Here is a 57671-nt window from a genome sequence, read left to right as displayed (position 1 = left end):
GCGCCTTTTTGAACAGCGTTCAGTTTTAACTTGAACGATGTTCATTTTTGTGGGAAAACAACATTGAACGATGTTCATATATAGGGAGGTGAAACAATGTTCAAACATGTTCTGACCCTGATACGTGGCCGCGCGCATGCGGCAGATGAGGCTTTTGGCGAGCGCCACGCGCTTCCCATTCTGGCTCAGCAGATCCGCGACGGCGCACGGGGTGTCGAAGCTGCCCGCAAGGCCGTCGCTGTGGCCATCGCCCGCAACCATCTGGAGAAGGAAAATGCCGAGCGGCTTTCCGCCCGGATTGCGGACCTTGAAACGCGCGCCGTCGCCGCCCTTGAGAAGGGCAGGGAGGACCTTGCCCGGGAGGCGGCCACTTCAATTGCCTGCCTGGAAACAGAGCTGCAAAACGCCCGCCAGGTACAGGCGGAGTTTTCAAGCGGAATAGAACGTCTGAAGCATGCGGTGCGGCAGAGCGAAATGCGCCTTGGGGCGCTGCGCCGCGGCGAACGCCTTGCGATCGCACGCGACCGGACCCAACGCCTCACCCGCGATGTCCCGGACCACGAGTCCGCAACGCTTGCGGATGCCGAGGCGACCCTCGCCCGGCTCGAGAAGCGCCAGCGGGAAGCGGAGTTGATGTCCGATGCGTTGACAGATCTGCAAGGTGACCAGGATCCGACCGCCATCGTCGAGAAGCTCGCACAGGCCGGCTGCGGCCGGCCGCTCGTCACGACAGGGGAAGAGGTCCTCCAGCGACTTCGCAGCAAGACTAGCCAGACCCACTGAACCCCATAGCGCACAGAGAGCACGACAATGAACGACAGCTTGATGAAACACTCGCCCGCCTGGACCAGCTTTTCCTATGCAAGTTTCGGTCTTGCCGCCTTCATGCTGGCGCTCGGCATCTACATGATGCCGCTCGACCTCTGGGGGAAGGGCTATCTCGCCATGGGTATCCTGATGCTGGTGCAGACGACGGTGAACGTCACCAAGACCCTGCGCGACAACCAGGAAGCCGAAAAGCTCATCCGCAGGATCGACGACGCCAAGACCGAGAAACTGCTGCTGGGCATCAAGAGCGACGACATTTAACCAGGCATTAGCCTTGCCGTCGCAAGACACAACCTGTGAACGAGCTAGCAAGGGTTTTCATCTAAGACGCTCAAAAAAAGGGGGGACGTTCCGTGAAAGACAATCTCATGACTTCTCGGCGCTTTGCGCCGCTCTTCTGGACCCAATTCCTGTCGGCCTTCAACGACAACTTCCTGAAGAACACGCTCGTCTTCCTCATTCTCGCCCAGATGGCGGCAAACGAGGCGGCATCGCTCGTCACACTTGCGGGCGCCGTCTTCATGGCGCCGTTCCTGCTCTTTTCAGCACTTGGCGGCGAGCTTGCCGACAAGTTCGACAAGGCCATCATGGCCGAACGGCTGAAAAGGCTGGAGCTCGCGGCCGCAGCCGTCGCGGTCGTCGGCATCGCGCTCTCCTCAGTCACGGTGCTGATGGTGGCGCTCTTTCTCTTCGGTGTCATCTCGGCGCTCTTCGGGCCGGTCAAATACGGCATCCTGCCCGATCATCTGCAGCGCAAGGAGCTACCGCGCGCCAATGCCTGGATCGAGGGCGCGACCTTCATCGCCATCCTCGCGGGCACGATCGTCGCCGGGCTTGCCGCCGCAGAAGGTGTCAATCCCTGGGTCTTCGGGCCGATGATGCTCGGGCTCGCGGTTGCGTGCTGGTTGTCGAGCCGCTTCATTCCCCGTGTCGGCGCAAAGGCACCGCAGCTTGTTGTCGAGCGCAACATCTTCAAATCGACCGGTCGCCTCGTTAACGCGCTTCGCGGTGACACCCGCCTTTGGCGTTCAGCCCTGATGGCTTCCTGGTTCTGGCTGGTCGGCGCCATCGTGTTGTCGCTGCTGCCGCCGCTGGTGAAGGACCATCTGGGCGGTGGCGAGACGGCGATTACTGCCTATCTCGCCGTCTTTGCGATTGCCGTCGGCATTGGTTCGGCGATTGCCGCCTGGATGTCGGCCGGCCGTATCGTGCTCCTGCCGGCGCCTTTGGGCACGCTGATCATGGCGCTGTTCGGCTTCGATCTTGCCTGGAGTGTCGCCCATGTCGAGGCAATCGGCACTGCGGAAACACTCTCAGCCTTCTTCACTGGTCCCTATACCATTCGTATCGCCATAGACCTCGCCGGCATGGCCATTGCCGGCGCGTTCCTCGTCGTCCCGACATTTGCAGCCCTGCAGGCCTGGGCTCTGGAAGACCAGCGCTCCCGCGTGATCGCTGCCGCCAATGTGCTTTCGGCCGGCTTCATGACGGTTGGCGGCGGTCTCGTCGCCGGGCTGCAAGCCGTGGGCACGTCGATGTCGGCGCTTTTCCTCGGCCTAGCCGTCGTGAACATCGTGGCCGCTTGGGTGATGCTACGGACCCTACCGACCAACGCTTTTCGCGATTTCGTGTCCATCCTTTTCCGCGCTTTCCTGCGCCTGGAGGTCGATGGTCTCGACAATCTGAAGAAGGCGGGTCGTGCGCCGATCATCGCGCTCAACCATGTCTCTTTCCTCGACGGTGCACTGGCGCTGGCGCTCACTGACGAAGAGCCGACCTTCGCGGTCGACTACGCCATTGCCAAGGCCTGGTGGGTGAGGCCCTTCCTGAAGATGTGCAACTTCCTGCCGCTCGATCCCTCGAAGCCGATGGCAACGCGCACGCTGATCAAGACCGTCAACGCCGGCGATCCGCTCGTCATCTTCCCCGAAGGTCGCATCACGGTCACCGGCGCGCTCATGAAGGTCTATGACGGTGCAGCCATGGTCGCCGACAAGACCGGCTCCATGGTCGTTCCTGTTCGGATCGACGGTTTGGAGAAAAGCTACTTCTCGCGCCTTTCTTCCCTTCATGTCCGCCGTCGCCTGTTCCCGAAGGTGAAGGTCACTATCCTGGAGCCCGTCCGCCTCTCGGTGCCGGAGGGACTGAAGGGCCGCAAGCGCCGTATCGCTGCGGGAGCCGAGCTCTACCAGATCATGTCGATGCTGATGTTCCGCACGACGGATACAGATGTGACCGTGCTGGAAAAAGTCATCGAAACGGCCCACGAGCGTGGCTTCCGCCGACTTGCCGTGCAGGACCCTCTGACTGGCTCGCTTTCCTACGGCAAGCTCCTGACCGGAGCGGCGGTGCTCGGTGCGAAGTTCCAGGCCATGTTCCCCGAGAGCAGGACGCTCGGCGTGCTGCTTCCCAATGCCAACGGCTCCGTGGCAACAATCCTCGGCGCCATGTCTGCGGGCAAGGTACCGGCCATGTTGAACTTCACCGCCGGGGCGGCCAATATCCTTGCGGCATGCAAGGCTGCCGAGGTGCGCCACGTCCTGACCTCGCGCGCTTTCGTGGCCCAGGCCAAGCTCGGTCCGGTGGTCGAAGAACTGTCCAGGACGGTGGAGATCGTCTGGCTTGATGATCTACGCCAGACGATTGGACTTGCCGACAAGCTCCTGGGCCTCCTGCGCAAGGGAAAGCCGCTGGCGCGACGCACCGCGGACGATCCAGCGGTAGTCCTTTTTACCTCCGGCTCGGAAGGCACGCCGAAGGGCGTGGTGCTGACGCACCGCAACATCCTTTCCAATGCCGCGCAGGCAGCTTCGCGCATTGACTTCCATTCCGGCGACAAGGTGTTCAACATCCTGCCGGTGTTCCACTCGTTCGGCCTGACGGCTGGCACCATCTTGCCGCTCGTTTCCGGCGTGCCCGTCTATTTCTATCCTTCGCCGCTGCATTACCGCATCGTTCCGGAGCTGATCTATGCGTCCAATGCCACGATCATCTTTGGTACCGATACGTTCCTGAACGGCTACGCTCGCACGGCTCATCCTTACGACTTCCGTTCCATCCGCTACTGCTTTGCCGGTGCCGAGCCGGTCAAGGCCGCGACGCGCGCCCTCTATATGGAGAAGTTCGGCGTGCGCATCCTCGAAGGCTATGGCGTAACCGAGGCCGCACCGGTGATTTCGTTGAACACGCCGATGTTCAACAAGGCGGGCAGCGTCGGCAAGATCATGCCCGGCATGGAGTACCGGCTGGAGTCCGTGCCGGGTGTCATCGACGGCGGGCGACTGTTCGTTCGTGGCGCGAACGTCATGGCCGGTTATCTGAGAGCGGAGAACCCCGGTGTGCTCGAGCCGACGCCCGACGGCTGGCACGACACCGGCGATATCGTCACGGTCGACGAGGACGGCTTCATCTTCATTCGCGGCCGCGCCAAGCGTTTTGCCAAGATCGGCGGCGAGATGGTTTCGCTTGCCGCGGTCGAAGCACTGGCCGGTGAGCTCTGGCCCAGCAACCTGACAGTCGTCGTCTCGCTTCCCGACAGCAAGAAGGGCGAGCGCCTGGTCATGCTGACTGACGCACCGGACGCAACGCGCAGCACCTTCATGAGCTTCGCGAAGAGCAAGGGTGCGATGGACATGATGATTCCCTCCGAGGTGAAGGTGGGCCCGGTGCCCGTGCTCGGTTCTGGCAAGGTCGACTTCGTCAGCGCTCACCGCCTGCTGGCGGAGCAGGCGAAAGCTCAAGAGGCTGCCTGAGGCGAAATGGGCGAAGCCGGCTCAGTCCGGCTTCAAGCTCACGACAAGCTCAGCCGGCGGCAAGCGGAATTTGGGAAGGGTCGAAGGTGCAGGGCCGACGCGCAGCACGTTGACAAGCCGGTGGCCGGCGGGAAGCATGAAGCGCTTCGTCAGAATGTCGGCGGTCCGGTCTGTATCCGCCAGCGCCGCCATTGGCCAAGCTGCAAGGCCGAAGCGGGTGAAGCCCAGCCAGAAGCGATAGAAGGCCCGTCCGGACGCAACCGGTGTCTCTTGGGCGGGCCGATGAAAGAAGAGGCAGGCCGTCGCCGTCATCGTCTTTGCCGCTTCCGTCACAAGGGTCTTGCCAAGCCCGATGCGATCCGCGAGCTCGAAAAGCGGTGAGCCGAGCACGCGCCCGGCCACGGCACCCTCAAACGGTCCCATGCGTAGCGCCTCCAGATTGAGGCCGTCGAAACGATAAGCGGGATGCGCGGGCGACAGGCGCATCCATGCGACCAGTTCGTCGCGGAACGCACGATCCCGCATGATCGACAGGCTTGCCTGATCGTTGAGCGTGGCAAGGAAGGAAAGGTCGTCATGCCCGCAGGCGTGCGTCACGTCGCCGGCTTCCGCCGCCCAGCGTTCGACGGCAGCGACCGTCTCCGGTGACGCCGGCGCAAAGGGACCACGCCAGGTAAAGCGCTTTTCGATCCAGTCGCCGAGCTGCGGTACAATCGCTTCTCCATCAGGGATGAGGCGTGCGACCAGCCGGTAACCGTGCCGCCAGGAAAGGATATTGTCGTTCCAGAGGTCTTCGACCACGGTGCCGGTTCCACGTGCGGCAAGCGCCATCACCATGCCTTCGAGCGCGGCGCCACAGGAAAGGCCCAGGTCGCGCCCACTGGGATCGCCGATCTGCAGTTGCCGTGACAGATCCGCGACCAGCAGGATGCGACCTTCATCGTCCAGCGCCCAACGGGCCGGCTGGGTGTTGTGGACGGATGGCGCCAGGTTCGCCAAGCCTGCGAGATCTGCCAGGGCGGCGGCATCGATCCGTTTCATAAGGTCTTCCCGAAAAGGTGCAGCCGGTGCAAGGGGCGGGCGCCGGCCCTTTCGGCCTGCCGCAGGCTCGCCACGTTCGCATCGGCGATCCAGGTGCCGCCAGCGTTTTCATATCCGGCCCGCTGCATTTGACCGAGCACGTGGGCGAGCATGAGCGGATTGAGACCGCGCCCCTGGTGTGCCGGCTTCACCCCCTGGAAGATGACGACGGCGCGCCTTCGCCGCAAACGGTGCTTTAGGAGATGCCAGGGAGCACTCAACCCCAGCCGTGACCCCATCGCTTTCAGCATCGGGTTGACATCGGGTATGGCGATCACCGAACCAACCGGCACGCCATCTTTCTCGACCACGGCCGAAATGCGCGGGTCCATGATCCACTTCATTTCTTTGGCCTGAAATTCGTACTCCGCGCGGGTGACGGGTACGAACATCGGATTATCCGAGAAGCTTTCATTGAGGATCAATCGCGAGTCTTCCAGGCGCTGGCCGAGCGTGGCATGACGGATCGGCGAGAAGCGAAAGCCTTCTTCGCGGAGGGTCTGCAACTGCCCCTTGGCCAGCAGCCCGGCCGTCGTCGATGCCCCGACATCGATCTCGAAAGTGCTCATCGGAAAGGTCGCCGAATAGCCCGCCGCCTCCAGGAGCCGCGGGAGGTAGGGTGGCCCCCATATCTGGTCGGTATAAGGTGCATTCTCGAAACCGCCGGTCATGATGCCGACCTGCTGCATGGCGGTCAGATTGAAATTGCCGAGGAGTTCAGTGAAGCCCCGCGCCCTTGCCCAATCCTCCGCCCGTTCGAGCAGCGCGGCGGCTACCCGCCCGTCATCGCTGCAATCGAAATAGCCGAAATAGCCTCGCGCCTGGCCGAACCTGGTGTTCGAGGCACGATGAACGTGCGCCGTGATCCGCCCGCGCACGGCAGCACCGTCATGAGCGGTGAAGAAGGCGAAGTCGGCGGCCGTGTTGAAAAGTGGGTTCTGTTCAGCGGACAGGAACCGTTTCAGGTCGCCAAACATCGGCGAAACATAGGGCGCCCTCTCGCCGTAGATCTCGAATGGAGCCGAGAAGAAGGCCCTCAGGTCGCCTTCGCGAATCTCAATCATGCCCCGCACTCCTCTGCGAAATGAGAAAGGCCATGCGTTGCACGACCTTCAATTCCGTCTCCGCGCCTGGCGTTGCTGAGATGGAGGGCATATTGAGGGCGACCAATCGGAAGGGGTGAAGCGACGCAAGCATCACATGCGTTGCCTCGTATTTCTCCAGCAACCACGCAAGCTGTTCGGAATCCGTTTCCGGCAGGTCCTGGATTTGTGCAGCACGCAGGAGCGGTCGCTCTAAGAAGAGCGTCTTTAGCGCCGGCAGGTCGAAATCGACGAGTTCCGGTTCCCCGAGTTGCAGTGCGCCTTCGACAAGCGGGTGGTTCTGCAACTCCCGCAGGAAGCCCAGCGGGTCATCGATACGGTCCTCTGCCAGATGGCGAATGAGGCTTTGCCGACGCTGCTCGGCCCTCAGAGTGATGCTGTCCTTCCATATGACCCCGAGCAGTGATGCGCAGACGACGACAGTTGCTGTGCGCACCAGGGCGGCGGTGCCGAGCCCATTCTCGATACCGATTGCGAGTGCTCCGACCAGCGCAACGGAGAGCAGGATGACGAAGGAGGCGAGCGTGTCCCTATGGCTGACGGTGCGCTGACCCAGACTGATCAGCAGCCAGCACAGGAAGAGGACGGCGACCCCGCCCAATCGCACCGGCATATCGATGTATGGGGAACGGAAATCAGTCACGAAGAGCGGCAGGATCAGAAGCAGCGACAACGCCACCCGGTCGACGGCCTGGTTCTCGGCCTTCGACAGGCTCGCCCGATCGCGCGTAACCGCCATATGCGCGGCGAGCGCGAAACTGACGAACTGATAGGCAAACAACATGACCGAGCGCCAGGGCTCGGCGAAGGTGGCTGGTAACAGCGCGAGAACAATGAAACTGGCCGCGCCTCCTGCCGCGATCCATTTCGTTAGCTTCGGCGCATGGCGCCGAAGCAGGCCCTCGGCAAGGATGATCGTCGCCAGTGGCACCAGCCCGGCGGCCATTACCGTTGCAGCTTCGAACACGAAAAGCCCTGTCCACCAGGAAAGGACACGGCTCGCCATCAACAGCGAAAGCACGCGCAGCCCGAAAAGGAAGCGGCGGGTGAGTGGGCTTGTTGCGTCGAAGTCGTGGATGGCGCCGATCAGGATCAGCAAGCCGCCGAGGGCGGCGAGCGAGACAAAACTGTCGGCGATGAGGGAGGGGCTCATGATCTGTATGCCTAAGACGCAGCAGCGGTCATTTGCGAGAGATAGCGGCGTACGATCGGCCGGAGTATCGCTGCGACGAGCGGATTGCGCGGATGCTCGACACGACCCGCATGCGGGTTGAAGAACCATCCGCGATGGTCGGCGCCGTGCGGCGTGCCGAGGATCGCACGGATCCCTTCATAGGCCATCAGCATACCCGTGGTGATCACCATTGGAGCGAAGGACATGCGGCTGCGCTTGCCGGCAACCACCTCGCCGGCGAGCGACAGATCGATGTAGTGCCGGGACGACGAATGGACCATCACGTATTCCGCCTCGCTTTGGAAGGCAGCGGCCCGCTGGGCGGTCGTCAAGGCGTGCCAGGCGGTTTGCACTGTCGGGTAGCGCAGCCGTTCCTCCGGCATCGGGTCCTGCGGACGGGTCACATAGACGGAGGGTAGGGGGGAGGCATAGGCATCGATCATTGTCGTGCCTTGCTTTCGCGCCGTCCGGTAAAGAAGCAGACTTGCGCCGAGATCGTCCGTGCCGTTGACCACCACGTCCGCATCGGTGACCAGATGCTCCACGTGGTCCGTCCACTCCGGTCCGAAGACGGTTACCGCCAGACCCGGGTTGATCTTGAGGCACAGGTCGCGGGTCGCCTCTGCCTTCATTTGCCCGATCGTATCGGCAAAGCAGAAGACCTGGCGATTGAGGTTGGACGTTTCGAAACGATCGATATCGGCGAGTACGAGGCGGCCGATGCCTGCGCGCACGAGCGCCTGGATGCAGGCGCCGCCCATCCCGCCGGTTCCGCAGACGAACACCATCGCTTTTGAAAGGCGCTCCTGTTCCGCTTCGCTGACGAAGCCGATGTTGCGCGTCGTGAAAGTCTCGTAGAAGGACATTTCGCTCATCGGATGAAGGGCCTCAATATGCCCCATTGCCGCTTGCTGTCGGCCCAATGCAGCACCGGCAGGAACAGTCGTTGCATGAGGATGACGAAGCTCGCGACCGCGAGCCTCCAAAGAGCGTTGCGCGGCACACTTTCGAGGAGATAGCGCTGCGCGGCATTGAGATCGAGTTGACCGATCTGAATGAGGTCGTCGCCGCGTTCATAGTCGAGCTCGGCGGCGCAGAAATCGTTGTATTCTGCCTTGCGGTGTTTCGGCGCTACCTCGAACGTCTTCTTCAGGTTGTCCGAACCGCCCGTATAGGCATTGGTGATGACGAAGCGGTCTGCATCGAAGCCGGCCTCGGGACCGACGCCGAACACATGACGGTGCGAGGCCATGATTTCGGTCGCAATCAGATGCTGGCGCAAGGACCGCCGTGCGCCACGCGTCGGTGCTGGAAAAACGTTGCTGAAGGTCTCGGCCACCATGCCGGCGACGGCTGGAACCTGTGTCACGTTGGAAATCCACAACGGGCGGAGCTGGTTGCGCACGAAGAGAAGAAAACAGGTAAGGCCGTAGAGGACCCAGGACAGACCCTGACTGCGCACCGCGGGATCGACCATCACAAGTCCCAGGTGGAGAACGTCGGCGGGCTTGCCCGATAGGGAGAGGCCTATCACCGGTAACGCATTGAACGCGACCGGCTGTCCGTCCGATATCCGGTATACGAGCGTGACGATCGTTCGATTGAGCACATCCTCGCTGTCCGAAAAGACTCCGTAATCCAGGCTTCCATCCGGAACCGACCGGTGTGCAACCGCCCGAAGATCTTGCCGCAAGGCGGTGATTTCTCGCGCTGACATCCAGAGGCCGGGAAACTCGACAATCCGCGCGCGAAAATCGGCTGATGTCTTGAACTTGAGGTCCATTCGCTTCTTCAGGATGATCGCCAGCAGATTATACAACGGGTTAGGTCCAACGATTCACGGCTTCGCAATGCGCGCGCGGCGGCCGCATGCATCTAATTCTTGCAGCCGATAGGAAACAATTCGTTTAAGGTGGTGGCCCAGCTACAATTTGCGATGGAAATCTAGCTTTGTTCGCAAGGCCGACGACGGCTGACACACTTCGACCACGTCGACTAAGTCGTTCGCCTAAGGAGCAAAACGGCTTCGATCGTGCAGTCGATGTTCTCGTTTTTTGCTCAAAGAATGGCATTTTGCGTCGACCGGAACGACGTTAAGAAGCCACGCCATACTGCTTGGCTTATTTCGGCTTTCTACCTGCCTTGATCGGGTCCGGGGCTGGGGCGGAATCTGGGCGATTTACGAACAGCTCCGAGATGTCGACGCCCAATGCTGCGACAAGTCGATCTAGCAGTTCAACCGAAGGGTTGTATTCACCGCGCTCAATGCCGCTAATTGCGGTCCGGTCCACATTCGCATCCACCGCCAGATGCTCCTGCGTGATCTTCTTCGAAGACCGTATGTGCCGGAGATTCCAGGCTATGCGCGTACGAGTGTCCATAATTTATGGCCACCACCTTGCGTGGCATTAATCCATAGAATATATTCGACATATTTCTTAAAAGGAGTGCTTCGCAGCGGCATCGCCCGCGCGCGATTGCGACGGACCCTGCGCATCGATTGGAGAATGGACCCATATGGAACTTCGCCAGCTGAGCTATTTCGTGGTGGTCACTGAGGAACTGCATGTCGCTCGGGCGGCAGTACGGATGCGGCGACTACCCTTTCTCAGCATCCCGCATCAGTTGGTAAGGGTCGGCGCCAATCGCCCGACTGACTTTCACGAACTCTGCAGGATCCAGGCGCCGTTCGCCGAGTTCGAACTTAGACACGAACGTCTGTCGCTGCCCGATCCGCTCTCCGAGTTCGACCTGCGTAATGTTTGCAGCTTTTCGCGCAGCTACGAGGCCATCGATCATTCGACCATAAACGATTGCGTGAAATGAGGACAATTTCGAGCGCCAGCTAGAGAAAACCGACGCAATGAATAAAACCGATTTTCGGATACCCCAAAATAGGGTATTCATGGTTGCAGCGCGACGGAGTGCTCGCGTTTTCAACGCGCCAGTTGAAAGGAATCGACATGGAACTTCGCCAGCTGAGCTATTTCGTGGCGGTTGCCGAGGAGCTGCATTTCGGTCGGGCGGCAGCCCGGGTGCATATCGCCCAGCCGGCCTTGAGCTGTCAGATCCAGTCGCTGGAAAAGGAACTCGGCGTTCGCCTGTTGGAGCGCTCGACCAGAAAGGTCGAACTGACCAGGGCAGGGGAGATTTACTACGATCGCTGTGTGCGGATCCTGGGCGATGTCGACCTGTCGGCCGAGGTGGTGCGCTCGGTTGCCGGTAAGGCGAGGCGCAAGATCCGGATCGGAACGGTCTATCCGGCAACGATCGGTCTGCTGCCGGCGTTCCTGGCGCGCATCGGCCGCAAGTATCCCGATATCGAACTGCATATATCAAGCGGCTCGACCAACGACATCATCCGTGGACTGGAGAACGGCCAGATCAATCTCGGCTTTATCCGCCCGGTCGAAAACATCGGCTCGCTCAGGTTCTTCTCGATCGCGCATGAGCGCTACCTTCTGGCTTTGGAGAAGAACAGCGCGTTGCTCGCCCGAAGCGAGATCGGCATCGAGGACCTGAAGGGTGAGAAGATCATCTCGTTCTCGCGTCAGAACCTGTCGTATACCGAGCGCTACTTTACTGAAAAGTTCGAGGAGCACGATCTGTCGAAGAACGTCGCCTATACCTGCGACGACACCTTCTCTTTGGTGTCGCTGGTATCGGCCGGTCTTGGCATCGGCTTTGCGCCGGAATGGACGCTGGATCTTCCCAACCGCAATTTCGAGCTTCGGAAGGTCCGGGGTGTCGACTTCAGGATCGGGCTTGGGGTCGCCTGGTCCAAGGACGACCCGACGGCCGCCAGAGACGATATCATCGATATCGCCCGGTCGCTGGTGAGGCAGGGCAGGTGAGGGCGCTTGTGCTCGACGGCTGGGCGCGGGTGGTCGCTCCTGTTGCGATCCCTCGGGCAAGCGGAGCGGTTTTCAAGCCTGTGGCGGGAGAGCCCACCTTGCAGACTACAGAGGCGTCAAAGTTGCAAAGACACGCCGGTCTACTGGGTTGCTCGATCGGAGGCGTCTCTTGATGATGCCGGACAGGGAATCGATAAAGGAAAGTGCTGCAGATCCTTGGGGACCATTTCGCCTCGAAATAATGCTGAGGTCCCGCGGTGAAAATCTCTCCTCGAGATCCAACAATACCGTGCGGCCGTAGAAAGGGGGTACAGCCGTCATGATGCTTGGAACCCAGGTGCACATATCTGCCTGCTCAACGAGTGTCTGAGAAAGCAACACGGAGTGTGCCAGTACAACGCGCTTTTCATCCAATGTCGCGCCATGTCGCCAGAAAACCTCCTGCATCAGGCCATCGCGTCCGTCAGGGGCGTAGTTCAGCAGCCAGTCCTGATCCAGCAGTTCGTGAATGGACTTGCATCCCTCTTTCGCATGACCTCGACGAACCATGATGCCCGTCTCGTAACGAACCAACGGCTCAATCAAAAACTCCTGAGCAGACATCGCTGGCGATGCCTGGCCTATGGCGAGATCCATGTAGCCGTCGCGAAGAAGTGGTTGCGTGATCATTACGAAACTGTCGAAGAATTCGAGCCTGACATTCGGCATGCGTCTTCTAAACTCGGTAACGACCTCCGGCAGCAATGTCAGGGAAAGCCACGGCGTTACGGCAATGCAGAGCCGTCCCTCAATTTGACCACGCCGAATGCTCATCTGGCTCTCCGCCTGCCTGAGCTGATTGAGAACGAGACGAGCGTGGGTCAGTAAAGCATAGCCGTGATCGGTAAACTTCAGGCCACTTGGCGAGCGAACGAGCAGCGGTAGCTGCTGTTCGGCTTCCATCTCCCTCAAGGCCCGCGTTACAGCGGGTTGCGATATCCCCAGAAGGCGCGCTGCGGCGCGGATACTGCCGGTGTCGGCGCTGGCAACCAGAGCCTCGAGTTGATGCAGCTTCATCCGACCTCCGCTGATAACGATTGGTTATCACCATAATAAACTTTTGTCTCCCGCTCAATGCAAGCATTCACTAGATTGCTAAGCACTGCCTCACGGGCAGAGGTCGGGAATTCTCAGCGGCGGAGTGGTGGATGAAGAACGCGATCGTGTTGCCAGGGATTTCCGATTTCCAATCTGAAGCGATCTCGATTCGCAGACAGATTCACGCTCATCCAGAGCTGGGCTTTGAGGAGTTCGCGACGAGTGAGCTGGTCGCCAAGCTGCTCGCCGAATGGGGCTATGAAGTTGCGAGGATCGCAGGGACTGGCGTTATCGCAACGCTGCGCAATGGTGAGGGGCGGTCGCTCGGCATTCGCGCCGATATGGATGCGCTGCCGATCGAGGAAGTGACGGGACTTCCCTATAGCAGTACCGTTCCTGGAAAGATGCATGCCTGTGGTCACGATGGTCACACGGCGATGCTTCTCGCTGCAGCCAGGCATCTGGCGCAGTCGCGAGACTTCCACGGCGCTCTCCATCTAATTTTTCAGCCGGCCGAAGAGGGCCTTGGGGGAGCCGCGCGGCTGTTGGGAGAGGGGCTGTTCGAGCGGTTTCCCTGCGATGCTGTCTTTGCCATGCACAACGTCCCAGGCCAACCGATCGGCACGTTCGGCTTTCGCAGCGGCGCGTTCATGGCTTCCGCCGATACGGTGACGATCCGTATCATTGGTCATGGCGGACATGGTGCTGTTCCACACAAGGCGGTGGATCCAGTCGTTGTCTGCTCGGCGGTCGTCATGGCGCTTCAAACAGTGGTCTCACGCAATGTCGATCCGCAGGACGCTGCGGTAATCACGGTTGGATCAATTCACAGCGGAACGGCGTCGAATATCATTCCGGACGCGGCCGAGATGTCTGTAACGGTGCGCTCGCTGTCACCGGAAGTCCGCCGCGAAGTCGAGGCGCGGATCTGTGGCTTGGTGCACGCGCAGGCGGAGAGTTTTGGGGCGAGAGCCGTCATCAATTATGAGCGCTGTCATCCGGTGCTTATCAATCACCCGGTCGAGACGGAATTTGCCCAAGCCGTCGCTCGGCAATGGCTCGGTCCGGAGGCATCAATCCTGAACGCGCACCCGATCATGGCCAGCGAAGATTTCGCCTTCATGCTGGAGCGCTGTCCTGGGTCCTACATCAATATCGGCAACGGCGAGGCGAGCCACCCGCTGCACAACCCGAGCTACGACTTCAACGATGAGGTATTGGCGATCGGGGCGACCTATTGGGTCAAGCTCGCCGAGCGGTTTCTCGCAACGCCCGCTCAGTCCGACATCACCCGACGCACGCGAGGCATCGCAGCACAGCGCCCATGTGCTGCGACCGAGTAATCGGTCCGGTTCGGGCGAAACCAACGAAAACCAAACTGGGGAAAAATCATCGTGTTCAAGATCATAGCAGCATCTCTCATACTGCTTTCCGGCTCCGTCGCGGCACATGCCGCGGATCGAACCGGACAGACGATTAAACTGGGCATCGATCCAACTTATCCGCCGCTCGAGTTCAAGAAGCCGGACGGGAGCCTGACCGGTTTCGGGGTTGAGATCACCGAGGCCATCTGCGCCGAACTACGCGCCAAGTGTATCTGGGTGGAGAGCAGCTGGGACGGCATCATTCCTTCGCTGCAAGCACGCAAATTCGACATCATCGCGTCGTCGATGACGATCACGGAGAAGCGCAAGGAGCAGATCGCCTTCTCTGACAAATACTCCAACGCGCCCTCGCGCCTGGTCGCAAGACGGGGTTCCGGTCTGGAACCGACGCCGGAATCGTTGAAAGGCAAGCGGATTGGCGTCCAGCAGGGGTCATCGCAGGAGACCTACGCCATGGCCGTATGGCGGCCTGCCGGTGTGGAAGTTGTCGCTTACCAGACGCAGGACCAGATCTATTCCGATCTCGGATCGGGACGTCTCGATGCATCTTTGCAGGCGTCAATCCAGGCAAGTGACGGCTTCTTGAAGAAGCCTGAAGGGCAGGAATTCGAGTTTGCTGGTCAGGATATGAACGACCCGAAGTACTTCGGCATCGGCTCGGGTTTTGGGCTCCGCAAGGAAGATGCGGAACTGCGCGAGGACGTCAACAAGGCGATCGCGGCCATCGTCGCTGACGGAACCTACAAGTCAATCAATGACAAGTACTTCGACTTCGACGCCTACGGCGGACAATAAACGCGATAGCGATGTTCCTGCCTGGTCAACTCGCCCTGTGCAATCGTATCGGCTGCACAGGGGTAAATCCCGCGTTGCCGTGGCCATTCACGACGCGCTTACGAAAAGAACAGACATATGGCCCTCGACGGATATGGTCCCCTTGTATTGGCCGGATTGCTGACGACGATTGAGCTCGCCGTTCTGTCGATCGCAGGCGCATTCTTTGTTGGCATCGTTGGGGCAAGTTGCAAGCTGTCGTCCAGACGCTCGCTGCGCCTTGCAGCCACCATTTATACGACGGTGATCCGCAGCGTACCCGATCTCGTCATGATGTTGCTTCTCTTCTACAGCCTCCAGATGTGGCTGAACGGAGTTACCGATCGCCTTGGTCTGCATCAGATTGATATCGATCCGTTTGCTGCCGGTGCGATCACACTCTCGTTCATCTATGGTGCTTACTTCACGGAAACATTCCGAGGCGCATTCCAGGCCGTCCCGCGCGGACAACTCGAGGCGGCGGCGGCATATGGCATGACGCCGTGGAAAACGTTCTGCAGGATCTTGTTTCCGCAGATGATGCGCCATGCCCTTCCAGGCATCGGCAACAATTGGCAGGTCATGATCAAGGCGACCGCACTGGTTTCGCTCATCGGCCTCAACGACTTGATCAAGGTTACGCAGGACGCGGGCAAGGCGTCTTCCAGCTTCTTTTTCTTTAGCATTCTGAGCGCGGCCATCTTCCTTGGGCTCGCAACGGCGACAAATGTCGTCGTGTTCATGCTCGAGCGATACTTCTCAACCGGCGTCAGGAGGGTAGGCGCATGATTGAGATCCTGCAGGAGTACTGGAAGGCCTATCTGTGGACCGATGGCTACCGGATTACCGGCGTCGCCATGACCTTGTGGCTCCTTGTTGCCTCCATCGTCCTTGGATTCGTTCTGGCGATACCGCTTTCGGTGGCACGAGCATCGGCCAATCCATACATCCGGGTTCCGGTCTGGCTCTACACCTATGTGTTTCGAGGCACGCCCCTCTATGTGCAATTGCTGATCCTCTACACCGGTTTCTACAGTTTCAGCTTCGTACGGTCGGTGCCTCTTCTCGACAGCTTTTTCCGCGAGGGGATCAACTGTGCGATCCTGGCATTTGCGCTTTGCACCTGTGCTTACACGACCGAGATCTTCGCCGGCGCCATCCGCGCCGTGCCTCACGGTGAGATAGAGGCGGCCCGCGCATATGGCATGTCGGCATTTACGGTTTACCGGCGGATCGTCCTTCCGTCAGCCCTCAGACGCGCACTGCCAGCCTACAGCAACGAAGTGATCCTTGTCCTGCACGCGACGTCGATCGCGTTCACTGCGACCGTGCCTGATATTCTCAAGGTTGCCCGCGACGTGAATTCGGCGACCTATGCCTCATTCGAAGCCTTCGGTATCGCCGCCGTTCTCTATGCATCGATCGCATTCACTCTCGTGTGGCTGTTTCGTCAGCTTGAAGGCAGGCTTTTGGCATTTACGAAGCCTCACACTGCCCTGAGTGGCGCAGGGCAGACACTGGTGTGAGCACCGTGCTGGATCAATTGGGACAGTCTCACGAAAATAACGAAGGGTCGGAGTTGGTCCGCCCTCACAAGGGAGGGTGCTTATGGTGAACGGCCAGGAGGTGTTGGAGGGAAAATCGATCGCGGTGGCGGTCGGGAACCTGCACAAAAGGTTTGGTGCCCTGGAGGTTCTCAAAGGCGTCAATTTGAACGCATTGGAGGGCGAGGTGGTCTCGATGATCGGGGCCTCTGGATCCGGCAAGAGTACGTTGCTGCGCTGTATCAACCTACTTGAACTTCCCTCGCAGGGAACAATCGAGGTCGCCGGCGAAAAGCTGAAACTTCAAGCCAATCGCGACGGAAATCTCCATCCTGTCGATCACCAGCAGCTTCGACGCATCCGGACGCGCCTGTCCATGGTGTTCCAGGGGTTCAATCTTTGGCAGCATATGACGGTTCTGCAGAATGTCGTGGAAGCGCCGATCCACGTGCTCGGCATTTCGCGTGCGGATGCGCGAGAGAAGGCGGAACACCTGCTCAACAAGGTCGGTCTTTACGAAAAGCGACACCAGTATCCGGCCTATCTCTCCGGAGGGCAGCAGCAGCGGATCGCCATCGCCCGTGCCCTATGCATGGATCCCCGTGTCATGCTTTTCGACGAACCCACGTCGGCGCTCGATCCTGAGCTCGTCGGAGAAGTCCTGAAAGTCATCCGGGACCTTGCTGAAGAGGGACGAACGATGCTTCTTGTGACCCATGAAATGAAGTTCGCCAGAGACGTTTCGAACCATGTTATGTTCCTTCACAACGGAATCGTTGAAGAACAGGGGCCACCTGAACGGGTGTTTTTCCACGCTGAGAGCGAGCGTTGCCGCCAGTTCCTGTCGCGCTCGCACTGACATCTAGGGAGGGCTGCTAGACAATTGGAAACCAAGCAGCTTTCTTACTTTGTTCTCGCTTGCCAGTATAGAAACCATGCAGAGGCGGCCGCAGACGCAGGCATGTCGTCCTCGGCGCTTAGCGAAAACATCAGCCAGCTCGAGCAGGACCTCGGGATCAAGCTTTTTCAACGGGGCCCTTTGGGGCACTATCCGACTGAAGCTGCGCGATGGCTGTATCAACGAGTCGAGCCGATTTTGCAAAGGATCGAAGCGGCCGAAGACGGCGCTTACGCCGCTATCCCTGCGCCAGCACGCCGCTTGGAGGTTTCGACCCCTCTCCAGTTCACGCTGGGGCGCTTGTCCAGAGCTATAAGCCTTTCCGTCAGATATCTGCGAAAGGAGCACCCGCAGGTCATTCCACGCGTCCGTTTTGATGTGCCGATTGAAGAGGACCAATCCGATCTGCCCGCTCACGTGGCTATCCGCTACGGTGACGATAGCACCGCTTGCGAAGATGCATTGCTTTATCGCGATGATTGGATCGCTGTCACCAACCATGAACGGGCCGGCGAGCCGGGCCGCAGCTTGGACTTTGATGCACTCCGGCGGTTGCTGATCCTGGTGCCGCCGCTTTTGCCGGCGCAGCGCAGACTGGTTCGCGCCTATTGCGCGGCCCATGACCTTCCCGAGCCGATCGCCACTGCCGAGGATGTTGGAACCTTCCCTTATCTCTCCCGCGAAACGCGCGCTTGGGCTATGCTCGCGCCACGTAGCCTTGTCGCCGTGGGCGCTTCGCGCCTGCAGCTCGATTATGCGGTTTTGCCGGTCGAACTCAGCAGCCCTGTCGTGGCGCATGTCACAGGCATCGCGCAACCGGCAAGAACATTCGTCGACCATCTTCAGCGCGTTCTGTCTTCGCCGCCGAGACCTGTGGTCTACGACCCGCGTATCACTTTGCGGCAGATGCGCTATTTCCTGGCATTGATGGACCAGCTCAACGTCACAGCCGCCGCTCGCAAACTTCACGTCGTCCAGCCGGCATTGTCCAGCCAGTTGCGCAAGCTCGAGGCGACGCTGGGTGTCAGTCTTTTTGAGCGTCAGCGGACGGGCCTGAAGCCGCTGGCAGATGCCCACGGCTTGGCGGGGCTTTTCAGAGAGGGGGTTGAAGCATGCGACCAACTCGTTGTGCAGGCCAACAGGATCGCGCCCGGCGACCCTCAGAAAATAACCATTGGTGTCGTTCCTCTTGCGACGCATATCGGCCCGCTTTCGGAGGCACTTGCCGCGGCAATCAGCGAATGGACCGGCCAGCATGCTGCGATCAAGCTACAGCTAGTCGAGGCACCGGCCACAGCACTTCATCGTTGGGTAGAGGCTGGCGAGATCAGTTTCGCCATCGTTGAAACGCAGGTGTCACGATCGTCACAGCTCGATCTGCGTAATCAGGATCGTATGGTGGTGGTCACCAAATCAGTCGATGCCATTCTTCCGCCTGGCGATGTCGAATTGGCAAAGTGCACGACGCTACCGCTGATATTACCAAGTCCTGTGTTCGGTCTTCGCCAACTGCTGGACCAGGCCGCAGAGAGCGAAGGCCTGGCTTTCGCGCCTGACATGGAGATCAACTCCATTGCCATGATCCTTGCGCTCGTCCGTCGAATGCGGCTTGCGACTATTCTTCCTGAGACGGCCATCCAGAATGTGGCGCGTGCCGAGATGTTTCAGCTCAACCCGATCGGTAGTCCGAGCATCTATCGGCGGTTGTCGATCGTCTTCTCGACGGACCGAAGCCTGACCGATGCGGAGCGCGGCCTCGTGGATCTCCTCAAAGCGCGCCTCGCCGATGCAAACCAACAGGAAGTCCAAGTGCCGCTTGAACCAGGCTGGGAAGACTAAGTCGCAGCAAGAAATACCTTGGCGTCACTACTCCTTCCAACGCTTGACCACGCCGACGTCCAGATCGAAGAGGTCCAGCGCGCGCCCAACGGTGTGGTCGATTATGTCATCCACAGTCTCAGGGCGGGAATAGAACGCTGGCACCGGCGGCATGACGATTGCACCCATCTCGGTCACCGACACCATATTGCGGCAATGCCCCAGATGAAGTGGTGTCTCACGGAACATGAGGACGAGCCTCCTTCTCTCCTTCAACATCACATCCGCGGCTCTCGAAACGAGGGTGCCACATGCTCCCGATGCGATTTCACCCAATGTCTTGGCCGAGCAGGGCGCAATGAACATGCCTTGGGTGCGGAAGGAGCCGCTTGATATGGCGGCCGCGACGTCGTCGTTGGAGTAGACATGATCGGCGCGGTCCCGGATGTCCTTCACCTTGATGTCGGTCTCGTAAGCGAGGGCCACCATCGCTGATTTGGACATGACGAGGTGTGTCTCGCAGTTCAGCTCGCGCAACACCTCGAGCAAACGGATGCCGTAGATATGGCCGGAGGCGCCCGTGATCGCCACCACGAAACGCTTCCTGGGCTGAGGCACGATAAACTTGCGGCTCGCGCTGGTCGCGTCTGGGACAAGGTTCTCAGTAGTCATCAAGCTGCCTCCTCACACTTTCGTAGATATCCGAAGGCGGCCTGACGAATTCCGATCGTCCACCCGGTTCGCCGTCGCCCGGTCGCGTCGTGGCGACCATTCCGATCTTCGTGACAACAAGGTCTTCGTGGACGGGATCGCACCGGTCGGCCTTGACCCCAGGCAGAACGATGAGGTCCTCGTGGCCGCGGAAACGTGCAGCGAGCGACCATTCGACCTGCTGCCAGTCTTCCGGATCGACGTCGTCTTCGACGGCGATCACGAGCTTCAGAAGATTGACGCACCCCATCGCAAGCAGAATAGCGCGCTTGCCTTCGCCGAGCTTCGGGCGCTGCATCGCGATCACTGCATGCAGCCGGCCCATGCCGCCGTCGGTGATCACAACGCGTTTCACGGCCGGAATGGCACGTTGCAGATCACGTGTGAGCGTTGCCCCAATCGAGACCGCCCCCATGAGGCAGTGTTCTGATGCATAACCCGGCAGGATCGCCTGGTAGATCGCCGGCTTTCGATGGGTGATACAGGTGACGTCCACTCCAATTCCGGGTCCGTAATAAACATAGAAGCCTGGGAATTCAGACACCGCCCCCTCATTGATCAGGTCATCGGGCCGCAGGCGTCCTTCAATAACGATCTCGGCGTGCGCCGGAACTTCGACATCAACCGTGCGGCATCGCACGAGTTCGATCGGCTCGCCCAGCAGCGCGCCGGCAGTGTCGAATTCGTCATCGCCGAGGTCGAGGTATAGCTGTGAGCCAAGAAGCACGGCCGCGTGGTTGCCGATGGCGATTGCAATTTCGAGGTCGCGTCCGAGGTGCTTGGCCTTCTCCGCCAGTTGAGCCAAATGGTGGTTCTTGGCGATACCGGCCATCATGCGTTGACCACCCTCGAGACGGAGCCGAGCAATTGAAACGTTGCGGCGGCCGGTCTCCGGATCTTTTACGACGATGACACCGGCGGTGATGTAGGGGCCACCTTCCTTCTCGAACCAGTGTGGGACTGGCAACAAGGCGCCCACATCGAAGGGCGGGTTATGGATCACCTCCTGCACCGGCGCACGATCAACCAGAAGCGGTTTGATCGGGGCACGCAGCGCAGACAGGCAGAACGCATCGAGTTCGGCGGCATCTGTACCCAGGGCGAGGGCATACCTCTGCCTGTTGTTGTAGAGATTGCCGACGACCGGCATGATGTGGCCGCGTACGTCCTCGAAAAGCTGAGCAGGACCGCGGTCGCGCAAGCTCAGGACGGATGCAATTTCGAAGCGGCTATCAACCTCGCGTACTACGCGGTGCAGCTCTCCTCGCTGTTCAAGTGTTGCGAGAAAGCTACGCATACTTTGATCACGTCTAGACAATAGCTTCTCCCGAACCCTGCTCTGGTTCTGTGACGAGGTCGAATTTTAGGATGGCGTCGTGGATAACGGCGGCGCCTGCTGCAAGACTATCGCGCTCGGCCCACTCTTCGGGCGCGTGGCTGCGACCCTCGCGGCACGGAACGAAGACCATGGCGCTCGGTGCGATCCTCGTGAGGAAGGCCGTGTCGTGTCCGGCTCCTGAGGCCATGGTCCGGCTCGACAAACCAAGGGAGATTGCACTCTCTTGGAGCATCGACCGAAGCGTGTCGTCGCATTGAGCCGGGTCGCTATCGGAGAGGACCTTCCAGACCGGTCGACCGATCCCCAATTGGTGTGCGATCGCACGGGTGCGTTGGTCCAATGCGGCTATGAAGTGTTGTGTGAGCGAATGGTCTTCGGCACGGATATCTGCGACGATCCTTGATGCGCCGGGCACGACATTGGCCGCGTTGGGCTGTTGTTCGACGATGCCGCAGGTGGCCACGAAATGTCCTCGTCCGGTCAATGCGTCCTTGGAAGCTCTGTCGGCCACGAAAGACACGGTCATCGCCGCGGCAAGCCCGGCATCGCGCCTCATGGCCATGGGTGTGGTGCCGGCGTGGTCGGCACGGCCCTCGAAAGCGATCTCAACCCGGGCGATTCCGACGATAGCGCTGACGATGCCAAGGTCTATGCGGCTCTCCTCGAGCACTGCACCTTGCTCGATGTGCAACTCGAAGCAGGCAACGACATCGCCGCGGACTGCATCGGTCAAGCGCTTGGGATCACCGCCGACACGCATGATCGCTTCGCCTAGGCGCTCGCCGGTGGGATCCGCATATTCGAGCTGATCGCCGGTCAACATTCCGGTCATCGCGCGACTGCCCACGCAAGAGAGTCCGAAGTCGGACGGCTCTTCGGCGAGAAAGTCCACCACCTCGACAGCATGACGAAGTTTTCGGCCGGCTTGGTGCAGCGACCGCGCAATCTCAAGTGCAGCAATAACGCCGGCGACGCCGTCGAAGCGACCGCCAGATGGGACGGTGTCTGAATGCGAGCCGATTATGATCGTTCCGGCAGTCGTATCAGAGCCCTCCAGCCTTCCGATCAGGTTTCCCCCCGCATCGATGCGAACTGTCATTCCCGCTTCCTTGAAGCGCCGCGCGAGCCATTCACGCCCCTCGATGAACAATTTCGAAAACGAGCGTCTCGTGTAAGGTCTTTCGGGCTCGGTGATCGTCGCGAGTTCCATGAGATCGCTCCACAGACGCTCGGCATCGAGGGGCATATTCCTTCCCGATCTTAGCGCGGCGCTCATATCAAGGTCTCCCGCGAGGGCGTGATGAACTTTCCTGCTCCGGGGTGAGCCAGGACCTGCGTGCCATCGAAAACCATGTGGCCCCGCTGGAAGGTCGCAATCGGGCGGTGCTGGATCTCGAGCCCTTGGTACGGGCTCCAGCCAACAAAGTTGTGACCGCTAGCAGCCGGATCATAGCGTCTGGGGTCTTTGGCCATGACGACGATATCGGCATCGCGACCCGGCTCGAGCGCTCCCTTCCGGTGTCCTATTCGAAACAGTCGCGCGGGATTTGCTGCAAGCAGCCGGGCGGCCCATGTCGGGCTCAACCCGCGAAGCAAGAGCCCATCGAGAAGCAGCGAGTAGAGAACCTCAAGGCTCGGTGCACCGGATGCATTCTTGAGCATGTCGGGGTCGCTTTTCCGATCCTCCGACCAACTGACGTGATCGGTCGAGACGACCGTCACGCCGCCAGCGGCAAGGTGCCGCCAGATCGCCTTGAGCTCGCTGCGCGGTCTGATCGGAGGGTTGACCTTGGCCTTGCCGCCAAGGCGCGCCACGTCGTTTTCCTCATCGAGCACGAGATAGTGGATGCAGGCCTCTATCGTCGCATCGAACCCGTTTGTCCGGTGGTTTGAACACAGTTCATAGCCACGACCGATCGAGCAGTGCACGATATGCGCCGAGCAACCCGTTGCAGCGCCGATCTCGTAGACCTCAGCCGTGGCCAGTGCTTCGGCGATCGCTGGCCTTGCCATGCCATGCGCGCGATAGTCGCTGATGCCCAAGGCTTGGACGTCGGCGTCAGCAGCGCGCACCATTTCATCGTTCTCGTTGTGAACGCCTGCAGCCATCCCGTGGCGTGCAATTTCGGCGAAGCACGCATGTAATGTCTGCGGAGGTATGCGCGGAAAGCGCTCTGGGTGTGTTCCGAATGTTGAGAACTTGAAAGCAGCCGCTCCGGCGCCGACCATCTGGGCAATATGCTTTGGCCCGTCATTGGGATGGACGGTGCCGTAGAGCGCAAAGTCCACGCGCGCCTGTTGCCCGGCTTCCAATGCCTTTTGGGCAAGCCGCTCGGCGTTGCAGATGAGATTGCCGTCGTCATACGGCATATCGACGATTGTGGTTACGCCACCGGCGGCGGCTGCGCGTGTCGACCATATGAAATCCTCCTGACCGGCCTGCGAGCGCGAATGCACCTGTGAATCGATGGCGCCGGGAAGAATATAGGCATCTTCGAAGTCGTGCCGCTCCTTGCTCGACGCTGGGGGAATACCCTCGCCAATGCGTTCGATGATGCCGTCGCGCACAGCGACATAGCCGTTCTCCCGGACACGATTAGCGTCCACCAACCGGCCAGTTAGGATCAAGTCAAAATCACTCATAGCGTCTCCTCAATGCCATGAGCATGCGCAGGCAGGTGGTCTCTGGATAATTGCTTTGTCCGAAGTCGGCTATCGCCGGACCCGAATTCGCCGAGGCGCCGAAGCGATCTGACGAGGATGTTTGCTATTTGAGAGCGCGGTGGCCCGCAGGTCGCAAATCTGTTGGGCAGTTCGCCGTCCGCTATGGCTCACTTCGCCATTCCTGTTTGGACGGAAGCCTTGCATCCCAGCAGGGTTGCGATTGCAGGGCGCATTCGGCACGGGCACTTGGGGACTGGTACAAGCCGCCGCCGCCGCCATCACCATAAGCAAAATAAGAGGGAGCATTGTCATGAGCAGCATCACATCTGGGGCGGAGGCCTCAGATCGCAAACAGGTCATCGCTGGACGCCGGGCTGTTGTCGCGGCATCGGTCGGGAACGCGCTTGAATGGTACGACTTCATCATCTACGCGTTGTTCGCCGTCTATATAGCCCAGAACTTCTTTCCTGGGGGCGACCAGACGACGGAACTCGTCAAGGCATTTATCGCGTTTGGTTTGGGCTTTATCATCCGTCCGCTGGGCGCAGTTCTGATTGGCGTCTACGCGGACCGCGCCGGTCGGAAAGCGGCCCTGACGCTGACGATCATGATCATGGCGCTTGGCACTCTCGTTATCGCCGCCGCGCCCACCTATGCCGCCATCGGGATTGGTGCGCCACTCCTCCTGCTGGTCGGCCGGATGCTTCAAGGTTTTTCCGCGGGCGGCGAACTCGGCGGTGCAGCCGCTTTTCTCGTTGAGCATGCCCCTGAGGGAAAGAAGGGCAAGTACGCATCATGGCTGCAGGGAAGCATGGCGATCTCCAATATTCTCGCCGCACTTGTCGCATTCACGGTGACCGCTCTGCTCACGCAGCAGCAGATCGGTGAATGGGGATGGCGCCTGCCGTTTCTTGTCGGACTTCTCATCGCGCCGGTGGGTATCTGGATGCGCCGCACGCTCGATGAGACGCCGCATTTCCGCGAGGAGATTGCTCGTCAGAACAAATCCGGCGTGACCGAACGACTGCCGCTAAAGGCGGCGTTCGTGGAGTTCTGGCGGGAACTGCTCAAAGGCACGGGAATGTGTGTGCTGTGGGGTGTGTCGACCTACACGCTCGTCATCTTCATGCCGATCTATATTCAGCGCAGCTTCGGCATGAGCGGATCGGACACCTTCCTTGCTTCCCTTATCGGCAATGTATTCATGTTGATCAGCTGCGTCGTGGCGGGAAGCTTGTCGGACGTTGTTGGACGCAAGAAGGTGCTGGTCGTGGCAGCAATCATCCTTGCGACGGCGGTCCATCCGTTGCTTTGGCTGCTGCACATGTCGTCGACGCTTCCCACGCTGATCTTTGTGCAAACCGCGTTCTGCATCATGGTCGGCCTCTATGTCGGCGTGGCACCGTCGGCCCTTTCCGAGATCTTCCCGACACGCGTTCGGTCGACCGGAATGTCTCTTGCCTACAATACCGCTACGACAATCTTTGGCGGTTTCGCACCCGCTATCCTCACATGGCTCTCCCAAGGCGGAGGAATCTATGCGCCAGCCTGGTATATGACCGCAGCGGCGGCATGCGCGTTGTTGGCTATCGCCACGTTGAAGAGGCCGGTCGGGTAAACATGCCGGCCGCAACGCCGAGCGGCTGGGAGCATTCGCCGCCGTAGCGGAAGGCGCTGATAGCGATTCTCTCTCTACGGCGACGCAGGCAATGATTGGCTGGGGGGAGGAGATGGCAACGACGACATGGAAGTCGGTATTGGCAACGAAACCTTCGTAGACGGTGAGGGGAGCGGCGCCGCGGGTTAAGTCCCGGACTGATCGTGTCGTCGGTTCCATGTGTAGGGTTCGGTTTGCGGCCATCCCGCCGGTGAGTCTTCCCAGAGTTCCTGGCGACCATACGATCAGAGCGTTCAATCGCGCATCACCCGGCCGTTGCGGAAATATCGGAACGCAGGCAGCGGATATAGGCGCAGAACATGTCGGACATGGCATTCGCGTATGCTGCGATTTCCGCGTCGGTCTTCGGCTCGGCTGAGAACTCCTTGCCGACCGTGGTCATGGTCGCCATGACGAGGTCGCCGGCCGTGGCCCGGATCGCCGCGGAGGTGTCCGGAAGAAGCTCGGACATGAACGCCTCGATGACCGTGTCATCCGCCGCCCGCGCGTCCTGCGCTTCCGGCGCATCCCGGTAAAGCGGGGCGGCATCGCTAAGTGCCACCCGAACGGCAGCTTCCTCGCATTCCGAACGGATGAAGGCCTGCACGAGGCTACGGAGCCGCTCGAGCGGCGGACGGGACCGGTCCGTCAGGATGTCGCCCAGGAGATCCGATGTCTGCCGCCACTCATCGCTTTGCAGACGGAACAGGATAGCCGCCTTGTTGGGGAAATACTGGTAGAGAGATCCGACGCTGACACCTGCCCGTTCGGCCACCCGCGCGGTCGTAAAACGCTGCGCACCCTCCTGCGCCAAAACTTGAACAGCCGCCTGAAGAATGGCGGCGACAAGCTCGTTCGAACGCGACTGTTTGGGCTGTTTTCGTGTGGAAATACGGGGACTTGCGCGATCAGTCATCGGGACCTTTTGCAATGCGATTAGCAAACGCGACGAATTATTCGTATTTTCAATTCGAAAGCAAGTCATCGCAGCGAACCAAGGATTTTCCGATGAACACTCTCAAGGACATACGCCTTGCATCTCTTCTCGACCGTCTCTTCGACGAAGCGGATGCCGCCACCAGCCCGGCCTTGGCAGAACTCTCCCACGCGGAGCGCGACCGCCTCATGCACAGCAAGACGGAGTATCTCGACTTCTACAGCCGCATGAAGGATCTTTGGCTTCCCGTGTCCCGCCAGACCGGCGAACTGCTCTACATGCTGGCCCGAAGCAGCGGCGCAAGGACGATCGTCGAGTTCGGCACGTCGTTCGGCCTCTCGACACTCTACCTCGCGGCAGCGCTCCGGGACAATGGCGGGGGGCAGCTGATCACCAGCGAGTTCGAGCCGTCGAAGATTGCAAGGGCACGACAGAACCTGGCTGACGCGGGCCTCATCGACCTCGTCGAAATCCGCGAGGGCGATGCGCTGACGACGCTGAGTATGGATCTTCCCGAAAGCATAGATCTGCTCCTGCTCGATGGCGCGAAGCCGCTCTACCCGGAAGTCCTTTCACTGGTCGAGAGCCGTCTGCGGCCCGGAGCACTGGTCGTTGCCGACGATGCGGATCATTGCCCGGACTATCTCGATCGCGTCCGCGCGACTTCGGGCGGCTATCTGTCGACACCGTTCGCCGACGACATCGAGCTGTCGATGCGCGCGGCCTGAGCCTGCCAACGTTCAACTGCCACCAACCCAAATCGAACATACAACGAAAGGGCCGTCCCAATGGGACGGGCCCTCAATGGAGAATTGTCATGCATGTATTCGTAACAGGCGCAACCGGCTGGGTCGGCTCCGCCGTCGTCGAGGACCTGATCCGCTCAGGACATAAGGTCAGTGGCCTTGTCCGTTCGGCGGAGAAGGCATCTGCCCTTGAAGCCATCGGTGCGAAGGTTGTCGAAGGTTCGCTTGATGACCTCGACATCCTGCGGGCTGCCGCTTCAGCCGCCGACGCCGTGATTCACACCGCCTTCAACCACGACTTCTCGAGGTTCCTGGAGAACGCGGCACAGGACGAACGGGCGATCGAGGCACTGGGAGGCGTCCTCAAAGGGTCGGACCGCCCATTGCTCGTCACCTCCGGCCTCTTGGGTCTGCCACGCGGCGCAACCGAAGCAGACCTTCCCAATCCGGCGTCGCCGCGCAAGTCGGAAGCTGCCGCAAGGGCGGTGGCGGAACAGGGCGTGCGCGCAGCGACGGTGCGTCTTGCGCCATCCGTTCATGGGGTGGGCGACCATGGTTTCATCCCGATCGTCGCGGGCCTCGCGCGCGAAACCGGCGTGTCCGCCTATGTCGATGACGGCTTGAACTGCTGGTCCGGGGTTCACCGTCTGGATGCGGCGCAGGTCTACCGCATGGCCCTTGAAGCCGGCGTGACGGAGAGCGTCTACCATGCGGTTGCCGTCGAAGCGGTTCCGTTCAGGGAAATCGCCGAAGTGATCGGGCGCCAACTCGGCCTACCGGTCGAACCACGGTCGCGAGAGCACTTCGGCTGGTTTGCCAACTTTGCAGCGGCGAACATGGCGGCGTCCAGCGCCAGGACCCGCTCGCTCCTTGGCTGGCAGCCGAGTGGTCCGGGCCTGATCGCCGATCTCGATCAACCCGCCTACTTCCCGCGCTGATCGTGAGACGAGTTCTCACTGCCGCGCTGATGCCGAGCCCCAGGCGTTACACTGAAACTGCACGCCAAACACTCGCCTCACGTTTTGCGGTCTATCTCAATGCGCGCGCAGGAAGCGAAATAGATCCTGTGTGAAGTCATGCGGGTTCTGCAAATGGGAAAAGTGGCTGACTTCCGGCTGTATTAGCAGACCAGCACCGGGAATGTTTTCGGCGATGAACAGCGTATCGGTACGCCTGACAATTTCGTCGTGGTCGCCGGCTGCAACCCAGATAGGGTGTTCAAGGTTGCGAAGGTCACTTTTCGTTATGTTTGGTTGCGAGCCCCACATTTTTTCCATTTGCTCAAGGAAGTCGTCGTATTCGACGGGTGTGGGAGACAGCTTTTCATACTCATCGCGCGTCCGCTGAGAATAGTTCTCAAACATCCTGCTATCGGATAGATCGTAGATCCCGGACGGGTCACTGTTAGCCGCAAATGCGAATAGGCGGCTAACGCGGCCAGGATTAGCGATCACTAGCTTGAGGCCGATGATTGCGCCGTCGCTCCAGCCTATCACCGCAGCCTTGGACACCGTTAAATCATCCATCAATGCGATGACGTCGGAGGCCATGCGGTCGTAGCTGAAGGGGTCCGCATTCCGAGTGCTGCGTCCGTGGCCGCGGCTGTCCATAACGATGACCTGATAGGAGTTGGCGAGTTCCGGAACCTGATGGCCCTGGAATTGGCGAGACCGCCATGGAGCATAATCACAGGCTCACCGGAACCGTAGACAGCATACCAGATCTTGATGCCGTCGACCGCGACATACCCTTCGCGGGTCGTCGCGGGCAACTCGGGAGTTGCGGGAAGAGTTCGCCACCTTGGTTCTGCCATAGTAGCCTCCATCAACCCTTAGTTTGCGGCCTTCGAAGATCGCGGCAATCGTTGTCCGTGTAAGTTGCAATATACGTCATCTTCTCGCGGTTGCCAGTCGCCCGGTTTGGTGACTGCGGCGTTGGCTGCCATAGACGGCCTGAGCCATGCGGGAGTTTGCGCGTACGACAAGTCTACGCGTGAAGGTGACGAGGAAAACTTTGGGCGGTTTTCAGCCTGAAGTGACGTATTTTCTCCAGCCGTGCTCGCTGCGAAAACCCAAAATGTCATGCGCCTTCCAATTCGACAGCAACGTCTCGAACTCGCCGAGTTCCCGCTTGAGCGGTACACCGGGATAGAAGCGGTCGATGAGTTCGCGGGTAGGCAGATCGGAAGAGGTGTCGTCGTTTGCGGCATTGAAGATCTGGAATCCAAGCCCGTCCTTCTCAATCGCGCGAAGCGTGATCTGGCCGAGGTCGCGCGCATCGATGTAGCTCCACGCGATGCGTTTTCGAAAGCCCGGATTTGCGAACCATCCAGGAAACAGTTTGTACTCGCTCGGCTCAATGACGTTTCCGATGCGCAGGGCATAGATGTCGAAGCCGCTGCGCAGGGCAAAGGCGCGTGCCGTCTGCTCATTGACAACTTTCGACAAGGCATAACTGTCCATGGGGTCGACGTCGTATTCCTCGTCGAGCGGAAAGTAGCGCGGACTGCGGGGCTCGTTGGCAAAGACGAGGCCGTAGGTCGTCTCGCTGGATGCTATGATGACCTTGCGAATACCGAGTTTCACAGAGGCTTCGATGACGTTGTAGGTGCCGAGCGCGTTCACGCGGAAAAGTTCGTTGTCAGGAGCGATCATGATGCGCGGGATGGCGGCAAAATGCACGACGGCGTCGATCGGCTGGGGCCTCAAGGATGGATCGAACTCGTGCAGTCCGGTGTAACTCGACAAGGCGTTGAAGACTTGCCCACTATCGGTGATATCGGTGATGAGCGTCCTGACCTTCGGATTGTCAAGAGGCCGGGTATCGAGATTGAGGACCTGGTGGCCCTGCTCGATGAGATATTGCACGACATGGCGGCCGGCTTTGCCGCTGCCGCCGGTGAAGATGATCCTCTTTGCCATTCTGCTCTCCACAATGTGACGCGCATAAGGTCTCGCTCGCCAATGCGACGCCACGGATCAATTCGTTCCGATGCTGGCGATGCATGTCGCTCGCGTCAATGGGGATGCCTTGCCACCGCCTGCGCTGGCAAGGCTTCGGTCGGCGATTGTCCGGGCGCCCGCGAACGGGGCCCGGACGAGATCGTCACTTCTGGATGCACGTGTCGACTGTGTCCTTGGTGCACTCATCAAGACCGGTGAACACCGGATCTTCCACCGGCTTGCCGGCGATCAGATCCATCATGACAGACGGTGCCTTGTAGCCCATCTCGAACGGACGCTGCCCGACGAGTGCCGTCACCAACCCTTCACGCGCAATGGCAACCTCGTCGCCGATCGTGTCGGCAGCGCCGATGACGAAATCGTTGCTGGCAATCTTGTCTGCGATCGGCTTGAACAGGTCGCGATAGGGCTGCGGTGCGCCGAATAGCGGCCAGCCACCCATGATACCAAAGGCATCAAGGTCCGGATTGGCGGCGAGAATATCCGTCATGGCCTGCACGCCTGCTGCTCCGTTGTCATTGGTGAAGACCGGGCAGCCTGCGACTTCCGTCCAGCCTCCCTCACCCTTCAGTTCCGTCAGTCCCTCCTTACCGGTCAACGTGTCGCGCATGCCCTGGGCTCGGCGCAGAATGTTGTCCGCGCCCGGATTGCCCTCGATCGTGCAGATCTTGCCGCCATCCGGCTTGGCCTTCTTGATGTATTCGCCAATCCGGGCACCCATCAGGTAGTTGTCGGTCCCGAGATAGGTCTTGCGCAGGGCCGAGTCCTCTTTGGCGAGATCGGCGTCGAGCGTCATGACGGGGATCGTCGGGTTCGCGGTCTTCAGCGTTTGAGCGATCAGTTTGGCATTAGACGGCGAAATGGCGATTGCAGCCGTGTCGGCCTTGCCAAGCATGTCCTGAACGATCTGCGCTTCGCCGGCCTCGTCGGATGTCGAGGCCGGTCCGGTGTAAAAGCACTCATACTCGGAGTCCGGATTTTCCTTGTTCCATTTCTGGCAACCCTGGTTGATCGCTTCAAAGAAGGGGTTGTCGAGGCCCTTCACGACGATGACGAGCTGCTTCTTGGCCAGAGCCTGACCGGCACAGAGCGCCAGGACAGCAACGGCGGCCAGCAATATTGTCTTTCTCATTCTTTCCTCCCGTTGAACAAGCGGACATTGTCTGTCCGCGGCACAAATCAACCCGGATAAAAGACGATACGAGGATCGTTCGACTGACGCTCGTATTGCCAGGCCGAGTCGATAAGCTTTTCGAGATCGTAGTCAGGGCGCCAATCCAGAAGGTATTTGGCCTTGCTGTTATCCATCCAGTTCGAGTGGAAGGCGCTGGGGACGTCAACCGAGCCGAGGCCGCGCGTGCGTGCGAGGTAGCTTGCGACCTCGCCATAGTCCACTGGACGGTCCATGGAGACGTTGAACAACTGCCGTGCAGCGCGGGGATTGTCGATCGCAGCCAGGATCGCTGAGACCAGGTCGCTGACATGCACGAAATTGCGTTTTAGCGGCCGGCCATCTGCGTCGCGAAGGAGCGGCACGGTGCCGGCCTCGGCGTATCGCCTTGCTTCTGCGGGCGAAAAAAAGGTCTTCCAGTCTGGCCCGCCAAACACATCGTCGCCGAACGACAATGTCTGTTTGAAGTCGTCCTTTTCCATGATCCACGGCGCGCGCAGGCAGCAGCCGTTCGTGCCGTATTGAATTGCGTACTGCTCGAGCATCACTTCCTCGAGGACCTTCGATAGCGCGTAGCAACCGGGATAGGCGCGATGCGGCGTCTTCTCAGTCACGGGACCATCGTGGCGATAAAAGAAATGGCCGACCGACGCGTCCCCGCCGACGAGGATAAACTGGCGTGCGGAAGGGCTGATCCGGAAGGCCTCGAGTAGCCAGAACAATCCCTTGACCGTGATGTCCATGACCGCGTCTGGCGTTTCCTTGCAGGTGGCGAGGTGCACCACATGGGTGACGCCCTGCATTGCCGCATCTGCGACGTTGCGGTCGGCGATCGTCCCACGGACCATGTCGATTCGATCGCACGGGTCGAGCAGGCGATTGTGGCAGAGCGCACGGATCTGCGCCTGCGAAAAACGCGGTTGGTCAAGCAGCCCCGCGATGAGGTTCCGCCCGACCTTGCCCGTTGCACCGGTGACAAGGATCAGCATTTTTGTCTCCCACCGGTATCTAATATACAGGGCAACGTGTATTTGTCATACAAAACAGTTTCTACGCACAGGACGTCATTGACGCCTTCATAAGGATTTGCGTAAATAAGCTGTCGACCGCTGGGTGAAGACTGAGGAACGATCGCGCCCGTTGGCGTGCCGGCGCGCTTCGGGAGGCGAGACGACTGGTGGCGACACTCGAGATCACCAACATTTCCAAGCATTTCGGCGCCATTCAGGCGGTCAACGACGTTTCGCTTTCGCTGGAAGCAGGCCAGGTGGTCGGCCTCATGGGAGATAACGGCGCCGGCAAGTCGACGCTGGTCAAAATGATTGCCGGCAACCATCGCCCGAGCCAGGGAACGATACGGCTCGACGGCAACGAAATCGTGCTGCATCGGCCGATAGAGGCACGGCAGCACGGCATCGAGATCGTTCATCAGGACCTGGCGCTGTGCAATAATCTCTCGGCGGCGGCAAATGTGTTCCTTGGACGCGAACTCAGGCGCGGCTTCGGCCCACTGCGTGTATTAGACTACAAGGCAATGTACCGTCGCGCGGGAGAAATCTTTACCGAGCTTCGATCCGAAACTCGGCCCCGCGACCTCGTCAGGCAAATGTCTGGAGGGCAACGGCAGGCGGTCGCGATCGCGCGAACGATGATCTCCGAGGCAAAGATCGTTCTCATGGACGAGCCGACGGCGGCCATTTCGGTGCGCCAGGTCGCCGAGGTGCTGCATCTGATCCGTGGGTTGCGCGACCGCGGCATTGCGGTCGTGCTCATCAGCCATCGCATGCCGGATGTTTTTGATGTCGCAGATCGCGTCGTCGTCATGCGGCGCGGCCGAAAGGTCGCCGACAAGCCTATTGCGCAGACGTCGCCTGAAGAAGTGACAGGATTGATTACGGGCGCCATCGAAAGAGGATGAGCGCTGCAGGTGCCGCATCGGAGGAATGCGTAGGAAAATGGCAACAACGCTCGACCAGACGATTGCTCAGAAACAACGCACGCTGGGCGCTGCGATCCTCGCCAACCAGACGTTCTGGGTGTTGGTCGCCGTCGTTCTGGCGTGCATCTTCCTTTCCTTCGCAACGGATTCGTTCGCCACGCCGAAGAACCTCTACAACATCACCCGCAATGCCACCTTCGTCGCTATCATTGCCCTCGGCATGACGCTGGTTATCATCACGGGCGGGATCGACTTGTCGGTTGGGTCGGTGCTTTGCCTATGCAGCATGGTCCTGGCGGTCGTCATGCATTCCGGCTATAGCATCGAGGTCGGGATTGCCGCCTCAATGGCAACGGCGCTCCTCATTGGCGCGTTCAACGGTGTTCTCATCGCCTATGTCGGATTCCCTCCTTTTGTGGTGACGCTCGGCATGCTTTCGATCGCGCGAAGCCTGGCGATGGTAGCGTCCAACAACACGGTTGTTTTCCAATTCGGACCGGACCACGACAAACTGCTCGCTCTTGGCGGTGGGGCCTGGCTGTTCGGCATCGCCAACCCGGTGATCTACATGATTGTGCTGACGCTGCTGACGGGTTTCGTCCTGCGATGGACGAGGCTGGGCCGCTATATCTACGCCATCGGCGGCAACGAGCACGCCGCGACTGCTACCGGTATACCTGTGCGTCCGATCAAGGTCGGTGTGTATATGATTTCTGCCCTCTCCGCCGGAGTCGCCGGTATCATCCAGACTGGCTGGCTTGGAGCGGTAACAACGAATATCGGCGCTGGCATGGAACTTCAGGTTATCGCGGCGGCGGTGATTGGTGGCGCCAACCTGGCCGGCGGCGTCGGCACGGCCCTAGGTGCACTGGTCGGTGCGGCGCTCATCGAGGTGATCCGTAATAGCCTCGGGCTGCTCGGCATCAATGCGTTCTGGCAGGGAACGTTCATTGGCGGCGCGACCATCCTTGCGGTGCTTTTCGACCGCATCCGCAATTTCCGGCAGGCCGAGTAGCTCTGAGATTTCGTGGGCGCCGACCGCGTCGTGGCGATCCTTTCGCAGCCGACATGGATGCCAGCTGGACGGATGTTGTGGCCGGAACCGATGGCGTCCTCTTTGCTCGCTGGCATCAGCGCATGATCCAAGCCGGCATGGCCGTGGTCAAGATCGCAGGCTCAATAGAATTGCAGCGCGCGGGGGCGCCAAGCCTTTTGGATTGAGAGGTCCCGTTGGGGCCTGGCGGTTGAAGCTCAAGGTTCAACCTTAGAGGTTCCGTACCTCGCCCAATGGGCGAGACGTTGCTCCTAGCGCACCATGCGCGGGCTTACGCCTGCCAGCATCTTGATGATGTCGTCCTCTAGCTTCTGACAGAGATCCTCATAATCCCCGATCACCGTGGGATCCGGCGTCAGTTGCTCGCGTAACTCATCACGCTTCATGGCGGCCAGGCCGTAAGCTTCCAGCAGATCGTTGATCGCAAGGAAGTTGGCATCGGAAATCTGTCTTCGGTGTCGTGGCAGCCGCATCATCATTCGGCTTCGCCCGACCTTTTCGAAATTCATCATCCGCTCCTCGGTCTGTCGGCTGAGAGATTGTCCACCACCAAAATGAAAGTAGCAACATGACTTTGAGCCGATGCATCAACGGCGCGCCTGTCTCTAGCGGATCGAGAACTAGTCATGATCCCAATCCCATTCGCAAACTCCCACGTGATCAAAGCGCGCGGAGTGTGACATGTTCAAGCAACCACATGCCGGTCTATCTCAAAGCAGCACAATTATGCGTCGGATTTCTCATGGCGCTACTCTCAGAGTTTGGGATCATCCCGGGAAGAAAGCCCGTGGGAAGGGACTACCGGGCTTTGCCGCGCTTCTCTCGTTCTAAGCTGTCGCGAAGCGCTGACATGATATCGACGACGTTGTCTTTCGCCGGTGTAATCCTGCGCTTGGCCTTCGGCTTCAACGTCTTCTTCTTGTCGGCGATCAGTTCGAGCATGCGATCCTGAATGGGGTCGGTGATCGGCACCCACTTCTTCGTCTGCTGCTTGATCAACTGCTTCATCAGCGGAGCAAGGCCGCCCTCGGGCTTTGCCTTGATGTTCGAGAAATACTCTTCCTCAGGTCTCACCTCGTCACCATAGCGCAACGTCCATAGAACGATGCCTTCGCCGCGGGGCTCAAGCATCACCGCGCGCTCTCTCTGGCCGAAGACGAGACGGGAAATCCCAACGACGTTCTCTGAGCGCATGGCGTCGCGGATCACGGCGAACGCATCTTCACCAACCTTGTCGTTCGGCACCAGGTAGTGCGGTTTTTCGAGCCAGATCCATTCGATGGAATCCCGTGGCGTGAACATGTCGATCTCAATCGTCCGGACGCTCTCCAGCGCCACCGCATCGAGCTCTTCCTCCTCGAGCATGATGTAATCGCCTTCGCCACGCTCATAGCCTTTCACCTGGTCCTCTGTATTGACTTCCTTGCCGGTGATGCTGTCGACGTATCGTGAAGCCACGCGGTTGCCGGTGGCGCGGTTCATGGTGTGAAAGCGGATCTTCTCGGTGTCGCTTGTGGCCGGCGACAGGGCGACGGGGCAGGTGACCAGTGAAAGTTTGAGATAGCCCTTCCAGTAGGGTTTGACGGCGGCCATGACTTAACCTGCCTTCTTGCGCGCTGCTGGCCGGGGCGCGGGGACGGCTCGCGCAGCTGTTGCAGCGGTGCGAGGCTTGGACGCCCGAGCAGAGCCGAAGCCGGCACTCACGCGAAGCGCTTCCATCAGGTTCGTCGACGGCTCGACCTTCGGCTGTTTCTTCACCTTGACCGTCCGGCCTTCCATCTTCGCCTTCACGAGCTCGGCAAGCGCCGCGTCGTATCTGTCGTCGAAGGTTCGCGGATCGAACAGTCCGGCCTTGGTCTTGATGATGTGCTTTGCAAGGTCAAGCATTTCACCTTCGATCTTGAGCTTCGGAATGTCGGCGAACGCGTCCTTGGCGGAGCGAACCTGGTAGTCGAAGTTGAGGGTGGTAGCGATGAGCCCATCTCCATGGGCGCGAATGAGAACTGTCCGGAGCCGGCGGAAAAGCACAGCCTGGGCGAGGGCGCCGACCTTGGACTCCCGCATTGCATCCCGGATCAGGGCGAAGGTCTCTTCGCCCAGCCGATCGGGAAGCAGGTAGTAGGGCTTGTCGAAATAGAGATCATCGATTTCGCCGAACGGCACATAGGATTGGATGCGCAGCGTCTTGTCGCTTGGAGGAACCGCCGCGGCCAGCTCCTCGGGTTCAAACAGCACGTAGCGGCCGTCATCGATCTCATAGCCTTTGATCTGGTCTTCGCGCTCGACTACCTTCCATGTGTCGATATCGACATACTCCCGCTTCACGCGATTGCCGGTTTTTCGGTTCAAGGTGTTGAAGCTCACGCGCTCGGAAGTCGACGCGGCGCTGTGCAGCGCCACGGGGCAACTGATCTCGGCAAACTTCAAAAAGCCCTTCCAAAGAGCACGTCCGGCCATGTCGATTTCTCCCGGTAAACCCGGATTCAACGGAGGCAGATTACGTTTGTTCCGGCTAAGACGCGAATCAATTGTGGCGTTTAGTGGGCTGTCGATAGTAGGATGGCCCTATCCACGGGTATTGCGTTAGAGGCGTCTGTTGCACCAGGCCAAGAGTAAGGAGGCGGTGCTATGAACACGAAGCTCCATATCGACGGGTCATTTGAGGCTATGCACCGGGCGCTCGACGAAGCCAATCGCGCTTTCGAAAGTGGCGGCGCCGATCGACATCGCGACGCTCTGCAACGTCTCGGCCGCGCGGTGATGAACTCCCTTGCGGAGATCATCGAGACCGATGGCGGAACGGACGGCTACCTCTACGACGCCGACGGCATCGCCCATGACATTGAGGCCTGTTATCACAAGCTGGTCGAGGAAGAGGAAGCGGCTGAGCCGCACCAGGCGCCGCAGCAAGCCAGCCATGGGACGCTCAACTTTCGTCAACAGGGAGTAGGGCGATGATCACCGGCACGGATCTGCTGCAGATTTCACTTGCGCGTGTGAACATGGACCGGTCCGACCTGGAGGCGGCCGGCGTGATCGATCCCGGACAAGCGGGCGACAAGGCCTGGTCAAACTTCGGACGGGACATGGACACCTTCATATTGAAGCTGCCGGAATGGCGCCGTGCAGCGCTCGCCGCTGTGATCAGAGCGAGAGCGGGCAGCACCAGTGAGGTGTCCCATTAACGCGCTCAGATCTATGTTTTCGAGCCCAATGTGACGTATAGCTACGAGAAACGCCTCCGAATACCTGCTCTCCGTTCACGCACGCATGCCAGATTTTCTCAGACCGCTGCTTTATCTGCTTGTTCTCTTTTTTCACCCATCACCGCTGCAGCGGCGGGAACTTTTTTCATCGATTGCCGCTCGAGGCGCTTGATGGAACTCGCCAATTGGCGCCGATCCCGCATCGAATTCCGGCGCCGTTTCGTGGAGTTTTACGGCTCGCTCGGTGTCTTTGGCCTGTATCCAGATCATTTACGAGCGCCGCCACCGTTCAAATATCAATAGCGTCTGGAATCTCGCTTTTCTGGCTCCGGCAGAACGCTGCAAAGTCCTTGAGGAATTTCTCCGCCCCGGGACGATTAGTCGAAGTCATGAGGCTTCCCCTGATTGCGTCAGGCGCCTGCTTCATCACCGGAAACCGAAAGAAAATATTCTCGGAGAAATTTGAGCTTACGGTCGAAAGTACCGTTCGCAGCGCCGCCAGCATGTCCTCGCCTCGGTGCGAAACATGGGCGAGGGCTATTGGTTTTCCGATCACCGCCTCACCGGAGACAAGCCAGTCGATCGCGTTTTTGAGACCGCCGGGAATGCTGCGAACATATTCAGGGCTCGAAATGATCAGCCCGTCACTCGCGGAAATTTTCTCGATGAACCGGATGACGCTCTCTGGGGTATTCGGGCCCTCAAGGTCAGGAGAAAAGACCGGCAACTCACCGATCCGGTCAAAGACATCGATTGCGATATCGGCCGGTGCCAGGGCTTGGAAAGCCCGTAACAAGGCCGTGTTGGTGGATAGCTGACGTGTGCTGCCCGAAATCGCCAATATCTTCATGCCCAAAAGATAATGGAATATCCTTATCCGGCAAGCGGTCCACACCAGCGAGTTGAGCCCGAGTCGATAGGTGAGGAAGTAGTTCGATTCCACTCAAGAGCTGAGATTCAATCGTCTACTGAGTCCAGGCCGACGACTTCGCTTTGATCAGTCTTTGGTCGTGGAGGCGCACGTACCACGAGTTTGTGCGGTTGACGCGTCGATCCTATCCATGCGGCGGCAAGGCTGACGGTCCTTTTTCCGGCTCGGATGCAGGCGGGTCTGCCCCGCATAAGTGCAAGCTCGACCATCGCAAAATCTGATGTTACATGCCCAACCGGGCGAGCTTGTTTGCGGGGTCAGGGGAAGCCCCGGCTAGCGCTGTCTACTTGAACAGGACCACCCATCCGGCATGAACGCCACTCTGTCGGGTTCATGCCGGTAACGCGCCGGAATTCACGATTGAAATTGGATTTCGTCAGGAAGCCTACGTCGTAGACGATCGTGGTGACGGCGATATCGGCTTTTTCGAGGAGCCGGCAGGCCTCCGCGATCCGGAAATCGTTGACATACTGCGAGAGGTTCTTGCCGCAAACGATGTTGACGGCCTTCGACAGGTGACGGGCGGGAATGCCTGCCCTGCGCGCCAGCCGGCTAAGGTTGAGCTCATGGTCGCGATAGAGCCCTTGCGTCTGCATCAGTTGCGCCAGGCGCGCAACAATATGGGTGTCGTCGTCGGATGCCGGCGCCGGCTGCACGGCTTCGGGCTCGCGCGGGGGCGGAGCTCGGGATGCGATCGCAGCCCCGGCCCCGAGCAAAAGCACGAGGGGGATCGTCGCAACGGTCACGATCGTGGCGGCATACGAACCGTCGAACACGCGCAGGTCCAATGCGATCAAGCTGTCCGCGATGACCGCAAGCAACAGCGTCGCAGCCATGATCTGCAGCGACCGATGAACGAGAGGGGCATCGTCGAAACGCGCAAGGTCGAGCGCGTCCGAGCCACCCCACGCGAGATGTCCAAGCGCGACCGCATAACAAGCGAAAATGGCGATGAGAGTCAGATCGATCCACTGTGGTGAGGCAACGGCAAGGAGTGTCACCAGCAGCGACGGCAGCATGTGCGGCCAGAAACGATAGGAGGATGTGTTGCCCGGCTCGGCGACGAAGGTCGCGAAACAGACCCAGGCCATGGGGCCGACGGCAGAGGCAAGAATGGCCTGGGCCGGCAAGACACGTTCGATCCCATAGCCCCAGCGCATGCCGATGACCGTCGCAAGAACGCAAAGCAGCAGGACCAATATCCGGAAATGCCGGCTGGCAGCCTGCTCACGAAGGCTCATCTGTACCAAAAGAATGAGCAGCAGCAGCGCCGCGACGAACGGCAACGGAACGAAGAGCATCGAGTCGGTCCTGTTTTGCGGCCACTATTGACCAGATCGTGATCGGAGACGACCTCGAACATGATCTTGGTCTCGATTGCGCAACCGTCATGTCAACGTCCCCGGCGTCATTTCAATCGGGCCAACTCCATGATCTCGTTCAGACCGTTTTTCCTGCTTCTTTTTCAGGTTACGCTTCTCATATCCTCGGCCGCCTATGCGACCGTCGGCTTCCAGGCGGTTGAAGTCTCCGATCCTCTCGATCGTCCTCTCCAGGCAGCGATCTGGTATCCATCGAACGAAGCGCCTCGGATGCAGGCACTCGGCGATTATACCCAGACCGTTGCCGCTAACGGTTCCGTCGTTGGCAAGCGACTACCCCTGGTGGTCCTCTCGCACGGCACGGGTGGCAGCGCCCACGGCCATCACGATACGGCCTTCGCGCTGGCCGAAGCCGGGTTTGTCGTTGTCGCCCTTTCGCATTCCGGCGACAACTATGCCGACATGCGCCACTACGCCACCCGCAGACAGCTGACCGAGCGGCCGCGGCATATATCGCTGATCATCGACTACATGCTGCAGACCTGGCCGCAGCGTGCTGCAATCGATCCGGATCGTGTCGGCATTTTCGGGTTCTCCATTGGCGGCTTCACGTCGCTCGTCGCCCTGGGTGGCAAGCCTGAGCTTTCCGGTCTGATCGACCAATGTGTGGCGTTTCCGCAAAGATGGGTCTGCCGCGAGTTCGGCGGGGCAGACAGTATCGCCCGGAGCTTCGGCGCTGCGGCGCTGGACGTCGTTCGCGATGAACGGCTGAAGGCGGCCTTCGTCGCCGCCCCGGCGATGCCGGCCTTGTTCCTGCCTGACGGTCTGCGCGAGGTGCAAAAGCCGGTGGCACTCTGGGCGGCGGAGCTGGATCACATCGTGCCAGCGGAGCCGGACTTCGCAATCGTGAAGGGCGGGTTACCGGTCATGCCAGTATCTCATATCGAGCCTGGCGCCGGACATTACTCATTCCTCGCGCCTTGCACAAAAAGCCAGCTGGCGGCGTTGCACGAAATCTGCACCGATACACCCGGCTTCGATCGGGCAGCATTTCATGCGCGCCTGAACGCAGCCGTCGTCGCCTTCTTCCGCCGAAATCTCTAGCTCAGGCCGCGTCTACGCGCCGGATGCAGTCATTCAAAGTGCTGCAGCGACCTTTGCGCGTCTAATAAGACGCGCGGCGCTGTAGTCCCTCCAGGTGATTTTTGCGGACAGGCGCCAACGGCGGCATCATCCAGCCTCGCGAGAATTGGCGACAATGGTCGGCAACGACAATGGCTCATGCGGGTGTGCTCGTTACCTGGGGCAAGATTCGCCGCCATTCGTTTTGGAACGGCAGCCCGAACAGATTGATCAGCGCCTCCTCGGTTGCCACTGCATCCAGCCAACGACGATCGACCTGTCCATTGCGATGGCGGATCGTCAGCCTGTTCCCGAGCAGTACGTTTCGTGCTTCCGGCGTCGTCAAGGCCACAAGCAGTTGCTGGCGGAAATGGGAGTGTGGATGGGTCGAGGCGCCGGCGTTTGCGATATCGTATTCCTCGTCGGCGCAGGTTCTCGTCGAAATCTCGTAGACCGGTGACCACTTTGCGGCGAGCAGTACCTTGAGCAAAAAGCCTTCCGGTGTAGCGGTCAAACGAAACATCTCATGCGTCGTCGGTTGTGGCGCCGCGACGTCGAAGCGCAAGGGAAGCGTTGGAACGCAGCTGCCGAAGCCGACGTCGACGAGGTAGGCTACTCCATCGATAACGACGCGGAGCGCCATATGCGACCAGGCCGGCGGCGGAGCAGTTTTTTCCCGCATCCACAGGACGCGAGCCATCAGCGGCTCTGCCACGTAGCCGAGCGATAACAGGACCCTTTGAAACAGTCCGTTGTGCTCGAAGCAGTATCCGCCGCGCCGGCGCGCGATGAGTTTGACATCGAGGGCTGCGGGCGACAGATCGATCCCGTGTCCCAGGAGGACGTCTATGGCTTCGAACGGAATAGTCGCGACATGGTGCGCGATAATCGCCCGAAGGTTCGCCAGATCCGGTGAACGCGGCCCGCCGTAGCCAATGCGCGCGAAGTATTGGTCGAGATCGACGGGAACAGCAGACCTCGGCATCTCAAAGGCTCCGGTATAGGGCATCGCGTAGGTCGGTCGTAAAGCGGCCGATCATGCCTTCGAACGCCGTGTTGGTGAGCGCAACGATGGAAAGGCGTCGATCCGGATCGATGAACCATTTGTGCCCATAGGCGCCGTCCCATTGCAGCGTGCCCGGACATTGGGGACTTCCGGCGTCTTCAGGAGAGGCAAGGATCGCGCCTCCAAAGCCGAACTCCCAGCCCGGTCCGGCGGCTGCGCCTGCAGTCTTCGCCTGCATTTCAAACATTGAACTGGCGGTCTCGCGTTTCAAGATGGGCGTACCACCCGTTCTGAGACATTCGAGAAGGCGCAGGATATCGCCAGCCGTGCCGGCCATGCCGGCGCCGCTTGACGGAAAAGCTTGGGTGTTGAAAATCCGCACGGGGGAGAACCTGACCGGATTGCCGAAGAACGGAATGGCATCGTCATCCGCCAATCGCCGTGGTCGCGGTGTCCCGTCACCGTAGTGTGTAACAAGCCGGCTGCGATCGACAACCGAAAATGCCGTATCCTCCATCTGCAGCGGACCGGTCACCAGCGTCGCCACCGCGTCTGAAAGCGCACGTTCCGTCGCACGCTCGATGACGGCACCGAGAACGTCGAGGCTCATCGAGTAGCCCCAGCCCTCTCCGGGCGGATACGCGAGCGGGACGGCGTTCAATTTCCGAATGAGGTCGGAAAGATCGTCATTGGTGTTGTCGAGCCCGGTGCTGATGGCGAGCCTCTGATAGGGGCCGTCACCTCGTTCCATGAAGGCGTAGCTGAGCCCGGCGCTGTGCGTCAGCAGATGGCGCAGGGTAATGCGCGGCAGGCTTCCGTCCGGCAGGCGCGGCGAGAAGTCGGGCAACCATGTCGATACCGCATCGTCGAGATGCATCACGCCTTTGTCGATCAATGCCAGGGCGGCCGCTGTTACGATCGGCTTTGTGACGGATGAGAGCAGGAAGATGCTCTCGAGTTGCATCCGGCGCCACGCCTCTCGATCGGCAAAGCCGGCAGCGCGCTGGTAGGTGAGGCTGCCGTCGATGGAAACCAGGACGACGGTGCCGACGATCCGCTCTTGCGCCAAAGCGTCGTCGATCGCCTTATCAACCGCGGCCCGCAATTGCGGCAGCGGCGTTCGTTTCAGTTCGGTTGACGTCAGTCCGCCCATCGATTTTCTCCCGTCAGCGCCCCGGTCTTTGCCGACAGGGCCTCGCATCGATGGAAACGGCTCGGTGTGGACGAGTCGATTGCCTGCCTGCGTATGGGAGGCATACGCCGCTACAGGAGGACGCGGTCGCCAGTGCAGGCTACACAGCCACCGCAGTTTCAGCGTGGAGGTCGGTCGATGAATGCCCTTGAACAGAGATATCCCGGAAAGGTTGCGCTGGTCGCCGGCGCGAGTAAGGGCATTGGCGCGGCCACCGCCAGGGCATTCGCGAAGGAAGGCGCGGCCGTTGTGCTGCTGGCCCGCTCGAAACAGGCGATCGATGAAGTTGCGCTTTCGATCCGCGAGCGGGGCGGGGAGGCGTTGGCGATCCAGGCGGATGTCGGTGACGAGAGTGCGATGAAACGCGCCCTGGACAGCGCCCTTGAGCGGTATGGACGACTGGACGCTGCCTTTAACAATGCGACCGACGGCGGGATGCCGGCGCCCCTTGCCGATCTCGATATCGAGGCCTTCGATCGCAGCATGCGAACCAATATTCGTGGCACCTTCATTGGTATGCGCCACCAGATCGCAGCCATGTTACACAACGGCGGTGGCGCGATCGCCAACATGGCCTCGGTTGCCGGAGTGAATGGGACATCAGGTCTTTCGGCCTATGTCGCGGGAAAGGCCGGCATTATCGGCCTTACGAAGGCTGCGGCGCTCGACTACGCCGATCAGGGGATCCGCATAAACGTCGTCGCCCCAGGGCCGATCCTGACCCATCATCTCGAAGCCGCAGGCGCGCAGGTACAGCAGCAAGCCGCCCTTTCGACGCCGATGGGCCGTCTTGGCACGGTCGAGGAGGTTGCGGCGGCAGTGCTCTGGCTTTGTTCCGAACAGGCAAGTTACATCACCGGCGCGGTGCTTCCCATCGACGGGGGAATGACGGCAGGCACCAAGCTGTCTATGAATTATCGCCGGGATCAGCCACCTCGCCTGGCGGTGGATTGACGGATTTTGCAGTGCCGGCTTCGGGTCCGTCGTAGGGTGCAGGCGCAAATTTGGGATGGAGATAGCCGTATGGACTGGGAAGAACTGCGTCTTGTTCAGGTGCTCGCCCGCCACGGCTCCCTAAGTGCGGCCGCCCGCAGCCTTGGCACCACGCAGCCGACGCTCAGTCGTCGCCTTGACGCCTTCGAGACAAAATGCGGCCATAAGCTCTTCGAAAGGCATTCGAACGGGCTGATGCCGACTGTCGCATGCCAGTCCATCCTGTCGATTCTCGATCAGATGGAGGCGAGTGCCCTGGCAGTAGAGCGCCGCTTTGCGGCGCAGGAGGAAGGGCTGCAGGGAACAGTTACCGTGACTACCCTCGACTGGCTGGGCGACTATGTCATCGCGCCCATTCTGGCGAAATTCGCCGCCGACCATCCGGGCATCACCATCAATCTCATCAACGATAGCAGGCGCTTCAACCTGTCCCGGCGAGACGCTGATATCGCCTTCCGGTTTGGCGGCTTCGACCAGAAGGACATCGTTGAATGGAAGGTGGCGGAAGTTCGGTACGGGTTGTTCGCATCGCGCGATTACATCGAGCGTTTCGGAAAGCCGGCAGCCGGGGATAGCACGGCGCATTCCATCGTCGAACTCGCCGAGGCGCCCGTACGCGTATCGCTTTCCACGTGGCTGAAGGAGATCCTTCCGGACGCAAGGGTGATCCTGCGGACAAATTCGATACGCTCACAACTGAGTGCGGTGGAAGCGGGTGTAGCGGTTGCCACGCTTCCGTTCTTTCTGGCCGCCGATCGACTGGGATTGCTTGCCGTGGATACAGGGAACTCTCCACCGACATTGCCACTCGTGATCGGCGTTCATAGCGACATGCGCCGCATACCTCGTATCCGAAAACTCATTGACTTTGCTGTCTCCGAGTTCGTCGGCCTTCGATCACGGCTCAGTCCTGCAAGGCCATAGCGATGGACAGCGGCGGGGCGACAGCGACAGTGGAGCAAATGAATACATGGCCTCGCCTCTCGTTAGCGAGAGGTTCATCGGCTCAAGCTACACTTGGCGCTGACGAATACCGGGTCGAATTCAAATTTGATTTTGGAGGGTTGTGATGGCGGTCGATTTCCAGGGCAGCTACATTGATAGAGCGGCCCTCGTCATTATGCACTATCAAGTCGACGTGTTCGCAATCCTTTTCGGGGAGCAACCATCGTCGTTGTTGCAGCAGTGTAACGCATTGATCCGGCGCTGGCGCGCCACTGGTCGACCGTTGCTATTTCCCAACTTTTCGCTAGGCGAAGGGTATGAACACGCACCGCCGGCGGATAACCGCCAAATCTCACCGTATCTACCGACCGGACGATTTCGTACTGGTCTGCCCGTCGAAGGTCTTGCGGTCGAACGGGGTGACCTTTTCTATGCATGTCCGCGAGCCAGCGTCTTCTATGGCACATCGCTTGACGCCGACCTCCGGACGCGCGGCGTAAGCACGCTGGTAATGGCTGGGATAAGCACCACCGGTGTTGTTCTTTCAAGCGTCGCCTGGGCCAGTGATGCGGACTACGCTGTGCGCCTAGTCCAGGACTGCTGCTTTGATCCGGATCAGGATGCGCACGAGGCTCTGTTTCGTTCCGGCTTCGGCGGGCGCGCGGAGGTCGTGTGACGCGGTACCCCCATGGTTTTGACGATTGGCGGGGAGATCAGAGCGCCCATTTTTCCCGTACTCCGGTCAACCTGATGGGCCGCTCGGTTGTTTCATGCTTTTGGACAGTGGACTCGCTGTTCAGATAGGGTGCGAAGATGGCTGGCCGATGTTATTGTTAGTAAGCAGCGCCTTGATTCGCTCGGCGTCAGCGCCTGTGAGATGGATAAGTAGTGAAGGCAGCCAATTTCGGGAACAAACCCGGGCCTAATTTCGTTGAAAATGAAGTGGTCGTAGCAGAAGCGTAGGACTTCGGGCGACCGCAGGAGGCTTCCATGAGAGCCAATGACGGCGATGTTTTCGACCTCTTTTCGCAGACTTACGCAAGCGGAGTGCAAGAGAAGTTAAGTCTGCAGGAATATCTCCTCGCCTGTCGCGACGACAGGAGCATGTATGCCACGGCGCCGGAGCGCATGGTGGCTGCCATCGGCGAGCCGCAATTGATAGACACGAGCGCGGATGAGCGCCTCGGCCGTATCTTCGCTAACCGCACCATCAAGATCTACCCCTCCTTTGCGGACTTCTATGGAATGGAGGATACGATCGAGCGGATCGTCGGATATTTCCGATATGCCGCGCAGGGGCTCGAGGAACGTAAGCAGATCCTTTACCTCTTGGGGCCGGTGGGTGGCGGCAAGTCGTCGCTTGCCGAACGGCTCAAGAAGCTGATGGAGCAGCAGCCGATCTACACGCTGGCCATCGACGGTAAGATAAGTCCCGTCTTTGAGTCGCCCCTTGGCCTGTTCGACCGCGATCGTATGGGGGATCTGCTCGAAGACAAATACGGCATTGCCAAGAGGCGGCTCACCGACTTGGTATCGCCTTGGGCAACCAAGCGGCTGGACGAAATCGGCGGCGACATTTCGAAGTTCAGCGTCGTCAAACTTACGCCCTCGCGGCTGCGCCAGATCGCCATCGCCAAGACGGAACCGGGCGACGAGAACAACCAGGATATTTCCGCGCTCGTCGGCAAGGTCGATATCCGCCAGCTCGAGAATTTCAGCCAGGCCGATCCCGACGCCTATTCCTATAGCGGCGGGCTCAACAGGACTACGCAAGGGCTGCTCGAATTCGTCGAAATGTTCAAGGCGCCGATCAAGGTTCTGCATCCGCTGCTCACCGCTACGCAGGAAGGAAGCTATAACGGCACGGAGAACTTCGGCGCCTTCCCCTACCAGGGTATCGTGCTTGCCCATTCCAACGAGTCCGAATGGCTGCAATTCAAGCACAACAAGAACAACGAGGCCTTTCTCGACCGGATTCTGGTCGTCAAGGTACCCTATTGCCTGCGTGTCACGGAGGAACGGCTGATCTATGAAAAGCTGCTTCGCGAGAGCGAGTTGTCCGAGAGCCCATGTGCGCCCGAGGTGCTGGAGAACCTTAGCCGCTTCACGGTGGCGACGCGCCTCGCTCTACACGAGAACTCGCCGTCCTACACGAAGATGCGGGTCTATGACGGCGAAAACCTGAAGGATACCGATCCCAAGGCGAAGTCCCTGCAGGAATATCGCGATGCCGCGGGCGTCGATGAGGGTATGACCGGCGTCAGTACCCGCTTTGCCTTCAAGGTGCTGTCGGAGACCTTCAACTACGACACCAAGGAAGTCGCGGCCGATCCGGTTCATTTGATGTATATCCTGGAACAGGCTATCCGGCGGGAGCAATTTCCCAAGGAGACCGAAGCGAACTATCTCGATTTCATCCGCTCGGAGCTCGCCGCTCGTTATGCCGAGTTCATCGGTCACGAGATCCAGAAGGCTTATCTCGAATCCTATAGCGAATATGGTCAGAACCTGTTCGACCGCTATATCTCTTACGCGGATGCCTGGCTCGAAGATCAGGACTTCAAGGATCCTGATACGGGTCAGATCCTAAATCGCAACGTTCTCGACGGCGAGTTGTCGCAGATCGAAAAGCCCGCAGGGATCGCAAACCCCAAGGATTTCCGCAACGAAGTCGTAAAGTTTACCCTGCGCGCCCGTGCCAGGAACAACGGGCGCAACCCCTCTTGGACAAGTTACGAAAAGCTCCGGGAAGTGATCGAGAAGCGCATGTTCGGCCAGGTCGAGGACCTTTTGCCGGTCATCAGCTTCGGCTCGAAGAAGGACAGCGTGACCGAGAAGCAGCATGCTGAATTCGTGGAACGCATGACCGAACGCGGCTACACCGAGCGTCAGGTGCGGCGGCTCGTCGACTGGTATATGCGCGTCAACAAGGCCGGTTGACGATGCGTAAGCGGGGGATGGGCACATGCCGAATTTCATCGATCGCCGGCTGAACCCCAAGGACAGGAGTCTCGGCAACAGGCAGCGCTTTTTAAAGCGGGTCCATGAGGAATTGAAGCGCACGATAAGGGATCAGGTAAAGTCGGACAGGATCATCGATGTGGACGCCGCCCACGGCGTTCCGATCCCGAAGCGTGGTGCGGACGAGCCCAGCTTCCAGCATTCGCGCGGCAGCGGCGAGCGGCACTATGTCCTGCCCGGAAACGAGACCTTCTCGCCCGGAGACCGACTTAGGAAGCCGGAATCAGGCGGTGGCGGAGGGGTCGGCGGCCCCGGACGGGGCGAAAACACGGACGACTTTCTCTTCGTGCTGTCGCGTGAGGAAGTGCTCGATCTTTTCTTCGAAGATCTGGAGCTTCCGGACATGGTGAAGCTGAACCTGCGCGAAACCGTCAGCTACAAGTCCCATCGCGTCGGTTTCTCGACGGTGGGCACGCCCAGCAATATCAATGTGGGGCGAACGATGCGCAACAGCTTCGGACGGCGCATGGCCCTGCGTCGCCCGAGCGAGAGGGAATTTCAGGCGCTTGCCGACGAGATCGCGGCACTGGAACGGGAGGAGCAACCGTCTCCGCAGCAGCGCCACAGGCTCTGGCACCTGCGCGAAGAACTGGAAGTGCTCGAACGGCGGCGGCGGCGTATCGCCTATGTCGATCCCGTCGACGTGCGGTTCAACCGTTTCGAACGTCAGCCTTTGCCGAACGCGAGTGCGGTGATGTTCTGCCTGATGGACGTCTCCGCCTCGATGGGGGAGCGCGAGAAGGATCTTGCCAAGCGCTTCTTCGTTCTCTTGCATCTGTTTCTCAAGCGTCGTTACGAGCGGATCGACATCGTGTTCATCCGCCACACGGATGAGGCGCGGGAAGTTGACGAGGAGACGTTCTTTTTCAGCAAGCAGAGCGGCGGCACGGTCGTTTCGACGGCGCTTGAGGAAATGCTCCGGGTCATCGAGGAGCGCTATCCCTCGAATCTCTGGAATATATATGCGGCCCAAGCCTCCGACGGCGACAATGCAAACGGCGACTCGGAGCGGTGCGCCGAACTTCTGCGGGAATCGCTCATGCGTCTGTGCCAGTATTACGCCTATGTCGAGATCATAGACGAGCGCGAGAGCGGAATATTCGGGTCGACGGACAACGGCACCTCACTCTGGCGCGCCTACCGCACGGTCGACAGCGAGGTACCCAATTTCCAGATGACGCGCGTTGCAATGCCCGCCGACATCTACCCCGTCTTCCGCAAACTCTTTGCCCGGCATCAACCTGTTCAACTGCGCAGGTGAGGGGACGATCGAATGGCAAGACGGCCAGCCTCCACTCTGCTGTTCGACGGTTCGGAATGGAACTTCGCGACGCTTTCGCGTGCCTATGAGGCGATCGAGGCGATTGCGATCGGCGAGATGGGACTGGACGTCTATCCGAACCAGATCGAGATCATCTCCTCTGAACAGATGCTCGACGCCTATTCGTCCGTCGGCATGCCGCTGATGTATCAGCACTGGTCGTTTGGCAAGCGCTTCGTTTTTGAAAGTCAACTCTATCAAAAAGGCTATCGCGGGTTGGCCTATGAACTCGTGATCAACTCCAATCCCTGCATCACCTATCTCATGGAAGAAAACACGATGCCGATGCAGGCGCTGGTCACCGCGCATGCGGCCTTCGGCCACAATCACTTCTTCAAGAACAACTACCTGTTCCGCCAGTGGACGGATGCCGGCGCGATCCTCGGCTACATGGACTTCGCCAAGAAGTACATCGCCAAATGCGAGGAGCGGCACGGTCTCAGTGCGGTGGAGGAGATACTCGATTCGGCGCATGCCCTGATGGATCACGGCGTATTCCACTATCGCCGTCCCCCCCGGCTCTCATCGGAAAAGGAGACGGCGCGGGCCCGGGAGCGGCTGGAATATGAAGAGCAGACCTATAGCGATTTATGGCGGACGCTGCCGACGGCAAGCGGAACATCCGGCATCGAGGAGGCGGAGCGCGAGGCTTCGGAACGGAAGAAGGCGCTTAACCTTCCCGAGGAGAATCTGCTCTACTTCCTCGAAAAGCACAGTCTGATCCTTGAGCCCTGGCAGCGGGAAATCTTGAGGATTGTTCGCGTTATCGCGCAATATTTCTATCCGCAAAGTCAGACCAAAGTGATGAACGAGGGATGCGCGACCTTCGTCCACTATTCCATTATCAATAGACTGTTCGACCAGGGCAGGGTCAGTGAAGGCGCAATGTTGGAGTTGCTGGCAAGCCACGCCAATGTGGTGTTTCAGCCGGGCTTCGACGATTCCCGCTTCTCAGGTATCAACCCTTACGCGCTGGGCTTTGCTATGATGCAGGATATCGAACGCATCTGCACCATGCCGACGCAAGAGGATCGGGACTGGTTTCCCACCATATCCGGCAACGGTGACCCATTGGGCACGTTGATCGGCGCCTGGGAGAACCACCGCGACGAGTCCTTCATTCTGCAATATCTGAGCCCGGCGCTGATCCGCAAATTCCGCCTGTTTCGTCTCTCTGACCGCGCGACCAACAAATTTTGTGAGGTCACTTCCATCCACAACGAGCAGGGGTACGCTGCCGTGCGTGCCGGGCTCGCTCGGAACTATGACCCGGTGGCCAATAGACCGGACATACAGGTGGTCGATGTCGATCTGCTGGGAGATCGGCAGCTTCGACTGAAGCACGTCATCAAGAACGGCATTCTGCTGGAGGAAAGCAATCGGGACGCGACACTAGCGCATATAAGCCGGCTTTGGGGATATGAAGTGAGCCTGGCAGGCATCGATGCGTCGACCAGTAAGGTCCTGTTTGAGTGCTCTTCCACAGGAGCGTGACCGCAAGCGAGCGGCGCCAGCACGGGCCCTTTCACTCGACCGGCCGGTGCTTGTTGTTGAAGCTGAAGTGACTGATTACGCCCAAGAAAAATTATAACTCCCAAGAAGGGCGATGCTGAAGAACAGGCTGTCCGCCATCCCAGCCGCCAAGAAGTGGCGCCGGAGCTTGACGGTCACAAAAATCCGCCTCGAGATACAAGTGAGCGCCGACGCCGGACCCAAACGGCGAGCTGTCCACATGCAGCAATTCAAAGTGCTACAGCGACCTTTGCGCGTCTAATAGGACGCGCGGGGCTGTAGCGGCCGCGGCCCGACGCCACAACGATTTACTCTTGCGGATTGTTGCACGGGTTATTGGGGACTTTCCGCCGCGCGCCAAAAACGGCGAAGTTAACACCAACCGCCAGGAGAAGTCCGCACGTTGGAAATGACTCGCGTTCTCCCCAGCTTGAGCGTTAACTGTGTTGTTCTGGGGGAGGAGGCAATCCATGGCCATGTATCTCACGCGCTTCAGCTACACGCCCGAGACTTGGGCGCGCATGATCGAAAACCCTGAGGATCGTCGCGAGGCGGCACGCACCTATATTGAGTCCGTCGGCGGAAAGCTCCATGGGTTCTGGTACGCCTTCGGCGAGCGAGATGGTTGGAATCTGTGGGAGGCCCCTGATAACGTATCGATGGCGGCTGTCGCGCTTGCGATCGGTGCAGGCGGCGCGCTCAGCTCTATGGAGACCACTGTCCTCCTCAGCGTCGAGGATACGCTGGACGCTTTGGAAAAGGCAAAGTCGATTCGGTATCGTCCACCGGCAGCGTAGGTGCCGGTCCACGGCTTCCGATCCATGTTGAAGAACGTGGTTCGGCTGGCTGTGCTTTCGCCGCCGCAGGCGCGACATGCATTTTCGAAGAGACTGGTGAGTTGACCGGCTGCGAGGAAATTATGGCAGATCGGGCGGTTACCCCCATGCTTTCCGACGAACTCCGCGCAGCTGTCGCGAAGGCCGCACGCTACTATGCAACGCTGGGCTATGGCAGCTTTGCGCCGGGCAATGCCGACGGAGGCCTAACGACGATCGAGGAAAAGTCGATGGGCGCTTATGCAAAGTCCGGCGCGTCACCGATCGTTGGCCTGATCAAACCAGGCGATATCCCTCCGCATGGGGGCTTGTATCTAATGGATGTGGTGCCCGACGGAGAGGTGCGCTTCGGCTTTCCCAACATTCGGACAATGCTGAGATCGTCGAAATGATTGCCTCAGGGTGTCATGCCGTCTTCTTCGCTTGCCCGAGCTAAATTAGTCCACCCTAATTCCCCGCGCCTATTAACACCGCCCGCCTATGCTATAATTATTTAGGGGAATTTTGCGTCCATACACGCGAAGCGGCAGGAGTGGCGAATGCTGCGCGAAAGTCGGGTCAACGGACTACGACAACCGACGAAAGCTTCGCGTCACAAGGCGCGCGCCTCCCTGTATGGTGGCGAGCGGCGGATCATCACCGCCCTCTGTTATGATCTTGTCGGGTCGACCAGGCTTCTTTCCCTACTGGATATAGAGGATTACCAGGAACTGATCGCAGCGTTTCAGAATGCGGCGAAACAGGCGATAATCTCCCATTCCGGCGTCATGCAACTTGAGGCCGGAGATGGAGGCGTAGCGCTCTTCCCTATCGAGGTCGGTGAGAAGGATGCGGCATCGCTCGCCATTCGCGCAGGCCTCGGGATCGTCGAAGGTTGCGCGCGCGTCGGCCGGGAAGCTGGGCGCGAAGACTTGCACGTTCGCGTCGGGATTGCCACATCCATCGCGCTGATCCAGGAGACGGACGAGGGGAAGGGGCAACCGGTTACGAGTGCGGCACTGGCCATAGCCACCCGTCTGGAAGAGATCGCCGCACCAGACAGCGTTTTTGTTTCTGAGGACACGCGCAACCTGGCCGGCAGGTCGCATGCCTTCGTGTTCGAAGGCGTCAAGACGCTCAAGGGCTTTACCGTGCCGGAGAAGGTTTGGCGTGCACTTGGGCACAAGATCGAGGTCGATAGGTTCTACGCGTTCGGAAGCCTTGGCGGCCCGTTCATTGGTCGCGAAAGCGAGCTGAGCATGATCGCCGCCTGTTGGGAAAGGATTCCCGCCGAGGGGGGCGAAGTACTCCTGATCGAGGGAGACGCGGGCATCGGAAAGTCGCGCCTTTTGCGCGAAATCCGCAAGAAGACTCGCGACCGGCGATCAGGGCTGTTCTTCTTCCAGTGCCTGCCCGGAGGGTATCGCTCGACGCTGCATCCCCTGTTGAACAGCTTTATGGGCGTCATGTCAGGACAGGACGGTCAGGGGGGTCTGACGGCTTCCGCTGTGGCAGCGCTTTTCGAACGCAACGGCATACGCGACGCAGAAACGATTGAAACGTTCGCATACTTGCTGGGCGCGCTGGGACGAAATCAACGGCTTGCCGACAACGGTCCCAAAGCCATCCGGGAAAAGGCTCTGCGCGCAGTGTTTCGCGCACTCGAGGCGTTGTGCGCGAATGGGCCGGTCGTCCTGGCCATCGAAGACATTCATTGGATCGATCCGACCTCCCAGGATCTGCTGGCGGAGGCCGCGCGAGTTGCGCGCCAACTTCCGATTCTCCTGGTGGTGACCTCACGTCTCGGTTTTGCGGCGGATTGGCTGGATGCAGCCAACCCCACCCGTCTGACGCTGCTCCCCCTTGATCGTGACGAAACACGACTGGCCATCGAAGCAAGGTGGCCGGAGCACAGGCAGGCTATGCTTCCTGAACTCTATGACATCACCGAGAGGATATCCGGCGGCGTACCGCTCTTCATCGAGGAAATCTGCCAATGGGTCTCGCAGAACGTTGCGACGGATACGATGAGCCTATCGGAAAACGTTGGACCCACCCATGTATCCGCATTCGAGGGAATACTCGATGCACGCGTCAAGCACCTGGGCCCGGCCAGAGATGTGGCGCGAGCGGGCGCAATTGCCGGCACATGGTTTACCCTATCGCTGCTTCGAGCGCTGCTGCCGGGTTTTGGCAAGAAGTCTTTGGCCAAGGCCGCTGATACCCTGTGCGACACGGGGTTCCTGATGAGGATCAGGGCGCCGGGACATACGACCTATGGTTTCAGGCACGTTTTGATTCAGGAAACGATCTACAACGCGCTGCTGCGACGGCAGCGGCAGGCACTGCATCGCCGGCTGTTCGGCGCTGTCAGCCAAAATCGCCAAATGGCGCCCTGGATCGACACCGGAACATTGGCCGAGCATGCGGAGCGGGCCGGGTTCATGGAAAGCGCAATCGATCTGTATATTTCGGCAGGGAAGGAAAGTTCGAGCCGGTCGGCGATGGTGGAGGCGCGCAACTATCTGGAGCACGGTTTGGCACTTTGCGACCAAGTGAGCCAAGGACATCCGGTCGAACCCCTGCAGCTATCGGCGCTGACGTCGCTCGGTCCGATTCTGACCGGCCTTCTGGGACTGAACGCGCCGCCGGCTCGCAAGCTTTATGAAGATGGGGTGGTCATCGCCCGCCGACAGCCGATGGAAGATCAATCCAAGTGGTTTCCGATCTATTGGGGCTGGTGGCTCACTGGATCGGATTTTCGCGTCATGCGCGATCGCGCACGGCAGGTGCAGGCCATGCTGGCGGAAGCCGAAGACCCGGAAATACAGCTCCAGGTCAACCACTGCATCTGGGCGATCGATTTTAATCTCGGCCATCATCGGGAAACCCAGGATGCGGTCAAGGCGGGCCTTGCCCTTTACGATGAGCAGTCGGCGAAAACCAGCCGAATGTTGTTTGGCGGCCATGACGCCAAGGTTTGCGGTCTCGGGCAACTCGCACTTTCGCTGTGGCTGACGGGACAATCGAAAGCATCAAACGCGGCTCTGACGAAGATGGTCGCTTTCGTTGATCGGATATCCCATGTGCCGAGCAAGGCGCATTCACTTGATACGGAAGCGGTGTCCGCCTTTTACCGGGACGACTATGGGCGTCTCATCGAAATTTCCGAAAGAATGGCGAACTTCGCGAAGACCCATGAGATGCAGTCGCTGTCTGGTCTGTCGCTGCTCTTCGGTGGGTGGGCTCGCGCTCATGGCGAGAGCCTCACGAGCGGGCACACGATGTTTCGCGAGGGGCTGTCGCTCTTGCAAAACCTTGGCGCCGTCGCAGATCTGCCGATTTATCTCTACATGCACGCCACTCTGCTCGGGCTTGCGGACAAATATGAGTCGGCGATCGAGGTCACGAATGACGCGATCGAAAAGGCCAGGGAAACCGGTCATGCCTATTGGCTTGCCGAGCTTTACCGACGACGCGCTGTCCTTCATGCGCGGGGCAACACCACCACGGAACCAATTGTCGCCGACCTGCGCTCGGCGGTGGAAATTGCCGAGAGCCAGGGAGCAACGGCGCTATTGAGGCGGGCGAGGCATTCAATTCTGGAGCTTGGCGTTGTCGTTGAGCTTTAAACCGGCAGGCCGGAACACGGATCCGTCAAACCCCAGAGGGATGCTCGCAACCTTTCGCGGCCGTATCATTGCCGACCTCGGCAAACCCCTGTCGCAGCTCGCAGGTCCCGACGTGGACGATCGATGCCTGCGTGCAATTCTGCCGCTCTGTCGGCGCGCGCGCATAACCCGCCTCGGTGATCTGACCGGGCTTGACCGGATCGGGCTGCCGGTGGTGCAGACCGTTCGACCCGCCGCCCTGTCTGAAGTCACTTCGCTCGGGCGAGGTCTTGCCACGGCAAGCGCGGCAGTGGGGGCGATCATGGAATCGCTGGAGCGCTTCTACGCTGAAGCCATCCCGCCGGAGCGGGTGTTTCTCGCCACGGCCGATGAGCTCAAGATCGTCGGGGGCCTGTTTGAAAATCTTCTGGTGCCTGGCCGCCGGGGGACCTGGCGGGAAACGACGATACCGTGGATCACCGGCATCGATGTGGCGACAGGTCGGACGCAGCCGGTTCCGCTGGAACTTGTTCACACCTGCTACACGGATCCGCCGCCCGCCCATGATGGCTTGTTCACGCGTACGACCACGGGTCTTGCCTGTCACATGACCGTCGTCGGCGCGTTTCTGCATGGACTGTTCGAATGCATCGAACGCGACGCCGTCGCGCGCGCTTTCGCCACCCACGGCTTCTTTGATCGAATGCGAATTTCGCCGTTCGGGCTGGGTGACAGCGTTGATCACATACTGTCTGTCGCCGGCAAGCACGATATATCCATTGGCCTTTGGCTCGCCCCTTCGCCGGCAAAAGTTCCAGTCGTCTGGTGCCAGTCGATCGAGACGGGCCGGGGCGAGCCCATCCTTGCTCTTCCGACGGAGGGTTATGCGGCGGGGCCGAGCGTCGAGGCGGCGGCGTCAAGCGCAATGCTCGAAGCCGTGTCAGCACGCGCAGGGGCGATATCGGGTGCACGCGATGATCAAACCCGGGAGCATTATAGACGAAGCACCGATGCTGTCGTTGAGAAGGCCCGCCAGCTCATTCTTGGTGGCGCATTCGGGACGCCACACCCGGCAATCGAAGCGCCCGCAATCTGCGATCTCGGATCGCTTATCGACGGGGTCACATCTGCCGGGCTGGGACCCATATTAGCAGTGCCCGTCGGAGCGGACGCTGAAACGGGAGTTCAGTGCATAAGGGCCATCCTTCCCGGAGCCCTTCCTTTTTCGATTTTACGGTGAGTGTTCACATGGTCGATGCGAGCGAGGAAAGTCCGATCTTGGTGTTTCTTGGTCCGACTCTTCGGTTGGCCGAGGCGGAGCCAGTTCTCGACGCCATCTACCTGCAGCCCGTCGCGCAAGGCGACATTCTGCTCGCCGCCCACGCATTCCGCCCGCGTGCGATGGTCCTGATCGACGGGCAATTCGAAGACAGGCCGGCTGTCCGACACAAGGAAATCCTCTGGGCGATGGCACAGGGGATCGTCGTGATCGGCGCTGCGAGCATGGGCGCACTCAGAGCGGCGGAACTCAACGAATTCGGGATGATCGGCGTGGGCCTGATCTACAGGTGGTATCGGCGCTGGCGGCTCGCTCCCGATGATGCCGTCGCCGTTCATTCGGGGCCGCCGGAGCTTGGCTTCCTTCCTTTGACGGACTCATTGGTAGATCTGCAGCGGACGTTCGCCAGCTTGATGCGCGGGAATTTCATAACGGCTGCAGAGCGCGATTTGCTGACAACAATCACGCGAAACATGAACTTTCGAGAGCGGCAGTTGGAAGCGATCCTGCGCGCCGCGGGGTGTCGGGCGGAGAGGTTCAAAGAGCTGCGGAATGAGATGGTGAGACAAAAAAGACTGGACGCGCTGCTTGCGCTGCGAAGCGCGCGAGCCATCGCGGGGGAACGAAATGCGACGCGTGTAAGCATCTCCTGGGTTGCGACGAACACCTTTGTTCGAGACCTTGAGGCGGGCGGCATTGACTCAAAATTAGTAAACACTTATAAATTGAATCCTTAATTGCCGGATTTTCAATCGAGGGGGGCAATTGTGCGATGCGTCTGCTTCGGGACGATGCCCTCGACTCTGCAAATGCGCGTCTCGGCACGCGTTTCTGGATTTATCCCCAGCCGCCCTTCATTCCCGGATACGAACAGCCCGATCGTGTGTG

Annotated in this window: 54 protein-coding genes (1 of these 54 only partly in view); 30 read left to right on the top strand and 24 right to left on the bottom strand. The window is 59.8% G+C overall.

The window, feature by feature from the left end; genetic code table 11:
• Positions 1-96: 96 nt before the first annotated feature.
• The 3 genes from IB264_RS12620 (at position 97) to IB264_RS12610 (ending at position 4580) form a co-directional block, all read left to right on the top strand.
• Positions 97-783: a PspA/IM30 family protein gene (locus IB264_RS12620; RefSeq protein ID WP_192433515.1), complete on the top strand. Its 687-nt coding sequence runs from the start codon at positions 97-99 to the stop codon at positions 781-783.
• 27 nt (positions 784-810) lie between these two features.
• Positions 811-1089 carry a YiaA/YiaB family inner membrane protein gene (locus tag IB264_RS12615; protein WP_025430564.1) on the top strand — a complete coding sequence of 93 codons (279 nt, stop codon included), beginning with the start codon at positions 811-813 and terminating at the stop codon, positions 1087-1089.
• A gap of 92 nt (positions 1090-1181) precedes the next feature.
• Positions 1182-4580, top strand: a complete 3399-nt coding sequence (locus IB264_RS12610; RefSeq protein ID WP_192433513.1) for an acyl-[ACP]--phospholipid O-acyltransferase — start codon at positions 1182-1184, stop codon at positions 4578-4580.
• Positions 4581-4601: 21 nt separating this feature from the next.
• On the opposite strand, the gene IB264_RS12605 is transcribed toward IB264_RS12610, so the two are convergent.
• The 7 genes from IB264_RS12605 to IB264_RS12575 all read right to left on the bottom strand — a co-directional run bounded on the left by IB264_RS12605 (position 4602) and on the right by IB264_RS12575 (position 10736).
• Positions 4602-5621 (bottom strand): hypothetical protein, encoded by a 1020-nt coding sequence (locus IB264_RS12605; RefSeq protein ID WP_192433511.1) that lies wholly within the window; start codon positions 5619-5621, stop codon positions 4602-4604.
• Positions 5618-6637, bottom strand: coding sequence for a GNAT family N-acetyltransferase (locus IB264_RS12600; RefSeq protein ID WP_246811749.1), 1020 nt, complete (start codon positions 6635-6637; stop codon positions 5618-5620). Before IB264_RS12600 ends, IB264_RS12605 begins: the two co-directional genes overlap by 4 nt.
• Before the next feature lie 79 nt (positions 6638-6716).
• The gene (locus IB264_RS12595; protein ID WP_192433507.1) at positions 6717-7916 is read right to left on the bottom strand and encodes a hypothetical protein; all 1200 of its coding nucleotides are present in this window, start codon (positions 7914-7916) and stop codon (positions 6717-6719) included.
• 11 nt (positions 7917-7927) lie between these two features.
• Positions 7928-8812, bottom strand: coding sequence for a ThiF family adenylyltransferase (locus IB264_RS12590; RefSeq protein WP_246811748.1), 885 nt, complete (start codon positions 8810-8812; stop codon positions 7928-7930).
• A complete protein-coding gene (locus IB264_RS12585; protein ID WP_210335608.1) occupies positions 8809-9756 on the bottom strand; it encodes a hypothetical protein in 948 nt (315 codons plus the stop codon). Before IB264_RS12585 ends, IB264_RS12590 begins: the two co-directional genes overlap by 4 nt.
• Before the next feature lie 301 nt (positions 9757-10057).
• Complete coding sequence (locus IB264_RS12580; RefSeq protein ID WP_192433505.1) at positions 10058-10318, bottom strand: helix-turn-helix domain-containing protein; 261 nt, start codon at positions 10316-10318, stop codon at positions 10058-10060.
• A 217-nt stretch (positions 10319-10535) separates the two neighbouring features.
• Positions 10536-10736: a helix-turn-helix domain-containing protein gene (locus tag IB264_RS12575; RefSeq protein WP_192433684.1), complete on the bottom strand. Its 201-nt coding sequence runs from the start codon at positions 10734-10736 to the stop codon at positions 10536-10538.
• 164 nt (positions 10737-10900) lie between these two features.
• Between IB264_RS12575 and IB264_RS12570 the strand changes: the two genes are divergently transcribed.
• Entirely contained in the window at positions 10901-11791 is an 891-nt protein-coding gene (locus tag IB264_RS12570) for a LysR family transcriptional regulator (RefSeq protein ID WP_084814193.1), read from the top strand.
• A gap of 105 nt (positions 11792-11896) precedes the next feature.
• Here the strand turns inward: IB264_RS12570 and IB264_RS12565 are convergent, their stop codons facing one another.
• Entirely contained in the window at positions 11897-12847 is a 951-nt protein-coding gene (locus IB264_RS12565) for a LysR substrate-binding domain-containing protein (protein ID WP_084814192.1), read from the bottom strand.
• Positions 12848-12978: 131 nt separating this feature from the next.
• Here IB264_RS12565 and IB264_RS12560 point away from each other — a divergent pair, with 131 nt between their 5' ends.
• The 6 genes from IB264_RS12560 to IB264_RS12535 all read left to right on the top strand — a co-directional run bounded on the left by IB264_RS12560 (position 12979) and on the right by IB264_RS12535 (position 19347).
• Positions 12979-14211: a M20 aminoacylase family protein gene (locus IB264_RS12560; protein WP_084814191.1), complete on the top strand. Its 1233-nt coding sequence runs from the start codon at positions 12979-12981 to the stop codon at positions 14209-14211.
• Between the two features lie 51 nt (positions 14212-14262).
• Positions 14263-15048 (top strand): ABC transporter substrate-binding protein, encoded by a 786-nt coding sequence (locus IB264_RS12555; protein ID WP_210335607.1) that lies wholly within the window; start codon positions 14263-14265, stop codon positions 15046-15048.
• Between the two features lie 117 nt (positions 15049-15165).
• Entirely contained in the window at positions 15166-15855 is a 690-nt protein-coding gene (locus IB264_RS12550; protein ID WP_192433503.1) for an ABC transporter permease, read from the top strand.
• Positions 15852-16592 (top strand): ABC transporter permease, encoded by a 741-nt coding sequence (locus IB264_RS12545; RefSeq protein ID WP_192433501.1) that lies wholly within the window; start codon positions 15852-15854, stop codon positions 16590-16592. The genes IB264_RS12550 and IB264_RS12545 overlap by 4 nt, the downstream gene beginning before the upstream one ends.
• A gap of 85 nt (positions 16593-16677) precedes the next feature.
• On the top strand, positions 16678-17469 hold the full coding sequence (locus tag IB264_RS12540) for an ABC transporter ATP-binding protein (RefSeq protein ID WP_375154962.1): 792 nt from the start codon (positions 16678-16680) through the stop codon (positions 17467-17469).
• A gap of 24 nt (positions 17470-17493) precedes the next feature.
• A complete protein-coding gene (locus IB264_RS12535; RefSeq protein WP_192433498.1) occupies positions 17494-19347 on the top strand; it encodes a LysR family transcriptional regulator in 1854 nt (617 codons plus the stop codon).
• Between the two features lie 27 nt (positions 19348-19374).
• Here the strand turns inward: IB264_RS12535 and IB264_RS12530 are convergent, their stop codons facing one another.
• The 4 genes from IB264_RS12530 to IB264_RS12515 are packed head-to-tail and all read right to left on the bottom strand — an operon-like array spanning position 19375 to position 24019.
• Positions 19375-19998, bottom strand: a complete 624-nt coding sequence (locus tag IB264_RS12530; protein ID WP_192433496.1) for a UbiX family flavin prenyltransferase — start codon at positions 19996-19998, stop codon at positions 19375-19377.
• Positions 19988-21334: a UbiD family decarboxylase gene (locus IB264_RS12525; RefSeq protein WP_192433494.1), complete on the bottom strand. Its 1347-nt coding sequence runs from the start codon at positions 21332-21334 to the stop codon at positions 19988-19990. The genes IB264_RS12530 and IB264_RS12525 overlap by 11 nt, the downstream gene beginning before the upstream one ends.
• A 13-nt stretch (positions 21335-21347) precedes the next feature.
• Positions 21348-22622 (bottom strand): Zn-dependent hydrolase, encoded by a 1275-nt coding sequence (locus IB264_RS12520; protein WP_246811747.1) that lies wholly within the window; start codon positions 22620-22622, stop codon positions 21348-21350.
• A gap of 26 nt (positions 22623-22648) precedes the next feature.
• Positions 22649-24019, bottom strand: a complete 1371-nt coding sequence (locus IB264_RS12515) for a dihydroorotase family protein (RefSeq protein WP_192433490.1) — start codon at positions 24017-24019, stop codon at positions 22649-22651.
• Positions 24020-24260: 241 nt separating this feature from the next.
• Here IB264_RS12515 and IB264_RS12510 point away from each other — a divergent pair, with 241 nt between their 5' ends.
• Positions 24261-25658 (top strand): MFS transporter, encoded by a 1398-nt coding sequence (locus tag IB264_RS12510; protein ID WP_246811746.1) that lies wholly within the window; start codon positions 24261-24263, stop codon positions 25656-25658.
• Between the two features lie 304 nt (positions 25659-25962).
• Here the strand turns inward: IB264_RS12510 and IB264_RS12505 are convergent, their stop codons facing one another.
• Complete coding sequence (locus tag IB264_RS12505) at positions 25963-26613, bottom strand: TetR family transcriptional regulator (protein ID WP_192433488.1); 651 nt, start codon at positions 26611-26613, stop codon at positions 25963-25965.
• Positions 26614-26705: 92 nt separating this feature from the next.
• On the opposite strand from IB264_RS12505, the gene IB264_RS12500 reads away from it, so the two are divergent.
• Both IB264_RS12500 and IB264_RS12495 read left to right on the top strand, forming a co-directional pair.
• Positions 26706-27362: an O-methyltransferase gene (locus IB264_RS12500; RefSeq protein ID WP_192433486.1), complete on the top strand. Its 657-nt coding sequence runs from the start codon at positions 26706-26708 to the stop codon at positions 27360-27362.
• Positions 27363-27451: 89 nt separating this feature from the next.
• Positions 27452-28318: an SDR family oxidoreductase gene (locus IB264_RS12495; RefSeq protein WP_192433483.1), complete on the top strand. Its 867-nt coding sequence runs from the start codon at positions 27452-27454 to the stop codon at positions 28316-28318.
• 96 nt (positions 28319-28414) lie between these two features.
• On the opposite strand, the gene IB264_RS12490 is transcribed toward IB264_RS12495, so the two are convergent.
• From IB264_RS12490 to IB264_RS12475, 4 genes are all read right to left on the bottom strand, one after another.
• Positions 28415-28990 carry an alpha/beta fold hydrolase gene (locus IB264_RS12490; RefSeq protein WP_246811745.1) on the bottom strand — a complete coding sequence of 192 codons (576 nt, stop codon included), beginning with the start codon at positions 28988-28990 and terminating at the stop codon, positions 28415-28417.
• A 414-nt stretch (positions 28991-29404) separates the two neighbouring features.
• Positions 29405-30301 carry an NAD(P)-dependent oxidoreductase gene (locus tag IB264_RS12485; RefSeq protein ID WP_192433482.1) on the bottom strand — a complete coding sequence of 299 codons (897 nt, stop codon included), beginning with the start codon at positions 30299-30301 and terminating at the stop codon, positions 29405-29407.
• Positions 30302-30485: 184 nt separating this feature from the next.
• Positions 30486-31475, bottom strand: coding sequence for a sugar-binding protein (locus IB264_RS12480; RefSeq protein ID WP_192433480.1), 990 nt, complete (start codon positions 31473-31475; stop codon positions 30486-30488).
• Between the two features lie 47 nt (positions 31476-31522).
• Positions 31523-32503 (bottom strand): NAD(P)-dependent oxidoreductase, encoded by a 981-nt coding sequence (locus IB264_RS12475; protein ID WP_192433478.1) that lies wholly within the window; start codon positions 32501-32503, stop codon positions 31523-31525.
• Between the two features lie 131 nt (positions 32504-32634).
• On the opposite strand from IB264_RS12475, the gene IB264_RS12470 reads away from it, so the two are divergent.
• Together IB264_RS12470 and IB264_RS12465 are read left to right on the top strand one after the other, a co-directional pair.
• Positions 32635-33432 (top strand): ATP-binding cassette domain-containing protein, encoded by a 798-nt coding sequence (locus IB264_RS12470; RefSeq protein WP_246811759.1) that lies wholly within the window; start codon positions 32635-32637, stop codon positions 33430-33432.
• A gap of 37 nt (positions 33433-33469) precedes the next feature.
• A complete protein-coding gene (locus IB264_RS12465) occupies positions 33470-34468 on the top strand; it encodes an ABC transporter permease (RefSeq protein WP_192433476.1) in 999 nt (332 codons plus the stop codon).
• Positions 34469-34758: 290 nt separating this feature from the next.
• Here the strand turns inward: IB264_RS12465 and IB264_RS12460 are convergent, their stop codons facing one another.
• From IB264_RS12460 to IB264_RS12450, 3 genes are all read right to left on the bottom strand, one after another.
• Complete coding sequence (locus IB264_RS12460) at positions 34759-35016, bottom strand: hypothetical protein (RefSeq protein WP_192433474.1); 258 nt, start codon at positions 35014-35016, stop codon at positions 34759-34761.
• A gap of 289 nt (positions 35017-35305) precedes the next feature.
• Entirely contained in the window at positions 35306-36100 is a 795-nt protein-coding gene (locus IB264_RS12455) for a Ku protein (RefSeq protein ID WP_192433472.1), read from the bottom strand.
• Positions 36101-36103: 3 nt separating this feature from the next.
• Positions 36104-36964, bottom strand: a complete 861-nt coding sequence (locus IB264_RS12450) for a Ku protein (protein WP_192433471.1) — start codon at positions 36962-36964, stop codon at positions 36104-36106.
• A gap of 171 nt (positions 36965-37135) precedes the next feature.
• Here IB264_RS12450 and IB264_RS12445 point away from each other — a divergent pair, with 171 nt between their 5' ends.
• On the top strand, positions 37136-37465 hold the full coding sequence (locus IB264_RS12445) for a hypothetical protein (RefSeq protein WP_192433470.1): 330 nt from the start codon (positions 37136-37138) through the stop codon (positions 37463-37465).
• Complete coding sequence (locus IB264_RS12440) at positions 37462-37692, top strand: hypothetical protein (protein WP_057206861.1); 231 nt, start codon at positions 37462-37464, stop codon at positions 37690-37692. The genes IB264_RS12445 and IB264_RS12440 overlap by 4 nt, the downstream gene beginning before the upstream one ends.
• A 310-nt stretch (positions 37693-38002) precedes the next feature.
• Here IB264_RS12440 and IB264_RS12435 read toward each other — a convergent pair whose 3' ends face one another.
• Together IB264_RS12435 and IB264_RS12430 are read right to left on the bottom strand one after the other, a co-directional pair.
• Positions 38003-38563 (bottom strand): NADPH-dependent FMN reductase, encoded by a 561-nt coding sequence (locus IB264_RS12435; protein WP_192433678.1) that lies wholly within the window; start codon positions 38561-38563, stop codon positions 38003-38005.
• Positions 38564-38901: 338 nt separating this feature from the next.
• Positions 38902-39945: an AraC family transcriptional regulator gene (locus tag IB264_RS12430; protein WP_192433468.1), complete on the bottom strand. Its 1044-nt coding sequence runs from the start codon at positions 39943-39945 to the stop codon at positions 38902-38904.
• Positions 39946-40074: 129 nt separating this feature from the next.
• Between IB264_RS12430 and IB264_RS12425 the strand changes: the two genes are divergently transcribed.
• Positions 40075-41070 (top strand): dienelactone hydrolase family protein, encoded by a 996-nt coding sequence (locus IB264_RS12425; protein ID WP_192433466.1) that lies wholly within the window; start codon positions 40075-40077, stop codon positions 41068-41070.
• 175 nt (positions 41071-41245) lie between these two features.
• Here the strand turns inward: IB264_RS12425 and IB264_RS12420 are convergent, their stop codons facing one another.
• Positions 41246-42073, bottom strand: coding sequence for an arylamine N-acetyltransferase (locus IB264_RS12420; RefSeq protein ID WP_192433464.1), 828 nt, complete (start codon positions 42071-42073; stop codon positions 41246-41248).
• A 1-nt stretch (position 42074) separates the two neighbouring features.
• A complete protein-coding gene (locus IB264_RS12415) occupies positions 42075-43247 on the bottom strand; it encodes a serine hydrolase (protein ID WP_192433463.1) in 1173 nt (390 codons plus the stop codon).
• Between the two features lie 177 nt (positions 43248-43424).
• On the opposite strand from IB264_RS12415, the gene IB264_RS12410 reads away from it, so the two are divergent.
• The 12 genes from IB264_RS12410 to IB264_RS12355 form a co-directional block, all read left to right on the top strand.
• Positions 43425-44240 carry an SDR family NAD(P)-dependent oxidoreductase gene (locus IB264_RS12410; protein WP_192433461.1) on the top strand — a complete coding sequence of 272 codons (816 nt, stop codon included), beginning with the start codon at positions 43425-43427 and terminating at the stop codon, positions 44238-44240.
• Positions 44241-44276: 36 nt separating this feature from the next.
• Positions 44277-45203: a LysR family transcriptional regulator gene (locus IB264_RS12405; RefSeq protein WP_192433459.1), complete on the top strand. Its 927-nt coding sequence runs from the start codon at positions 44277-44279 to the stop codon at positions 45201-45203.
• Positions 45204-45348: 145 nt separating this feature from the next.
• Positions 45349-45900, top strand: a complete 552-nt coding sequence (locus tag IB264_RS12400; protein WP_192433457.1) for a cysteine hydrolase family protein — start codon at positions 45349-45351, stop codon at positions 45898-45900.
• A gap of 314 nt (positions 45901-46214) precedes the next feature.
• Positions 46215-48164 (top strand): PrkA family serine protein kinase, encoded by a 1950-nt coding sequence (locus tag IB264_RS12395; RefSeq protein ID WP_025430518.1) that lies wholly within the window; start codon positions 46215-46217, stop codon positions 48162-48164.
• A gap of 25 nt (positions 48165-48189) precedes the next feature.
• Positions 48190-49506: a YeaH/YhbH family protein gene (locus IB264_RS12390; RefSeq protein ID WP_192433455.1), complete on the top strand. Its 1317-nt coding sequence runs from the start codon at positions 48190-48192 to the stop codon at positions 49504-49506.
• A 12-nt stretch (positions 49507-49518) separates the two neighbouring features.
• A complete protein-coding gene (locus tag IB264_RS12385) occupies positions 49519-51060 on the top strand; it encodes a SpoVR family protein (protein ID WP_025430516.1) in 1542 nt (513 codons plus the stop codon).
• Between the two features lie 488 nt (positions 51061-51548).
• Positions 51549-51875, top strand: a complete 327-nt coding sequence (locus tag IB264_RS12380) for a GYD domain-containing protein (RefSeq protein WP_057206885.1) — start codon at positions 51549-51551, stop codon at positions 51873-51875.
• Positions 51876-51976: 101 nt separating this feature from the next.
• A complete protein-coding gene (locus IB264_RS12375) occupies positions 51977-52306 on the top strand; it encodes a UxaA family hydrolase (protein ID WP_246811744.1) in 330 nt (109 codons plus the stop codon).
• A 147-nt stretch (positions 52307-52453) separates the two neighbouring features.
• Complete coding sequence (locus tag IB264_RS12370; protein ID WP_192433453.1) at positions 52454-55525, top strand: AAA family ATPase; 3072 nt, start codon at positions 52454-52456, stop codon at positions 55523-55525.
• Between the two features lie 40 nt (positions 55526-55565).
• Positions 55566-56744, top strand: a complete 1179-nt coding sequence (locus tag IB264_RS12365) for a YcaO-like family protein (protein ID WP_192433451.1) — start codon at positions 55566-55568, stop codon at positions 56742-56744.
• A gap of 8 nt (positions 56745-56752) precedes the next feature.
• Complete coding sequence (locus IB264_RS12360; protein WP_025430511.1) at positions 56753-57520, top strand: TfuA-like protein; 768 nt, start codon at positions 56753-56755, stop codon at positions 57518-57520.
• A 35-nt stretch (positions 57521-57555) separates the two neighbouring features.
• Positions 57556-57671, top strand: the 5' portion of a protein-coding gene (locus tag IB264_RS12355) for a hypothetical protein (RefSeq protein WP_025430510.1). The gene runs 1069 nt beyond the window's last position; the window shows 116 of its 1185 coding nt (coding positions 1-116); its start codon is at positions 57556-57558; its stop codon lies beyond the right edge, outside the window.

It is taken from the genome of Ensifer sp. ENS11 (genome assembly GCF_014851895.1).
Taxonomy (GTDB): domain Bacteria; phylum Pseudomonadota; class Alphaproteobacteria; order Rhizobiales; family Rhizobiaceae; genus Ensifer; species Ensifer canadensis.
Note: the sequence above shows the minus strand (reverse complement) of the source record. Positions and strands in the feature narration are given on the sequence as shown.

Coding starts and splice junctions, on each gene's coding strand:
- IB264_RS12435 (WP_192433678.1), bottom strand. CDS start 38,563: ATGAAGATATTGGCGATTTCGGGCAGCACACGTCAGCTATCCACCAAC.
- IB264_RS12520 (WP_246811747.1), bottom strand. CDS start 22,622: ATGCCCCTCGATGCCGAGCGTCTGTGGAGCGATCTCATGGAACTCGCG.
- IB264_RS12465 (WP_192433476.1), top strand. CDS start 33,470: ATGGCAACAACGCTCGACCAGACGATTGCTCAGAAACAACGCACGCTG.
- IB264_RS12600 (WP_246811749.1), bottom strand. CDS start 6,637: ATGTTTGGCGACCTGAAACGGTTCCTGTCCGCTGAACAGAACCCACTT.
- IB264_RS12395 (WP_025430518.1), top strand. CDS start 46,215: ATGAGAGCCAATGACGGCGATGTTTTCGACCTCTTTTCGCAGACTTAC.
- IB264_RS12415 (WP_192433463.1), bottom strand. CDS start 43,247: ATGGGCGGACTGACGTCAACCGAACTGAAACGAACGCCGCTGCCGCAA.
- IB264_RS12440 (WP_057206861.1), top strand. CDS start 37,462: ATGATCACCGGCACGGATCTGCTGCAGATTTCACTTGCGCGTGTGAAC.
- IB264_RS12595 (WP_192433507.1), bottom strand. CDS start 7,916: ATGAGCCCCTCCCTCATCGCCGACAGTTTTGTCTCGCTCGCCGCCCTC.
- IB264_RS12505 (WP_192433488.1), bottom strand. CDS start 26,613: ATGACTGATCGCGCAAGTCCCCGTATTTCCACACGAAAACAGCCCAAA.
- IB264_RS12370 (WP_192433453.1), top strand. CDS start 52,454: ATGCTGCGCGAAAGTCGGGTCAACGGACTACGACAACCGACGAAAGCT.
- IB264_RS12605 (WP_192433511.1), bottom strand. CDS start 5,621: ATGAAACGGATCGATGCCGCCGCCCTGGCAGATCTCGCAGGCTTGGCG.
- IB264_RS12565 (WP_084814192.1), bottom strand. CDS start 12,847: ATGAAGCTGCATCAACTCGAGGCTCTGGTTGCCAGCGCCGACACCGGC.
- IB264_RS12400 (WP_192433457.1), top strand. CDS start 45,349: ATGGCGGTCGATTTCCAGGGCAGCTACATTGATAGAGCGGCCCTCGTC.
- IB264_RS12485 (WP_192433482.1), bottom strand. CDS start 30,301: ATGGCAAAGAGGATCATCTTCACCGGCGGCAGCGGCAAAGCCGGCCGC.
- IB264_RS12385 (WP_025430516.1), top strand. CDS start 49,519: ATGGCAAGACGGCCAGCCTCCACTCTGCTGTTCGACGGTTCGGAATGG.
- IB264_RS12560 (WP_084814191.1), top strand. CDS start 12,979: ATGAAGAACGCGATCGTGTTGCCAGGGATTTCCGATTTCCAATCTGAA.
- IB264_RS12365 (WP_192433451.1), top strand. CDS start 55,566: ATGCTCGCAACCTTTCGCGGCCGTATCATTGCCGACCTCGGCAAACCC.
- IB264_RS12425 (WP_192433466.1), top strand. CDS start 40,075: ATGATCTCGTTCAGACCGTTTTTCCTGCTTCTTTTTCAGGTTACGCTT.
- IB264_RS12450 (WP_192433471.1), bottom strand. CDS start 36,964: ATGGCCGGACGTGCTCTTTGGAAGGGCTTTTTGAAGTTTGCCGAGATC.
- IB264_RS12495 (WP_192433483.1), top strand. CDS start 27,452: ATGCATGTATTCGTAACAGGCGCAACCGGCTGGGTCGGCTCCGCCGTC.
- IB264_RS12570 (WP_084814193.1), top strand. CDS start 10,901: ATGGAACTTCGCCAGCTGAGCTATTTCGTGGCGGTTGCCGAGGAGCTG.
- IB264_RS12380 (WP_057206885.1), top strand. CDS start 51,549: ATGGCCATGTATCTCACGCGCTTCAGCTACACGCCCGAGACTTGGGCG.
- IB264_RS12490 (WP_246811745.1), bottom strand. CDS start 28,990: ATGGACAGCCGCGGCCACGGACGCAGCACTCGGAATGCGGACCCCTTC.
- IB264_RS12525 (WP_192433494.1), bottom strand. CDS start 21,334: ATGCGTAGCTTTCTCGCAACACTTGAACAGCGAGGAGAGCTGCACCGC.
- IB264_RS12620 (WP_192433515.1), top strand. CDS start 97: ATGTTCAAACATGTTCTGACCCTGATACGTGGCCGCGCGCATGCGGCA.
- IB264_RS12480 (WP_192433480.1), bottom strand. CDS start 31,475: ATGAGAAAGACAATATTGCTGGCCGCCGTTGCTGTCCTGGCGCTCTGT.
- IB264_RS12475 (WP_192433478.1), bottom strand. CDS start 32,503: ATGCTGATCCTTGTCACCGGTGCAACGGGCAAGGTCGGGCGGAACCTC.
- IB264_RS12545 (WP_192433501.1), top strand. CDS start 15,852: ATGATTGAGATCCTGCAGGAGTACTGGAAGGCCTATCTGTGGACCGAT.
- IB264_RS12515 (WP_192433490.1), bottom strand. CDS start 24,019: ATGAGTGATTTTGACTTGATCCTAACTGGCCGGTTGGTGGACGCTAAT.
- IB264_RS12530 (WP_192433496.1), bottom strand. CDS start 19,998: ATGACTACTGAGAACCTTGTCCCAGACGCGACCAGCGCGAGCCGCAAG.
- IB264_RS12360 (WP_025430511.1), top strand. CDS start 56,753: ATGGTCGATGCGAGCGAGGAAAGTCCGATCTTGGTGTTTCTTGGTCCG.
- IB264_RS12615 (WP_025430564.1), top strand. CDS start 811: ATGAACGACAGCTTGATGAAACACTCGCCCGCCTGGACCAGCTTTTCC.
- IB264_RS12410 (WP_192433461.1), top strand. CDS start 43,425: ATGAATGCCCTTGAACAGAGATATCCCGGAAAGGTTGCGCTGGTCGCC.
- IB264_RS12420 (WP_192433464.1), bottom strand. CDS start 42,073: ATGCCGAGGTCTGCTGTTCCCGTCGATCTCGACCAATACTTCGCGCGC.
- IB264_RS12390 (WP_192433455.1), top strand. CDS start 48,190: ATGCCGAATTTCATCGATCGCCGGCTGAACCCCAAGGACAGGAGTCTC.
- IB264_RS12590 (WP_246811748.1), bottom strand. CDS start 8,812: ATGAGCGAAATGTCCTTCTACGAGACTTTCACGACGCGCAACATCGGC.
- IB264_RS12445 (WP_192433470.1), top strand. CDS start 37,136: ATGAACACGAAGCTCCATATCGACGGGTCATTTGAGGCTATGCACCGG.
- IB264_RS12430 (WP_192433468.1), bottom strand. CDS start 39,945: ATGCTCTTCGTTCCGTTGCCGTTCGTCGCGGCGCTGCTGCTGCTCATT.
- IB264_RS12575 (WP_192433684.1), bottom strand. CDS start 10,736: ATGATCGATGGCCTCGTAGCTGCGCGAAAAGCTGCAAACATTACGCAG.
- IB264_RS12580 (WP_192433505.1), bottom strand. CDS start 10,318: ATGGACACTCGTACGCGCATAGCCTGGAATCTCCGGCACATACGGTCT.
- IB264_RS12460 (WP_192433474.1), bottom strand. CDS start 35,016: ATGAATTTCGAAAAGGTCGGGCGAAGCCGAATGATGATGCGGCTGCCA.
- IB264_RS12550 (WP_192433503.1), top strand. CDS start 15,166: ATGGCCCTCGACGGATATGGTCCCCTTGTATTGGCCGGATTGCTGACG.
- IB264_RS12455 (WP_192433472.1), bottom strand. CDS start 36,100: ATGGCCGCCGTCAAACCCTACTGGAAGGGCTATCTCAAACTTTCACTG.
- IB264_RS12500 (WP_192433486.1), top strand. CDS start 26,706: ATGAACACTCTCAAGGACATACGCCTTGCATCTCTTCTCGACCGTCTC.